53 protein-coding genes and 5 pseudogenes (1 of these 58 running past the window's edge) are annotated in these 56,852 nt (G+C 60.6%); 31 read left to right on the plus strand and 27 right to left on the minus strand.

The genetic code is table 11. From position 1 onward, the window contains the following. The first annotated feature begins 1,121 nt into the window (after window positions 1-1,121). The 6 genes and pseudogenes from ltrA to DN412_RS11660 all read left to right on the plus strand — a co-directional run bounded on the left by ltrA (window position 1,122) and on the right by DN412_RS11660 (window position 7,002). Entirely contained in the window at window positions 1,122-2,633 is a 1,512-nt protein-coding gene (gene ltrA / locus DN412_RS11635) for a group II intron reverse transcriptase/maturase (protein WP_115015300.1), read from the plus strand. Window positions 2,634-2,742: 109 nt separating this feature from the next. After that, complete coding sequence (locus tag DN412_RS11640; RefSeq protein ID WP_115015303.1) at window positions 2,743-3,897, plus strand: IS110 family RNA-guided transposase; 1,155 nt, start codon at window positions 2,743-2,745, stop codon at window positions 3,895-3,897. Between the two features lie 547 nt (window positions 3,898-4,444). After that, window positions 4,445-5,561 (plus strand): annotated as a pseudogene (locus DN412_RS11645) (tyrosine-type recombinase/integrase). 124 nt (window positions 5,562-5,685) lie between these two features. Beyond that, window positions 5,686-6,352 (plus strand): annotated as a pseudogene (bluB, locus tag DN412_RS11650) (5,6-dimethylbenzimidazole synthase). A gap of 70 nt (window positions 6,353-6,422) precedes the next feature. After that, a complete protein-coding gene (locus DN412_RS44030) occupies window positions 6,423-6,644 on the plus strand; it encodes a hypothetical protein (RefSeq protein ID WP_208647596.1) in 222 nt (73 codons plus the stop codon). A gap of 118 nt (window positions 6,645-6,762) precedes the next feature. After that, entirely contained in the window at window positions 6,763-7,002 is a 240-nt protein-coding gene (locus DN412_RS11660) for a ProQ/FinO family protein (RefSeq protein ID WP_244222631.1), read from the plus strand. Window positions 7,003-7,015: 13 nt separating this feature from the next. Here the strand turns inward: DN412_RS11660 and DN412_RS11665 are convergent, their stop codons facing one another. After that, window positions 7,016-7,183, minus strand: a complete 168-nt coding sequence (locus DN412_RS11665; RefSeq protein WP_244222632.1) for a hypothetical protein — start codon at window positions 7,181-7,183, stop codon at window positions 7,016-7,018. Between DN412_RS11665 and DN412_RS11670 the strand changes: the two genes are divergently transcribed. Together DN412_RS11670 and DN412_RS11675 are read left to right on the plus strand one after the other, a co-directional pair. Continuing rightward, window positions 7,173-7,697 carry a hypothetical protein gene (locus DN412_RS11670; protein WP_425267408.1) on the plus strand — a complete coding sequence of 175 codons (525 nt, stop codon included), beginning with the start codon at window positions 7,173-7,175 and terminating at the stop codon, window positions 7,695-7,697. The two genes, DN412_RS11665 and DN412_RS11670, sit on opposite strands and share 11 nt — an antisense overlap. Next, window positions 7,694-9,198 (plus strand): annotated as a pseudogene (locus tag DN412_RS11675) (tyrosine-type recombinase/integrase). Before DN412_RS11670 ends, DN412_RS11675 begins: the two are co-directional and overlap by 4 nt. 430 nt (window positions 9,199-9,628) lie before the next feature. Here the strand turns inward: DN412_RS11675 and DN412_RS11680 are convergent. Continuing rightward, complete coding sequence (locus DN412_RS11680; RefSeq protein WP_244222633.1) at window positions 9,629-10,666, minus strand: AraC family transcriptional regulator; 1,038 nt, start codon at window positions 10,664-10,666, stop codon at window positions 9,629-9,631. A 449-nt stretch (window positions 10,667-11,115) separates the two neighbouring features. Between DN412_RS11680 and DN412_RS11685 the strand changes: the two genes are divergently transcribed. The 6 genes from DN412_RS11685 (at window position 11,116) to DN412_RS11710 (ending at window position 17,678) form a co-directional block, all read left to right on the plus strand. Then, window positions 11,116-11,886, plus strand: a complete 771-nt coding sequence (locus DN412_RS11685; protein WP_115015312.1) for an enoyl-CoA hydratase/isomerase family protein — start codon at window positions 11,116-11,118, stop codon at window positions 11,884-11,886. A 2-nt stretch (window positions 11,887-11,888) separates the two neighbouring features. Then, window positions 11,889-13,118, plus strand: a complete 1,230-nt coding sequence (locus DN412_RS11690) for a CaiB/BaiF CoA transferase family protein (protein WP_115015315.1) — start codon at window positions 11,889-11,891, stop codon at window positions 13,116-13,118. Between the two features lie 80 nt (window positions 13,119-13,198). After that, window positions 13,199-14,521, plus strand: coding sequence for a fumarylacetoacetase (fahA, locus tag DN412_RS11695; RefSeq protein ID WP_115015319.1), 1,323 nt, complete (start codon window positions 13,199-13,201; stop codon window positions 14,519-14,521). Between the two features lie 52 nt (window positions 14,522-14,573). Further along, the gene (locus DN412_RS11700) at window positions 14,574-14,948 is read left to right on the plus strand and encodes a DUF485 domain-containing protein (protein WP_115015322.1); all 375 of its coding nucleotides are present in this window, start codon (window positions 14,574-14,576) and stop codon (window positions 14,946-14,948) included. Beyond that, complete coding sequence (locus tag DN412_RS11705; protein WP_115015326.1) at window positions 14,941-16,527, plus strand: solute symporter family protein; 1,587 nt, start codon at window positions 14,941-14,943, stop codon at window positions 16,525-16,527. The genes DN412_RS11700 and DN412_RS11705 overlap by 8 nt, the downstream gene beginning before the upstream one ends. Before the next feature lie 224 nt (window positions 16,528-16,751). Next, the gene (locus tag DN412_RS11710; protein ID WP_115015329.1) at window positions 16,752-17,678 is read left to right on the plus strand and encodes a ketopantoate reductase family protein; all 927 of its coding nucleotides are present in this window, start codon (window positions 16,752-16,754) and stop codon (window positions 17,676-17,678) included. Window positions 17,679-17,756: 78 nt separating this feature from the next. On the opposite strand, the gene DN412_RS11715 is transcribed toward DN412_RS11710, so the two are convergent. The 13 genes and pseudogenes from DN412_RS11715 to DN412_RS11780 form a co-directional block, all read right to left on the minus strand. Beyond that, window positions 17,757-18,248, minus strand: coding sequence for a TetR/AcrR family transcriptional regulator (locus tag DN412_RS11715; RefSeq protein ID WP_244222634.1), 492 nt, complete (start codon window positions 18,246-18,248; stop codon window positions 17,757-17,759). Between the two features lie 306 nt (window positions 18,249-18,554). Continuing rightward, entirely contained in the window at window positions 18,555-19,244 is a 690-nt protein-coding gene (locus DN412_RS11725; RefSeq protein WP_115015339.1) for an OmpW/AlkL family protein, read from the minus strand. Window positions 19,245-19,367: 123 nt separating this feature from the next. After that, window positions 19,368-19,736: pseudogene (locus DN412_RS11730) on the minus strand (IS4 family transposase); the annotation flags it as partial. A gap of 277 nt (window positions 19,737-20,013) precedes the next feature. Next, window positions 20,014-21,072, minus strand: a complete 1,059-nt coding sequence (gene dmpG / locus DN412_RS11735; protein WP_115015344.1) for a 4-hydroxy-2-oxovalerate aldolase — start codon at window positions 21,070-21,072, stop codon at window positions 20,014-20,016. Window positions 21,073-21,086: 14 nt separating this feature from the next. Next, entirely contained in the window at window positions 21,087-22,037 is a 951-nt protein-coding gene (locus tag DN412_RS11740) for an acetaldehyde dehydrogenase (acetylating) (RefSeq protein WP_115015348.1), read from the minus strand. Window positions 22,038-22,141: 104 nt separating this feature from the next. Next, window positions 22,142-22,948, minus strand: coding sequence for a toluene degradation hydratase TodJ (gene todJ / locus DN412_RS11745; protein WP_115015352.1), 807 nt, complete (start codon window positions 22,946-22,948; stop codon window positions 22,142-22,144). A 63-nt stretch (window positions 22,949-23,011) separates the two neighbouring features. Continuing rightward, a complete protein-coding gene (bphC, locus tag DN412_RS11750) occupies window positions 23,012-23,887 on the minus strand; it encodes a biphenyl-2,3-diol 1,2-dioxygenase (protein ID WP_115015357.1) in 876 nt (291 codons plus the stop codon). Between the two features lie 13 nt (window positions 23,888-23,900). Further along, complete coding sequence (hcaB, locus tag DN412_RS11755; RefSeq protein WP_115015360.1) at window positions 23,901-24,728, minus strand: 3-(cis-5,6-dihydroxycyclohexa-1,3-dien-1-yl)propanoate dehydrogenase; 828 nt, start codon at window positions 24,726-24,728, stop codon at window positions 23,901-23,903. After that, a complete protein-coding gene (locus tag DN412_RS11760) occupies window positions 24,725-25,957 on the minus strand; it encodes an NAD(P)/FAD-dependent oxidoreductase (RefSeq protein WP_115015365.1) in 1,233 nt (410 codons plus the stop codon). The genes hcaB and DN412_RS11760 overlap by 4 nt, the downstream gene beginning before the upstream one ends. Continuing rightward, on the minus strand, window positions 25,954-26,280 hold the full coding sequence (locus tag DN412_RS11765) for a non-heme iron oxygenase ferredoxin subunit (RefSeq protein WP_115015369.1): 327 nt from the start codon (window positions 26,278-26,280) through the stop codon (window positions 25,954-25,956). Before DN412_RS11765 ends, DN412_RS11760 begins: the two co-directional genes overlap by 4 nt. A gap of 9 nt (window positions 26,281-26,289) precedes the next feature. Further along, a complete protein-coding gene (locus DN412_RS11770) occupies window positions 26,290-26,853 on the minus strand; it encodes an aromatic-ring-hydroxylating dioxygenase subunit beta (RefSeq protein ID WP_115015680.1) in 564 nt (187 codons plus the stop codon). 106 nt (window positions 26,854-26,959) lie between these two features. Next, window positions 26,960-28,309: an aromatic ring-hydroxylating dioxygenase subunit alpha gene (locus DN412_RS11775; protein ID WP_115015373.1), complete on the minus strand. Its 1,350-nt coding sequence runs from the start codon at window positions 28,307-28,309 to the stop codon at window positions 26,960-26,962. Window positions 28,310-28,384: 75 nt separating this feature from the next. After that, complete coding sequence (locus DN412_RS11780; protein WP_115015375.1) at window positions 28,385-29,212, minus strand: alpha/beta fold hydrolase; 828 nt, start codon at window positions 29,210-29,212, stop codon at window positions 28,385-28,387. Between the two features lie 470 nt (window positions 29,213-29,682). Between DN412_RS11780 and DN412_RS11785 the strand changes: the two genes are divergently transcribed. Beyond that, window positions 29,683-30,453 carry a GntR family transcriptional regulator gene (locus DN412_RS11785; RefSeq protein ID WP_133303044.1) on the plus strand — a complete coding sequence of 257 codons (771 nt, stop codon included), beginning with the start codon at window positions 29,683-29,685 and terminating at the stop codon, window positions 30,451-30,453. 53 nt (window positions 30,454-30,506) lie between these two features. Here the strand turns inward: DN412_RS11785 and DN412_RS11790 are convergent, their stop codons facing one another. Together DN412_RS11790 and DN412_RS11795 are read right to left on the minus strand one after the other, a co-directional pair. Further along, window positions 30,507-30,713 carry a hypothetical protein gene (locus tag DN412_RS11790; RefSeq protein ID WP_115015383.1) on the minus strand — a complete coding sequence of 69 codons (207 nt, stop codon included), beginning with the start codon at window positions 30,711-30,713 and terminating at the stop codon, window positions 30,507-30,509. A 39-nt stretch (window positions 30,714-30,752) separates the two neighbouring features. Beyond that, window positions 30,753-31,001: a hypothetical protein gene (locus tag DN412_RS11795; RefSeq protein WP_115015384.1), complete on the minus strand. Its 249-nt coding sequence runs from the start codon at window positions 30,999-31,001 to the stop codon at window positions 30,753-30,755. A 429-nt stretch (window positions 31,002-31,430) separates the two neighbouring features. Between DN412_RS11795 and DN412_RS11800 the strand changes: the two genes are divergently transcribed. The 6 genes and pseudogenes from DN412_RS11800 to DN412_RS11825 all read left to right on the plus strand — a co-directional run bounded on the left by DN412_RS11800 (window position 31,431) and on the right by DN412_RS11825 (window position 37,149). Continuing rightward, a complete protein-coding gene (locus DN412_RS11800; protein ID WP_115015387.1) occupies window positions 31,431-32,084 on the plus strand; it encodes a TetR/AcrR family transcriptional regulator in 654 nt (217 codons plus the stop codon). Window positions 32,085-32,489: 405 nt separating this feature from the next. Next, window positions 32,490-33,035 (plus strand): annotated as a pseudogene (locus tag DN412_RS11805) (transposase); the annotation flags it as partial. Between the two features lie 95 nt (window positions 33,036-33,130). Next, window positions 33,131-34,456, plus strand: coding sequence for an adenylate/guanylate cyclase domain-containing protein (locus DN412_RS11810; protein WP_115015389.1), 1,326 nt, complete (start codon window positions 33,131-33,133; stop codon window positions 34,454-34,456). Between the two features lie 380 nt (window positions 34,457-34,836). Beyond that, window positions 34,837-35,442: a TetR/AcrR family transcriptional regulator gene (locus tag DN412_RS11815; RefSeq protein ID WP_115015391.1), complete on the plus strand. Its 606-nt coding sequence runs from the start codon at window positions 34,837-34,839 to the stop codon at window positions 35,440-35,442. 216 nt (window positions 35,443-35,658) lie between these two features. Continuing rightward, window positions 35,659-36,138: a DUF2147 domain-containing protein gene (locus tag DN412_RS11820; RefSeq protein ID WP_115015393.1), complete on the plus strand. Its 480-nt coding sequence runs from the start codon at window positions 35,659-35,661 to the stop codon at window positions 36,136-36,138. A 9-nt stretch (window positions 36,139-36,147) separates the two neighbouring features. Beyond that, the gene (locus DN412_RS11825; RefSeq protein WP_115015395.1) at window positions 36,148-37,149 is read left to right on the plus strand and encodes an NADP-dependent oxidoreductase; all 1,002 of its coding nucleotides are present in this window, start codon (window positions 36,148-36,150) and stop codon (window positions 37,147-37,149) included. 171 nt (window positions 37,150-37,320) lie between these two features. Here the strand turns inward: DN412_RS11825 and DN412_RS11830 are convergent, their stop codons facing one another. Then, complete coding sequence (locus DN412_RS11830) at window positions 37,321-38,052, minus strand: TetR/AcrR family transcriptional regulator (RefSeq protein ID WP_115015398.1); 732 nt, start codon at window positions 38,050-38,052, stop codon at window positions 37,321-37,323. A gap of 150 nt (window positions 38,053-38,202) precedes the next feature. Here DN412_RS11830 and DN412_RS11835 point away from each other — a divergent pair, with 150 nt between their 5' ends. The 9 genes from DN412_RS11835 to DN412_RS11870 all read left to right on the plus strand — a co-directional run bounded on the left by DN412_RS11835 (window position 38,203) and on the right by DN412_RS11870 (window position 46,171). Continuing rightward, on the plus strand, window positions 38,203-39,177 hold the full coding sequence (locus tag DN412_RS11835) for an enoyl-CoA hydratase/isomerase family protein (RefSeq protein WP_115015402.1): 975 nt from the start codon (window positions 38,203-38,205) through the stop codon (window positions 39,175-39,177). Further along, window positions 39,174-40,103, plus strand: a complete 930-nt coding sequence (locus DN412_RS11840) for an alpha/beta hydrolase (RefSeq protein WP_115015406.1) — start codon at window positions 39,174-39,176, stop codon at window positions 40,101-40,103. Before DN412_RS11835 ends, DN412_RS11840 begins: the two co-directional genes overlap by 4 nt. Before the next feature lie 47 nt (window positions 40,104-40,150). Next, window positions 40,151-41,608, plus strand: a complete 1,458-nt coding sequence (locus tag DN412_RS11845; RefSeq protein ID WP_115015409.1) for a class I adenylate-forming enzyme family protein — start codon at window positions 40,151-40,153, stop codon at window positions 41,606-41,608. Next, window positions 41,605-42,408, plus strand: a complete 804-nt coding sequence (locus tag DN412_RS11850; protein ID WP_115015412.1) for an SDR family oxidoreductase — start codon at window positions 41,605-41,607, stop codon at window positions 42,406-42,408. Before DN412_RS11845 ends, DN412_RS11850 begins: the two co-directional genes overlap by 4 nt. 193 nt (window positions 42,409-42,601) lie before the next feature. After that, a complete protein-coding gene (locus DN412_RS11855; protein WP_115015417.1) occupies window positions 42,602-43,297 on the plus strand; it encodes an OmpW/AlkL family protein in 696 nt (231 codons plus the stop codon). Window positions 43,298-43,324: 27 nt separating this feature from the next. Beyond that, window positions 43,325-45,019, plus strand: coding sequence for an FAD-dependent oxidoreductase (locus tag DN412_RS11860; protein WP_115015421.1), 1,695 nt, complete (start codon window positions 43,325-43,327; stop codon window positions 45,017-45,019). Between the two features lie 266 nt (window positions 45,020-45,285). Beyond that, the gene (locus tag DN412_RS45465) at window positions 45,286-45,705 is read left to right on the plus strand and encodes an SDR family NAD(P)-dependent oxidoreductase (protein WP_279635177.1); all 420 of its coding nucleotides are present in this window, start codon (window positions 45,286-45,288) and stop codon (window positions 45,703-45,705) included. Beyond that, window positions 45,657-45,941, plus strand: coding sequence for an SDR family NAD(P)-dependent oxidoreductase (locus DN412_RS45470; protein ID WP_279635178.1), 285 nt, complete (start codon window positions 45,657-45,659; stop codon window positions 45,939-45,941). Before DN412_RS45465 ends, DN412_RS45470 begins: the two co-directional genes overlap by 49 nt. Then, window positions 45,938-46,171 (plus strand): type 2 periplasmic-binding domain-containing protein, encoded by a 234-nt coding sequence (locus DN412_RS11870; RefSeq protein WP_208647597.1) that lies wholly within the window; start codon window positions 45,938-45,940, stop codon window positions 46,169-46,171. Before DN412_RS45470 ends, DN412_RS11870 begins: the two co-directional genes overlap by 4 nt. Window positions 46,172-46,421: 250 nt before the next feature. Here DN412_RS11870 and DN412_RS11875 read toward each other — a convergent pair whose 3' ends face one another. The 5 genes from DN412_RS11875 to DN412_RS11895 form a co-directional block, all read right to left on the minus strand. Then, window positions 46,422-46,802 carry a helicase gene (locus DN412_RS11875; protein WP_115015424.1) on the minus strand — a complete coding sequence of 127 codons (381 nt, stop codon included), beginning with the start codon at window positions 46,800-46,802 and terminating at the stop codon, window positions 46,422-46,424. 69 nt (window positions 46,803-46,871) lie between these two features. Further along, complete coding sequence (locus tag DN412_RS11880; RefSeq protein WP_115015428.1) at window positions 46,872-47,720, minus strand: alpha/beta fold hydrolase; 849 nt, start codon at window positions 47,718-47,720, stop codon at window positions 46,872-46,874. A 325-nt stretch (window positions 47,721-48,045) separates the two neighbouring features. Then, entirely contained in the window at window positions 48,046-49,308 is a 1,263-nt protein-coding gene (locus tag DN412_RS11885) for an NADH:flavin oxidoreductase/NADH oxidase family protein (RefSeq protein WP_115015431.1), read from the minus strand. Then, window positions 49,272-50,939, minus strand: a complete 1,668-nt coding sequence (locus DN412_RS11890) for a GMC family oxidoreductase (protein WP_115015435.1) — start codon at window positions 50,937-50,939, stop codon at window positions 49,272-49,274. Before DN412_RS11890 ends, DN412_RS11885 begins: the two co-directional genes overlap by 37 nt. Before the next feature lie 380 nt (window positions 50,940-51,319). After that, a complete protein-coding gene (locus DN412_RS11895; protein WP_115015438.1) occupies window positions 51,320-52,951 on the minus strand; it encodes an AMP-binding protein in 1,632 nt (543 codons plus the stop codon). 571 nt (window positions 52,952-53,522) lie between these two features. Between DN412_RS11895 and DN412_RS11900 the strand changes: the two genes are divergently transcribed. Continuing rightward, on the plus strand, window positions 53,523-54,182 hold the full coding sequence (locus DN412_RS11900; RefSeq protein ID WP_244222635.1) for a winged helix-turn-helix transcriptional regulator: 660 nt from the start codon (window positions 53,523-53,525) through the stop codon (window positions 54,180-54,182). A gap of 165 nt (window positions 54,183-54,347) precedes the next feature. Here DN412_RS11900 and DN412_RS11905 read toward each other — a convergent pair whose 3' ends face one another. The 4 genes from DN412_RS11905 to acuI form a co-directional block, all read right to left on the minus strand. After that, window positions 54,348-54,563, minus strand: coding sequence for a hypothetical protein (locus DN412_RS11905; RefSeq protein WP_115015444.1), 216 nt, complete (start codon window positions 54,561-54,563; stop codon window positions 54,348-54,350). Further along, a complete protein-coding gene (locus DN412_RS11910) occupies window positions 54,560-54,928 on the minus strand; it encodes a TetR/AcrR family transcriptional regulator (RefSeq protein ID WP_161563995.1) in 369 nt (122 codons plus the stop codon). The genes DN412_RS11905 and DN412_RS11910 overlap by 4 nt, the downstream gene beginning before the upstream one ends. 437 nt (window positions 54,929-55,365) lie before the next feature. Beyond that, window positions 55,366-56,229 carry an alpha/beta fold hydrolase gene (locus DN412_RS11915; RefSeq protein ID WP_115015449.1) on the minus strand — a complete coding sequence of 288 codons (864 nt, stop codon included), beginning with the start codon at window positions 56,227-56,229 and terminating at the stop codon, window positions 55,366-55,368. Window positions 56,230-56,292: 63 nt separating this feature from the next. Then, window positions 56,293-56,852, minus strand: the 3' portion of a protein-coding gene (gene acuI, locus DN412_RS11920) for an acrylyl-CoA reductase (NADPH) (protein WP_115015451.1). The gene runs 427 nt beyond the window's last position; the window shows 560 of its 987 coding nt (coding positions 428-987); the start codon falls outside the window, past its right edge — the gene reads right to left on this strand; the stop codon is at window positions 56,293-56,295.

Here is a 56,852-nt window from a genome sequence, read left to right on the forward strand (position 1 = left end):
CGCGAAAATTCGAGAGTAAACGCGAGTCTGGCGAAGTTAACAACCCCTTACCTCGAAATTTCGCAGCCTCAGGCTACATGCTCGGCTGCCGAGGCGGTCCTACTTCTGTATAAGGGAATGCCTTCATCCGGGCTTGCCCAGAGCGAGGTGTCGATGGCTCTCCTGCCGATTGTGCGGCGGGAGCAATGACAGCTGTCGTCAGCGTCGCGGACTTCCATGGAGGTTCCAGCACAAATGGCCACCATCGCCTATGGCCCAATCGCTATGAACCATAGGGCGCTATCGCGGGAGCCTGCAAGGCAAGGATGTGCCGGAACGTGGGCAAGGATACAATATTAGTTTAACTGTCGGCCGAAGGAACAATTTGTCTTTCAACTTTTTAAACTAATTTTGTTACGCGACCCTCTGGTTGCCCTTATTTTCCGTGTCCATGACGGGAACAAAATTAGTTTCACTGACGCAACTCGTTGGTTAAACTAACTTTGTATCCATTTCTAAACTAATTTTGTTCCGTGCGACCTGAAAGTCGCTTGAGTTTCTGTTTCACAGGAGAATTGATGACTGGATGAAACCGGTTGTTCCATCAACCGTTCCCTACCCAGACATGCGGAGCCGGTAACAGCTCGGTGTGAAGCTCTGGGGACAACGTAGCCGCCGGATAACCGGTACGCCAAGCCGCGAGGCGAAGCGGAATCTGCCAGCACGAAGGCGGAGAGGTGCTAGGGATGAGCGGGTACGACCAACACATGTGAACTTCCGATAAACGTCGTTAATTAGACCAAGCCAAACGTGCTGAAAGGCTTGAACCAAAACGGTATGCGGTATGGAGTGGCCACTGTGACATTGGCCACCATGGACGAAAGCCGCCGGCGAAAAGGAAGGGTCCGCCCCGCTCGGAAATTCATGCGGAACAGGGTAAGCCCGTAGCGCTGCCGGTAACGGCAGGCGAACCGCGAGGAACGCTGTTGGCGCTGCGGGTAAAGGAGTGCGGAGAAAGCGAACGCCTGTCTGTAATGGACGGGATACGGGTTGCGACACTACCCGACGCGAAAGCGGGCAGACTTCCGCATGGTCATTCGTGGCGAAAGAACTTTGACAAATCGTTATATGAGGGAAAGCAGATGACGGCGAACGATGCGAAAGCGTCCGGAACTGGTGCGCCCTCGCGCGCTGCACCGATGTGGGATCAGGCAAACTGGCCGCATATCGAGGCGGAGGTGAAACGACTTCAGGTGCGTATCGCCAAGGCCGCCCGGGCCGGCCGGTGGGGCAAGGTGAAAGTCTTGCAACGCCTGCTGACCCGCTCGCATAACGGCAAGATGTTGGCCGTGAAACGAGTGACGGAAAATCGTGGTAAGAGGACGCCGGGGGTGGACGGCAGGATCTGGTCATCTCCGGCGGCCAAATGGAAAGGAGTGTTGTCGCTGCGACATCGCGGCTATCGTGCGATGCCGTTGCGACGTGTTTATATTCCCAAGAGTAATGGGAAAAAGCGCCCGCTAGGAATCCCGTGTATGCGGTGCCGGTCGATGCAGGCTTTGTGGAAGCTCGCCCTGGAACCCGTCGCGGAGACCCTTGCTGATGCCAATTCCTACGGCTTTCGGCCCGAGCGCTCGACCGCCGATGCCATCGCACAGTGCTTCATCACTCTGGCTAAGCGTAGGTCGCCGGAGTGGGTTCTTGAGGGGGATATCCGAGGCTGTTTCGACAGTTTCAGTCATTCATGGTTCCTCGAGCACATACCGATGGATAAGGAGATCCTGCGCAAATGGCTTGAGGCCGGATATATCGATGAAGGAACCTTGTTCGAATCACGGGCTGGTACACCCCAAGGGGGTATCATCTCGCCAGTGATCGCGAACATGGCGTTGGATGGGCTTGAAGCCGCAGTCTACGCAAGTGTGGGAACATCCAGACTTGCCCGCCAAACGGCCCAACTCAACGTCGTCCGCTATGCCGATGACTTTGTGGTGACTGGTGTATCGAAAGATGTGCTGCAACTCAAGGTACTTCCCGCAGTCAGGCAGTTCATGGCTGCCCGAGGTCTGGAACTCTCGGAAGAGAAAACCAGAATCACACACATAGCGGAGGGTTTCGATTTCCTCGGCCAGAATGTACGCAAGTACAACGGCAAACTGCTGATCAAGCCAGCGAAAAAGAGCATCAAGTCGCTGACTGAGAAGGTCGGGGCGATCATCAAGAACAACGCGAGCGGCACGCAGGAGGCGTTGATACGCCAGCTTAACCCGGTCATCCGCGGATGGGCCCAGTATCATCGCCACATCGTGTCGAAAGCGATCTTCTCCTCGATAGACTCGCACATTTGGCTACGGCTCTGGAATTGGGCGAAGCGTCGCCACCCCATGAAAGGAGCCCGGTGGGTCAAGCAACGGTACTTCCGGCATGACGGGAACCGGGACTGGATTTTTGCAACGAAGGGTTCCACCGCGGGGGCTCCCCATGGCCTGCCACTCTTCCGCGCAGCGACGGTTGCCATACGGCGACACGTCAAGATCCGTGGACTGGCCAATCCGTATGACCTGGCATGGAACACGTACTTCGTCCGCCGTCGAACCGCGACACGCTCCGCCGAGCGGCCCGGTGCCCACAAAGGTGCTGAGGGAATGGCTTGAGCCGTATGCGGGGTGACCCGCCCGTACGGTTCTTAGATCCTATGTAGCAGGAGGTGCTCAACTGACTCGTAGAATCAGCGAGTCCAGGCCCTGCTCAAAGGAGAGGATCATGTGCGCAAATCAGGTATCGAAGCTCCGTGCCGGGGAAGTCATACTGGCGGTGTCGCTCGAACTGGCCGTCGGGAAGTGGAAGGTTGCGCTGCACGACGGGCTTCGGGAGAAGCCGGCGGTACATACGGTGACGCAACCGCAGGCCCTGGCGCGCCTGCAGGCGATGCTGGACCTGATCGAACGGCAAAAGGAGAAATGGTCGCTACCAGCAGACGTACGCATTGTGGTGAGCTACGAGGCCGGCCAGGACGGGTTCTGGATCTACCGGGCACTACGGGCTCGCGGGATCGAATGTTATGTCGTCGATCCCGCGAGCATCCCGGTTGAACGTCACAAGCGTCGCGCGAAGACGGACCGGCTTGATGTCATCAAACTGGTCATCAACCTGCGAGCGTGGCTGCGCGGCGAGCGCGATCGCATGCACGTCGTTCGTGTACCCTCGCCACAGGATGAGGCCTCACGCCATCTGATGCGTGATCGAGGTCAACTGAAAAAGGAAGTCCTGCAGCACCGTGACCGCATGAGAAAACTGCTGGTCACCTACGGTTGCTGGAACGAGGTCGATCACAAGGCCTTCGCCGAGCGGCTCGAACGCGATGAGATCACCTGTCACGACGGCGCGGCCCTGCCGGCGGAATTGCGCGAGCGGTTGCTACGCGAGACTGAACGGCTCGCGCTGGTCCAACGTCAACTCGCCACGCTGGAGGGGACATTGCAAGAGCTTCTGCCGGTGCCAGTGCGCGAGCGCATCGATCACCTGACACAACTCAAGGGCATTGGCCACATTGGTGCATCGCGTCTAGCCCTCGAACTCTTCTGGCGCGAGTTCAGCAATCGGCGGCAGGTCGGTGCGTGCGTCGGCCTGGTGCCCCAGCCGTACGACAGTGGCGAGAGTCGGGTAGACCAGGGCATTAGCAAACAAGGCAACCGATGGGTTCGCACGCAGCTTATCGAGACCGCTTGGCAGTGGCTGCGCCATCAGCCCGGCAGTGTGCTCACGCAGTGGTTCAACCAGCGCACCCAAAGTACGGGCCCCAATCGTCGGGCACGGCGGATCGCCATCGTCGCAGTGGCGCGGCGACTGGTAATTGCCCTATGGCGCTACCTGAAGGATGGCGTCATTCCTGATGGTGCACAGATGAAACCGGCTTGAGCCATATTGCAGGCCGAAAGTAGATAGTGAGGGACGCGACAATCGGATCACTGACTGTTGCCGTGGTTGAAGTGGACATGCCCGTCCGCCCCCTGGGTTGCCGACGCAACCGATTCTTAGATGGGGCATGTCACCCGGACAAGGTTCGGGCGCAGCGCGCATGCAGGATAGGGCTGGTAAACCGCCAGCGGATAGAAGGTTGTGAGGTGCTGAATCGTCTCACGAGCGCCACCGGCTTCAAACGCGAACATAAATGTGCTTGTCGCCAGTTGCTGAGCCCTGAATGCAGCGTGCATGTTGGTGAGCGCAATAGCACGCGCTCACCAACAGATGGCAGCAAGGGCAAGGGAGGGGAACTCGCCTAGTCGTTGTAGAAGGAGCCAATAACTTCACGAATCAATATGCGAAACACCTTGACAGCTCCCTGCTCATAGAAGGGGGCGGCGGCGCAGCAATGCGCCGCTGCTACCCGACTCGACCCTCTGGTTGCCCTTATTTTCCGTGCCCATGACGGGAACAAAATTAGTTTCACTGACGTGACCCGACCTTGGAATCGCCCGCCCATCCGCCCTCCCCGCCTGCGTCCGGCCTCCTTGCCGCATTGCCCACGCCGCTGGAGCAGCTGCGACTGCCGTCGGCGCTGTCCGGCGCGGCCGGCAGCAACCGCGCCCCCGCCACGGCCACGCGGATCGCCGCGGCCGACGACCTGGCTGCCGTCACCGCCTGGCTCGCGCGCTATGCCGATAGCGCGGCGACACTCGCCACCTACCGGCGCGAGGTCGAGCGGCAGCAAGAAGCTCGCGCGCAGCCATTCGGACTGGCGCCCCTTTGCCGGGTCGTTGTCGGCCGGCAGCGTGCGCCAGGCGATGGTGATCCTGAACGCCCTCTTCGCCTGGCTGACCGAGGCCGGCTACCTGGCTGGCAACCCGCTCGCGCTCGCCCGCCGCCGGCGCGCGCCCACCAGGCCGCGCATCACGCGCTACCTGAGCCATGATTGGTGGGCGACCGTGAAAGACACCGTCGCGGCGATGCCGACCGCCACCGCGCGCGAGCGCCTGCATGCGGCGCGCTGCCGATGGATACTGACCGTGCTCTATCTGGGTGGCTTGCGGGCGTCCGAATTGACAGCCACGACCATGGGTGCGTTCTTCTGCCGGCGCGATGCCCAGGGCATCGAGCGCTGGTGGCTGGAGGTGACCGGCAAGGGCAACAAGGTGCGCCTGGTACCGGCCTCCGACGAGCTCATCGCCGAACTGGCGCGCTACCGCCGCGCCCATGGACTGCCGCCTAACCCGCAGCCTGGGGAAACGCGCCCGTTGGTGCTGTCGGTGATCGGCCGTGAGACGGGTCGCGAGAAGGCCCTGTCACGCGGGGCCCTGCACCTGATTCTGAAAGCGGTGTTCGGCATGGCGGCCGAGCGCCTGCGGGCGCGCGGGCCCGAGTGGGAAGCGCAGGCCGATGTCCTGGCCAGCGCCTCGGCGCACTGGCTGCGCCACACCGCCGGCTCGCACATGACCGACCAGCAGGTCGACCTGCGTTTCGTGCGCGACAACTTTGGCCATGCCTCGATCGCCACCACCAGCGCTTACCTGCACAGCGAAGAGGATGCGCGACACGCGGCGACGCAGGAGCGGCACCGGATCGGCTGGACCAGCAAGACCTAGGATGAGCCCGCATCGCAACACCGCACAGCGCGAAGCCGTCTATCCGTCACGGTACCATCGAGGCAAGCTCCCTGCATTGCGACTTTCGCTCCCGCCCAAGCGCCACCACCACGCTATTCAAGCCATGAACCCATATCGCTACAGCGACAGTGAAATTGCCGCCGTCTATCGCGTCATCCGGGAGCGTCGACATGCGCCACTTTCGGCCGGACCCGCTCGATCCTGCCTTGCTGGAACGCTTGTTGCACGCGGCGCATCTCGCCCCCAGCGTCGGCTTCATGCAACCCTGGCGCTTCATCCGCATCACTGACAGGAGCCTGAGAACGCAGGTCCACGCGCTGGTCGATGCCGAACGCCAGCGCACCGCGATCGCCCTGGGCGAACGCGAGGACGAGTTCATGCGACTCAAGGTAGAGGGCATCCTGGACTGCGGGGAAGTCCTGGTGGCAGCGCTGATGGATGGACGTGAGCGGCATATCTTCGGTCGGCGCACCATGCCGGACATGGATCTCGCTTCGGTGGCCTGCGCCATCCAGAACCTCTGGCTTGCTGCGCGCGCGGAGGGAATCGGCGTGGGCTGGGTTTCCTTGTTCGACCCGGAACAGCTTGGCCGGCTGCTGCGGCTGCCGCCCGGTGCCCGGCCAGTGGCTGTGCTGTGCCTCGGCCAGGTCGACACCTTCTATGAGAAGCCGATGCTGGAACAGGAAGGCTGGGCCAGACGGCAATCGCTGGACGAGATGGTGTTCGAGAATGGCTGGACCAACCCCAGCTCCCCAATCGCCCCGGGCTGATTATTGATCCGGCAATTGTGTTCTTAGAAAATCACGATGGCCATCATGAAGTCGACCGATATGAGACGCGTTGTCGCGTAAGCCGCGGCAACAAGGGCAACCAGTCCCGGCTGTGCCGGCCACCGACGAGCTGATCGCCGAGCTGCCGCGCTACACCCGCGCCCATGGGCTGGCGCCCACCCCGCAGCCCGGAGAAGCGCGTCCACTGGTGCTGCCCGTGATCTGCCGTGAGACGGGCCGCGACAAGGCCCTGTCACGCGAGGCGCTGCCACCTGATTCCGCTGCCACCTGATTCTGAAGGAAGTGTTCGGCCTGGTCGACCTGCGAAGAGGATGCGCGGCACGAGGCCACCCAGGAGCGGCATCGTATTGGGTGGGTCGGGAAGACGTAAGGCGCACCCGCGTGGCGGCTTGAAGCGGGCCAGGGTGCGGGAAGCCAGGCTGCAACGGAGTTTTCCGCTAGCCTTTCCGAAGAACCCGTCACCCAAGGTACCGCTCAAGATCCGCATCTTCGAGGACCTCCTCCCATGCGCGCTGGACCTCTCCCTGAGCGAGGCTGAATTGCGCGAGGCGATCCGGATCTGGTGTCGCGGCACCCGCTACTGGGCTTGCTTCATCGAAGGCGCATCGCGGGTGGATCTGGCCGGATGACTCCGGCCGCCCGCTACGCGTGCCCGCCTCGAGTCCGGGCTGATAGCCATCGATCGCGCGTGGCCAGGGCCTGGCGGGTCTCCGTGAGTTCCTGGCGCAGCAGCTCGACCCGCAGCTCGGCTTCGGTACGCGCGGCCTCGCTGGCCTCTACCGCCGCCTGCGCCTCTCGCTTGAGACGCACCACCTCGACCGCGCTGGCCGAGGCGCGCGCCGCGCTGGCCACGATGACCGCCCGCGCCGAACAGCTGGCCAGCCGGGTTGGTCAGCTGGACGCGGCGCTGGTAGCGGCGCAGGAGCGCGCCACGACGGGCGAGCGCGCCCACGCCGAGGCGGTCGCCACCATCCAGGCGCGCTACGAGGCGCTGTCGAAGCAGCTGCTGCAGGAGACCGCGCACCAGCGCGACGCGGTGCATGCCGAGCGCGCCCAACTGGCGGCGCAGCTCAAGTTTGCCGAGCGGCGCATTGCCGCGCTCGAGCAGGAGCGCGCGCGCCTCGACGCGGACCTGGCCAGCGAGCGGGCGGCGCGTCAGAGCGCCGCCGGCGAGGCGAGCGCGCTCAAGGCCGTCACCGCCAGTCAGCGCGCCCAGCTCGACGAGCTGCTGCGCGCGACCCTGGCCGTGGCGCCACCACCGACCAAGGCGCGCGCGCCTTGGTCGACGGGCAAGGCGACCGCCAAGCGGTCCGCGCAGCCATGACCCCGGCCGACTGGATCGACACCGCGGCGGTACCGCCGCGCGCGTTGCCCGACACGGTCGAGGCGGCGCTCGCCTACCTGTCCGAGGCGCTGGGGCACGCGGTCTACGCGCACTGGACGCTAGCGCGCATCAAGCGCCGCTACGGCTCGCTGGCCGAGGCCAAGGCCGCGCAGCCGGTCGTGCTCAAGCTGCTGCTGGCGCACGATGGGGCGGTCGAATACTGGGAGCGCGGGCGCCTGCGCACAGTATCGGCAAACCAAGCGCCCAGCCCGCAGACGGTGCTCGCGCGGCTGCTGCACACGCACCGGCGCCGCTTCCGGTCTGGCGCCTCCTCCGGGAAGGAAGCCGCGGTGCCGGCGGCTGCGCAGGCGACGGGGCCGGCCGCGCCGAGTTCGTGGCTGGCTACCCATGGCCCGGCGGAACTGGCGTGGCTCGCCCGCGCCGGCCGCTTCGCCCAGCCGCACGCCGCCGCCAACACGCTCGGCGCCGCCGACGACGCGCAGGCGCTGGCGCTCTTCCTGCGCGAGCGGGCCGGGCGCTCGCCCCACACGCTGCGCGCCTATGGCGCCGAACTGCGCCGCCTGATGCGCTGGTGCGGGGCCCGCCAGCTCGGGCCCCTGTCCGACCTGAAGCGCCAGCAGCTGCTCGCTTACCGGCACGCGCTGCAGCACGGCGAGGGCCATACAACGGGCGCCCGGCCGCCCCGGTCGGAGGCCACGCGCACACGTGCGCTGGCGGTGGTGGCGAGCTGCTACCGCTACTGGTACGACACCGGCTACCTGCACGCCAACCCGGCCGCCGGCCTGTCCGCGGGCAGCCGCGCGCGCCGGCTTCGCCCCGACGCGGCTGCTCCCGCCGGCGCTGCTGGCCGCGTGCGACGCCTGGCTCGACGCGCCGGAGCCTGACGTCGCCAACACCCTGACGGCACAGCGGCGGCGCGCGATCTGGGCGCTGTACCGCTACGCCGGCGTGCGCCTGGCGGAACTGGCCTGGTCGGCCGAGACGGGGCTGCCTCGGCTGGAGGCGGAAGCGCCCGGGCGCTGGACCCTCTATGTCTGCGGCAAGGGGCGCAAGCCCAGGGCCATCCCGCTGCCGACCCCGTGCGTCGCGGTGCTGCGCGCCTACCGATGCGCCCGCGGCCTGCCGACCGAGCCGCCCGTGCACGAAGCGCTGCCGGTGATCCACGGCCACAAGGGCGAAGCACTGCAGTCGGCAGGCCTGTACCGGGAGGTCAAGGCCATCTTTGCGGCCGTGGCCGATGGCCTGCAGGCACGCGAGCCGGCGCAGGCGCTGCTATTGCGTGCGGCGTCGCCGCACTGGCTGCGCCACGCCTATGCGCGCACGCTGGTGGTCGACCACCAGCGTGCCGCTGCCCGCCGCGCAGGCGTTGCTCGGGCACGCCTCGGTGCAGACCACGGCGGCCTACGCCCGAACCGACCTGAGCCAGCTGAGGACCTTTGTGGAGCAGACTTTCGCCGGGCCGTTGCAGTATGAGGATTGAGCAGGCCGAAAACCAGGGGAAGGCTGGCATGGCGAGGGTCGGTCGATTCGAACTGAACGCCGCACGATCATCCGGGGAGCAGTGACCCTACGCTAACACTTGGTCCTGACAGATCTGGCTGTGCGTATCGGTCGAAATCGTCCAGTCCACCTTGGCGACGCGTTTGTTGGTGTGCCACACATGATCGCCAGTCATGTTGATGTGATTCCAGCCGAGCGGCGCGATGTGCGACAGCAGCGCGTCGTCGATTGCGCGCTGCTGTCATACGTTCAGCGAACATAAGTGAGCGTCCCTTCATGGCCGCGTGCTGCGACGACGACAATCGCCCCCTTGCCGCCGGTCGTTGAAACATCAGAGACCCGAGACCATCGAGATCGAAGTGCCGCACTCGGTCCGACGACGACCACCCTAACGTCCGTCGACCCCTTGGTCACCGGCGCTCGCCCGTACCCTTCCGATAGAAACTTGGCGAGTTTCCAGTCCATTTTCTGAAAGATCGCCGAAAACTCGCTGCATCGGAAAATCCGATTCTCTCGGCCACCTGATCGATGGGAAGCCGCGTGTTTTCAAGAAACTCAATGGCGAGCGACCGGCGGACGTCGTTCAGCAGCGCTTGGTACGAGTAGTGATCGTCGGCCAAACGACGGTGCAAAGTTCTGAGCGACATGCCGAGTTGCGCCGCCATCTTCTCTGCAGAAGGAAACACGCCCGGCGTATTCAGGCACGCCATACGAATCTGTCGCGGCAACTCGGAAATGCCGTCTCCTTCTTCGAGAATGCGATCGCACAATTGCTGGCAGATCTGCGCGGTAATCGGATTAGCGTTCGGACACGGACGGTCCAGCACGTTCACGTCGAAATGCCACTCCATGGAATCGGCACCGAACTCCACCGGGCAATCGAACATTCTTTCGTAGTTGCGCCAATGCGGCGGCGCGGGATACGCCATGACCATCCGCTTCGATGGAAATGGCGCTTCCAGTACCCGGCTGAATAACACGGTCATCGAGCTTCGCCAGAATTCGGCGACGAAAGGCAACATGTCGCCGAGCGATGCGAGCCCATGGCTGCTCAGAATGCCGGTATTGCCCTCCGTCGAATAGCTGATCTGCAATACCGCGCCGGCCATCCTGACATTTTCGACGCTGAACTTCAGTGCGTCGCCAAAGGTCGTGCTGCTGACCATCGCATAGCCGTAGATGCCGAAATCGCTGATCCGCTGGCGCGCACCTGCGAGCAATCCCACGTCGGCGCGTGTTGCCAGTCGCAGCGCATTCCGATAAATCGCAATGCGCTGGCGATGCGACATCCGCGCCTGCGAATCCTCCATCTGGCTGGCGTTGACGCCGGTATTCGCAAACAGTTTATCGACAGAAACGCCTTCGGCCGCGAGTTCGGCGGCAAGCGCAGCCAACCCGAGAAGACTCTGCGTGGGCGCGTCCAGATCGGGATGCAGCGGCGTGATCATTTTCGAGGGTCGCACGATACGTCTCACTCCAATGAGTGCCTATGCTCGCATACTTTTCCGCTCGCCGTTGGGCAAGCTTGGCACATTTTGACATGGAAGTTGGCAGGGTTGAACGTCGCCGCGCCGTCACCTCGATGAGATAGTAACCGTCAACGGCACAAGCCGAAAAATAGATGGAGACAAGCCATGAAGCCCTCAGCGAACTTCTACCGCGCACTAGTAACAACCCTGACCGGTGCGGATCCGAACCTTCCGCATGGCGCAATCCGCCCCGTTCACGCCGCAACGCAACGCGCCGCACTAGTCCGATCCGGCACGGCTGCAGCGTAACTCATTGGCATCGGTCACTTCAGCCGGATTCCCCCCACGAATGCAGCGCCGCGAAAGCCGCTCGAAGCGACATCGAGTTGGCGTCTTTGCTCCGCCTGTCGAAACTTGCAGAGAGAACCATGAGCACAGTAAAAATTGAAATGGACGGCGCCGTTGGCATCATTGCCCTCGCCAAACCGCCGCACAACCTGATCGACGACGCGATGATTGGCGATCTGCTCGCCGCGTATCGCACAGCCATTGCCGACGGCGCCCGCGCGATCGTGCTCAAGAGCGAGATGCGGCACTTTTCGGCCGGCGCCGAAATGAGCACGTTCACCAATGGCAAGACCGTGATCCAGCACAGCGAGGAGCAGCTCTTCGAATTCTTCGATGTACTGGAAAACACGCCGGTCCCGACTATCGCCGCCGTTCATGGCGCGGCGCTTGGCGGCGGCCTCGAACTGGCACTGACTTGCGACATGATCGTTGCCGCGGACACGGCCTATTTCGGCCAGGTCGAAAGTATCGTGGGGCTGATTCCGCTGCTAGGCGGTGCTCAACGGCTCGTTCAGCGAGCGGGTGTCGCACGCGCCAAGGAGATTTCGCTGATCGGGCGCCGGCATTCGGCTGAATCGTTCGAACGCTGGGGCATCGTCAATCACGTCGTGGCCGAAGCCGAACTCCTGACGGCCGCCATGTCGTTTGCCCGTCAACTGGCCGCGGGACCGACCAAAGTGCTCAACGGCATCAAGCGGCTCGCGAATCTCGCCGCGAGCGGCGGCGTACACAGCGCCGACCTGGAGCAGATCAATGCCAATAACACGATCTGGCAAACGGCCGACCGCGAAAGAGGTTTCGCCGCGTTCTTTTCGACCGGACCGGGAACCGCCGAATTCAAGGGAGATTGATCATGTCAGCACCGCTCCAAGGCATTCGCGTGATCGACTTCACCCGTGTTCTGGCCGGACCGCACTGCACTAAAACGCTGCTCGACCTCGGCGCGACCGTCACCAAGATCGAGCCGCCGTCCGGCGACATAGGCCGCGTGAGCATGCCGCACATCGGCGACATGTCGCTGTATTACGTGCAGCAGAATGCCGGCAAACGCAGCCTCAGTCTCGACCTCAACTTTCCTGAGGCTCGCGAGATCATGGCCGATATGTGCCGCGACGCGGACATCATCGTCGAGAATTTCCGGCCCGGTACGCTGGAACGATTCGGTCTCGGCTATGAACAGGTGCGCGCATTCAATCCGTCCGTGATCTATGCGTCGCTGAGCGGCTACGGGCAATCGACGACCTGGCGAAACCGTCCCGCGTTCGCGCCGACCGTGCAGGCGGAGTCCGGATTGACGGATATCGTTCAGAACCATTTCGGCGATGCGCTCACCGAAGTCCGTAACGACGCGTGCAGCCACGCCGACATGTACACCGGCCTGCACGGCGTGATCGGAATTCTGGCTGCGCTTCAGCATCGCGCGCGAACGGGTCAGGGGCAGTATGTGGATGTGTCGATGGCCGCCACCATGCTGTCCGTCAACGAACGCCTGGGCGCGCAATTGTCGGAGATCGATACCGAAGGCGAACCGATCATTCTTTCGGCGCCCGATTCGCACATCTTCGATCTGCCGGATGGCCGCCAACTCACCATCGCGGGCAGCCCGATCTACACGCCGATGTTCAACCGCTACTGCGCGATGATGCGTCGCAACGATCTGCTGAGCGACCCGCGTTTCGGCACGGCTCTGCTGCGTCGGCAAAACATTGCCGATCTGCTCGCCGAAGTCCGCGCGTGGATTCTCACCTTCAACGATCTCGATCTGCTCCAGGCCCAAGTGAGCGAAGGCGGCCTCGCGATTGGCGTGGTCCGCAGCGTCAACGAATTCGCCGATTCCGAATGGGTGCAGGAATGGGGTGCGCTGGTCGATGTCGACGACCGCTCCGGCGGCACGACACGCATGCCCGGCGCGCCGTGGCATTTCAGCGAGTCCGAGTTGCCGCAGCCGGGCAGCCCCGCGTTTCAGGGCGAACACAACGCGGAATTACTGGCCGAGCGCAAGCTCAGCGCCGCGTTCATCCAGGACTTGCAGGAACGCGGCATCCTCCTGAGCCGGCACAGCCCCGCGAAGCCGTTCGACTGAGCGCGATACCACACGCACGTGAACGAGCCCGGTCAATCATTGACCGGCTCGCGCCATCACCCGATAGAAACGGGACGAACATGCAACAGCCTTTGAATCAGACTCACGATCCCGCCGCGCGCAGTTGGATCGAGTCCGCGAATGCACCGGCGGCCGACTTTCCCATCCAGAATCTGCCCTACGCGGTGCTCCGTCGAAAGAACACTGACGAAGCGTTTCGCGGCGCGGTCGCCATTGGTGATCAGGCGCTCGATATCGCCGCGTGGGCATCCCGCGCGGGTCTGAACGGTACCGCCGCCGACGCCGCGCGGGCATGCGGCCAGCCCGTGCTCAACGCATTCTTCGGGATGGGACCGTCCGCGTGGCGCGCATTGCGGCACGCACTATTCTCCGCGCTTCACGAACACGCGCCGTCCGACGATCGCGCGGCAATCGAGGCGTGTTTGATTCCGCTAACGGACGTGGAATGCGGTTTGCCCGCGCGGATCGGCGACTATACAGATTTCTACACCTCGCTGTATCACGCGACCAACATCAGCAAGTTGCTCGGCCTGAGCGGCGTGGGCGCCAACTTCAAGTCGATACCGATTGCGTATCATGGCCGGGTGTCGAGCATTGGGTTGAGCGGTCAGAAGTTCGTGCGCCCAGCGGGGCAAATCATGCTTCCCGGCAGCGACGCGCCGATCTTCTCGCCGTCGCTCAAGCTCGACTACGAACTCGAACTCGGCATCTACATCGGACAGGGCAACGCCGCCGGAGAACCGATCGAACTCGACCAGGCCGACAGTCACGTGTTCGGCTTATGCCTGCTCAACGACTGGTCCGCGCGCGATATCCAGGCGTGGGAAATGCAGCCATTAGGCCCGTTTCTGGCCAAGAACTTCGCCACCACCATTTCACCGTGGATCGTGACGATGGAAGCGCTGGCGCCGTTCAGGCTTCCGCTGGCGCGCCCCGCTACTGATCCAAAGCCGCTGCCATACCTGGACTCCGATCGGAACAGGATGGCGGGCGCGATCGATATTCAACTGGAAGTCTGGATGGAGACGGCGCGACATCGCGCCGGCCAGCTTCCGGCCTCGCAACTCTCGCACACCAGTTTCAAACATCAGTACTGGAGCGTCGCCCAGATGGTCGCGCATCACGCCGTGAACGGCTGCAATCTGCGCGCGGGCGATCTGCTTGGCAGCGGCACGGTGTCGGGCCCGGAGAGATCGGAGGCCGGCGCGTTGATGGAACTGGCACGCAACACAAGCGAACCGGTCACGCTGAATACGGGCGAAAAACGCAGCTACGTGGAAGACGGCGACGCCATCATTCTGCGCGGCTACTGCGAGAAACCGGGCTTCGCGCGAATCGGCTTCGGCGAGAGCCGCGGCGAAGTACTACCGGCCAAGGTCTAGCGATTTGCCATTCAGATGTCCGTCACGGACACCATAACGGAGGAGACCCGACATGCAATCGATGGAATCAATCAACGCGGAATTCGAAAGGCAAAACGTGACGAAAGTCGGATCGTCCAGTCCGTCTCTCGTCGAAAGAACGCAGATGCTTTCGCGCTTCCGCAACCGTTTCGTCTGGTCCTTGCTGTATGCCTCGCTGGGCATCTACTTCGGCCTGTTGATCGTCGTGCTCGAGTTTCCCGACGTGATGTCCTTGTCCGTCTACGGCGAGCTCAATCTCGGACTGCTCGCGGTGGTCGTTCAGTTCGTGCTGGTCACCGCGACTTTCTGGGGCTATTGCTCCTGGGCGGAGCGCGCGTACGACCCGAAAGCGTCCGACCTTCTCCGCAACGCATTTGCACAATCGAATGGTGACCGGCATGAATAACTTCATCAGTCATGGCGGACTCAGAATCATCGCCTTCCTGGGATTTATCGGGCTCAGTCTCGTGCTGACCGCATGGAGCGCGCGGCGCTCGCGCGGAATGTCCGGGTTCTTCGTGGCCGGACGCAATCTGTCGCCGTTTCAGAACGGACTCGCGCTGGCCGGCGACTTCATGTCGGCCGGGTCGTTTCTCGGCGTGACGGGACTCGTGTCGCTGTTCGGCTTTGATGGCATCGTCTATCAAGTCGGTTTTATCGCCGGATGGATCATGATCATGCTGATCGTCGCCGAGCCAGTCAGGAATTGCGGCAAGTACACGCTGTCCGATGTCGTCGCGCTTCGCCTGCGCAGTCGCGGCGTGCGCGCGGCCACGTCGGGTTCTTCCCTGCTTATTTCGCTGGCTTATTTGCTCGCGCAACTGGTCGGCGGCGGCGCGCTGGCAAGTCTGCTGCTGCCGATCGGCGCCAATGCCGCGATCGTGCTGATCGGCGTGCTCATGATCGCGTACGTGCTGTTCGGCGGCATGGTGGCGGCCACTTACGTGCAGATCGTCAAGGCCATCCTCGTATGGTGTGCCGGCGCGGTGCTCGTCGTGCTTGCGCTCGCGTATTTTTCCTTCGACGTCGGCGCGTTGTTTCACAAGGCCCGCATCTCGTCGCTGCATCCGGTGCAGTACTTCGTGCCAGGCGGCTACTTCAAGGACCCGCTGGATACGCTGTCGCTCGCGCTTGCTCTCGTGCTCGGCACGGCCGGTCTGCCACATGTGATGACGCGGTTCTATACGGTGCCGTCGGCCGTCGCGGCCAGAAAATCCGCGAAGATCGGGCTGATCGTCATGGTGTCTTTCGCGGCCATGATCATTCTGCTCGGCTTTTCCGCAACGGCAATCGTCGGACCGGCCGCGATTCTCGCGACCAAGAGCTCCGGCAATAGCACCATCATGTTACTCGCGACCACGCTCGGCGGCGGCTCCGGTTCGGCCGGTGGCGAACTCCTGCTCGCCTGTGTGTCGGCCATTGCCTTCGCAACGATTCTCGCGGTGGTCTCGGGCATCATGATCTCGTCGGCCTCGACCATCTCGCACGATATCTTCGGTCATTTCTTCGCGAGTTCTCGCGACAAGGAACGCAGGCAGGTGGTGATTGCGAAGGTCGCCACCATCGTTTTCGGTGTCGCGGCGATGGGACTCGCATTGCTGGTCAAGACCTTCAACGTCGCATTTCTCGTCGGACTCGCGTTCGCTATCGCGGCCAGCGCCAATCTGCCGGTGATTCTTTTCTCGATGTACTGGCGGCGCTTTTCGGATCGCGGCGCGGTGGCGGCGGTACTGGCCGGCACGCTGTCCTCCATCGGCCTGGTATTGATCGGGCCTGCGGTGATCGGCGCGAAAGGCATCATTTTCAAGGACACCACGCCGCCGTTCTGGCTCTCGAATCCCGGTCTCTTCAGCATTCCCATCGGCTTCTTCGCGGGTTGGCTCGGATCGGTCACGACACGCCGTACCGTCGGCGACGATTTCTTCGACGCGCAGCAGCTTCGCATGCTGAGCGGTCTCGGTGCGGAAGCCGCATCGGAACATTGATTCGAAAAAGAACGATAGCGTGCATGACTAAAAGCGCCGAGCGGCAGGGCAATCAACAGCCCTTCATATCGGATAACGGCATCACCTTCGCCAGCTTTCACATGTCTACAGCATTCCGTAGGAAAGCACGACAGATCCGAGCCGCATAAAACCGAGCGCGCGTGCCTGGTCGTCCTTCGACACCAAGTGAACTTCTTCATTTCATCGTATGAGAGGAAAGAGACATGCGTTTGCTTATCGTGGGTGCTGGTTCTACAGGCGGGTATCTTGGAGGGCGACTTATCGAAGCTGGACGCGACGTTACCTTTCTGGTGCGAGCCGCACGAGCCGCACAACTGCGGGAACAAGGACTGCGGATCGTTAGTCCGCACGGCGACGCAACGCTGCGTCCGAAAGTTTGCACTGCCGCCGACATCACCGAACATTACGGCGCGGTATTGTTGACAGTTAAAGCATTCCAACTCCAGGCTGTTTTTAACGACATCGCGCCCGCTATTGGCCCAGAGACAATGATCCTGCCAGTGCTTAACGGAATGCAGCACCTGGAAGCGCTTGCCCGGCGTTTTTCGACCAACAATTTGATCGGATGCGCTTTAAAGGTAGCAACGATCCTGGAGAACGATGGCAGCATCGTGCAACTCAACCCGCTCCAGGATTTTGCTTATGGCGAACTTGACGGCAAGACGACAGCCCGCATCAACGCCCTTGACCGATTTATGCAAGGCGCATCGATCGGCGCGAGGCTTTCTCCTGTCATACACCGTGAAATGTGGGAGAAGTGGATTTTGCTTGCTGGCCTTGGTGCGCTCACCTGCCTTATGCGTGGCACGGTCGGTGAAATCGAGGCGACTGAAGGGGGCACCTCTTTCGTCATGAACCTACTCGCTGAAATTGTTGCGATTGTTGCGGCTGTTGGGGAAACGCCGTCGACTGACTTTGTGAAAGAGGCGCAGCAGCAGCTGACGAGGAAGGGCTCGCCGCTCGCCTCGTCTATGTTCCGCGATCTCCTGAGCGGGCGCGATGTCGAGGTTGAACAGATCCTTGGTGACTTGATATGCCGGGGTGAGCAGGTCGGCCTTAAAGCACCGCTGCTTTCGGCTGCTGCAGTCCATCTGCGCGTCTACCGGAACAAGATTGCCGCGTCCCGCTAGAAATGTTAACCCGATAAACGGGGTTTGAGGTGCAGATTCTCCAGTGATTTGCCGGACACCGGCGGCAGAGCTCGCAGTTCACCCGCCGGCGCGCGGTGCGACATCGGCAAGCGCGCCGGCCAGGCAGGTTTCCAGGATTTCATGGGACAGCGGATCGCCGGCAGGCACGGCGCGCGCCATCACGACCGCGCCGACTGCTTTGGCCAGCACGTTCATTGCCAGCGCGCGCCGCGACTCGTGCGACAGCGTCGCCCGGTCGCTAAGCGCGGCCTCGTAAGTGCGGATCAGGGCTTCGATCCCTTCGCGGAAGACCGCCTTGACTTCCTCCGTCTGGTGGAGCGCCGCATCGCTGCCCAGGCCGGCGATGGGACAGGATTCACCGCGCTGATTGAGGTGTTCGTCCGAGATGTAGCGCCGCAAGATCTTGTCGATCCCATCACCGGGCGTCACCTCGGCGGCCCGCTGCCGGAAGGCGAAGTTCACCGCCTTGACGGCCAGCGCCTCCTTCGAAGCGAAATGGTTGTAGAAGCCGCCATGGGTAAAGCCGGCGTGCTTCATCAGCTCGGCCACGCCGATGCCTTCGAATCCATGCTCGCGGAACAGCCGCGCTGCCGTTTCGACCAGACGATTTCCTCTTCCTGTTCTTTGGCCGTTCGCAAGAGGCCAAAGAGGCTGGCCGCGCCTTCTGGGCCCGCCGCCACCTGCGCCAGGACCAGGATCCGCCCGCCTCGGCCGAAGTAGTCAAGTCGCAGTGGGAGCTGTATCAGGCCTACATGGTGCCGGTGGGCGGCGACAAGCCCTACGCCCACCTGAACGACGCGGCGTGCGCCACGTAACCGGGTCGGTACGTTCGAGCGTGGGCAAGCGACAGAGAATCTAGAAGCGGAATGCAATACCGGCCGCTAGCATGACGGGGTCGAGACGCGCGGAGGCATGGACCGGCACCTGCCCAAGATATCCCGTTGCTCTGGTGCGCAGGATGAATTTCTTAACGTCAACAAAGATTCCAACGTGTTTCGTCAGCCGGTACTCCAATCCAGCCTGGCCCACCCCACCCCACGCATTGCGCGCCTGAAAGTCGGAGACAGCACCGTCGGAGGTGTCGAATATCTTAACGTATGTAACGCCGGCACCCAGATAGGGGTACAGATTGTAAGGAGCAAGCGCCTGAAACTGGTACTGAAGTGTCAATACTGCCGGGCCATACTTCACTTCGCCAAGCTTCCCCACACCTGCTACGGTTCCCGTCCCACTCATTGTCGTTGTAGGCGGTATGCCAACGGTAAAACCCAAAGACACACTTGGCGTTATCCGGTAGCCGAATTCGGCCATGAATGTTGCATTGTTTTTCACGTCCAGGCTTGCTCCTGGGATCAACTGGCCACCTGCCTTCATATCCGCGCCTGCATTGAATGCCGCCCATGCGCCACCCGCACGGATCCACCAGCGGCTGTTATCCGACTGGAGTGTCACATTTTGAGCACTGGTGACCGCTGGAATAATACTAAGCACAACAAAACAACACTTGTATATTTTTATTTTCGACCTTTCCGTCTTGCATTCCATCTTCGTCTCCGTTTATTTAAAATTTATACTCCGATTGACATTGACAATTTGACTTATTGCCACCCCTAGTTTCTTGCGCACGAGCAGTCACAAGGCCTGTCAAACCATCTCGTTTTACAGAAGTCATGCGCCTTCGTAGCGTAGAGCCTGAATTGTGGCGGCAGCATCCACGGTTCGCTGCAAGCCGATCCAGAGCGTCTTTGCGCCGGGCTCGCCATCGCTCTTGCGGCCCAAGAAGCCACCCAGTGATGCAATCAGGCGAATCATTTGATTGAGCGTGGGTGGCTTTGGAGGGCGCGGCTTCTTCGCCAGTAGATAGGCACCCCGTATCTCGTCGGCATCAAAGAACAGCGACGCATCCAGCTCAGGGCAGGTTCTGCCCAGGCGCATCAGTCGCGCAATACGCCACAAGACCACCATGTACAGCACGAGCGCACGTTCGACTCGATCCATGTGCGAGAGCTGTAACGCTTCCACTTTGAAGCCGTTTTTCCATTCCATTAGAAGTACGGCCGGCCAGAGCGATGGTTCGAGGCAGAAGTTGATGAATGTCGAGGGATAAGGGGTTGTAAACCGACGCAGACTCGCGTTTACTCTTGGATTTTCAGAGCGAATGGGCAACGAGGCGGGGGCGTGGGTGGCTGTCAAACCGCGGACGCCGCCTTATTCGAAACTTGCGAATCTCCGGAATGGAATAATTCGTAACGACAATAACTCACTCGGATAATATTATTATGCGCATCTCTATCCGATCGGGGCTGGTGCTACTTCAATCGACGACGCTCGTTCGTCGCTGCCTTTCTGTCGCACATTCACGATCTTGCCGTTTGAGCAGATCCAACGCCACGTCCACAATCATGTCCTCCTGCCCACCGACCATGCGTCGGCGACCAAGTTCGACAAGGATGTCTACCGTTTTTACGCCATACTTATGGGCGGCCGCTTCGCTGTGGCGTAAAAAGCTCGAATACACTCCGGCATAACCGAGCGCAAGCGTCTCTCGATCCACCCGCACAGGACGATCTTGCAGAGGACGGACGATGTCATCGGCTGCATCCATTAACCGATACAGATCGGTACCATGATTCCAACCCATCCTGTCAGCCGCAGCGATAAACGCTTCGAGTGGTGCATTGCCGGCGCCCGCTCCCATTCCCGCCAGCGACGCGTCGACGCGGTCGCAGCCTTCCTCCACGGCGACAATGGAATTCGCAACGCCAAGAGACAGATTGTGGTGCGCATGCATGCCCGTTTCTGTCTTCGGATCCAGCACCGCCTTCAACGCGCGGAAGCGTTCTCGCACGTCTGTCATTGTCAACGCACCACCCGAGTCCACAACGTAGATACAGGTCGCGCCATAGCCCTCCATCTTCTTCGCCTCAACGGCCAGACGATCAGGCGTCGTCATGTGGCTCATCATGAGAAAGCCGACCGTGTCCATACCTAATTCACGCGCGTATTCGATATGTTGTTTTGAGATGTCGGCTTCGGTACAGTGCGTAGCCACCCGGACTACACGTGCCCCGGCGTCGTAAGCGGCCTTCAGGTCGTGAATCGTGCCAATGCCCGGTATCAGCAGTGTCGCGATTTTGGCGTGCGACACCACGTCGGCGACGGCTTCAATCCACTCCACGTCGCCATGAGCTCCGAAACCGTAGTTGAAGCTTGAACCTTGCAGGCCATCGCCGTGCGCGACTTCGATGCTGTCCACCTTAGCGCTGTCGAGTGCTTGGGCGATGGTCCGCACGTGCTCGATCGAGTATTGATGACGGATCGCATGGCTACCATCGCGCAGCGTCACATCGGAGATGTAGATTTTCTTGGTCATGATCTTTCCTGTTGTTAGACAGTGGCAACAGAACGCACGCGCGAGGCCATCGACTCGGCGGTATGCAACGCCGCACTGGTCATGATGTCAAGATTGCCGGCGTACGAAGGAAGGTAGTGAGCTGCGCCCTCGACTTCGAGAAAAATGGAGGTTTTCAGACCGCTCATACGCTGACCAACGCCCGGAATGTTGATGGGCTGGTTTGCCTCTATACGATCAAACTGAACCGCCTGCTTCAGCCGGTAGCCTGGCACATAGGCTTGTACGTCGGCGACCATGCGTTCGACCGAGTCAGCGATTAAGTCCTGGTCAACGAAGTCACTGAGCGTGTAGACCGTATCGCGCATGATCAGCGGCGGTTCAGCCGGATTCAATACGATCACAGCCTTGCCTCTACGAGCACCACCGACCACCTCAATTGCCTTCGACGTTGTCTCAGTGAACTCGTCGATGTTGGCGCGCGTACCCGGGCCGGCGCTCTTGCTTGAAATCGATGCGACGATTTCTCCGTATTGCACCGTGGCGACGCGCGAAACAGCCGCAACCATTGGGATAGTGGCTTGCCCGCCGCAGGTGACCATGTTGACGTTGGTCGCATCGAGATGCGCCGCGCCGTTGACGACGGGAATGCAATAAGGACCAATGGCTGCCGGCGTGAGGTCAACCATGCGGATGCCGGGTTTGAGTGTACGCAGGAAGGCATCGTTCTTGACATGAGCGCTCGCACTGGTAGCGTCGAAGACAAGGTCGATTTCGTCGAATACGGGCAGACGTGCGAGACCTTCGACGCCCTCGTGTGTCGTCGCCACGCCGAGGCGCGCAGCTCGGTCAAGGCCGTCGCTCTTCGGGTCGATGCCAACCATGGCGCCCATCTCGATGTGGCGACCATGACGCAGGATTTTAATCATCAAATCCGTGCCAATGTTGCCGCTACCGATAATGGCAGCTTTGAATTTACGGGTCATGGTGATGTTCCTTGAGTCAGTTTGTTTCGCGTTCGGGTGAACGCCCAAGCCTGTGCGAATGAGCCAGGGTTCATTCCTGCAGATTGCACTCCCACGACGCCGTCTTACTCTTTTTCGAACGCCGCGGTTACCGACCCCAGACCGGCAATGCACACGTCAAATACGTCACCTCCCAGCACCGGCACCATGGGCCCCAGCGCACCGGAGAGCACTGTGTCACCGGCGCGCAGTGGATAGCCGGCCCGAGCCATGACTGTCGCCAGCCACAGTGTGGAATTGAGCGGCGATCCTAGGCAAGCCGATCCAGCACCAGACGACACCAATACACCGGACCTCTCCATCGTCATGCCTGCATGGCGTGCGTCGAAATCGCAGAGCCGAGTCGGCTTGGACCCCAACACATAAAGTCCGGACGATGCGTTATCCGCGATGGTGTCCGTGATGCGAATGTCCCAGTTAAGTACCCTGGAACCCACGATCTCGATGGCTGGCACCGCAAAATCGATGGCCTGAAACAGATCAGCCACCGTCAGTTGATCTGCGTCAAGATCTCGCCCGAAAACAAACGCAATCTCTGCTTCGACCTTTGGCTGAAGTACGTCCTTGAGTACGATCTCCTCGCCTTCGACGCGCGCCATATCGGCAAACAGCATGCCGTAGTCCGGCTGCCCCACCCCAAGCTGCTTTTGTACGGCCGCGGACGTCAGACCGATTTTTCGACCCACGAGGCGGCGGCCTGCCTCCAATGCCCGTCGCGTGTTGATTTCCTGCACTGCATAGGCCAGCTTCAAATCGGTTTCGCCGATTAGAGACCGCACCGGAGGTATGGCCACTCCCTTGAGCTCGGCCTCGTACAGAAGATCGGCGGCTTCAAGTGCTGTGCGGGCTAATGCCGTATCCGGTTGATTCATTGCACCCTTCTCATGAGTTCCTGGTTTCGATGATCGCCGCGCGCGGGATTGCGCAGCAGTGTCTTATATGCGACCGACGAGCTTATGTCCCCATACGCTGATACGGTCGTAGCGGACCACGGACCAGCCGACCTCCACATCGCGAGCGCCCCAGCCAAACTCGACGGCGAAGCCCGATGGCGTCGCCCCATAAAACGAAAACATGTGATCGTTGGTGTGGCGGCCGAGCGTCGTAACGAGGGCACCCTCGGCATCAAACCTGTCATAGGCGAAACCGACATCGTCCAGCCCCTCGCTTTGCAGCATGAAGTGATGGAGTTTTTTCGCCCCCGGCAGCTTTGCCAATGCCAGTGTGTGATGACGGCCGTTGCAATGCAGAAAATAGAGAGTGGTACTCAGCTCAGCGTTGAGCTTCCAGTCAATAATGTCTGACAGCTTCATGCCGATCGCATCGGTATAGAAACTGAGCGCGGCGTCCATATCCTGAACGCTCAGGACATAGTGACCGAGGCCCTGATCCCCGGTTTGAAATCCCGATACGCCGAGCGGAGAAACAAACGGTTGCTCGAATCGCTCGGTTGCACCGTAGTAAACTTCGACCCGGTTTCCGAATGGATCGGCGCAGGAAAGCAACCCGAGCACGCCCCGCTTCGCGACCAAATCGGCACCTTCAACCTTTACCTCGACGCCGTGACTCTCCAGACGTTCCTGCACTCGGTAGAGCGCTTTATCGTCTTCGACCTCGTAGCCCGCAAAGAGATAATCGTCGGAGGGGCCCTGGGTAACGGAGAGCCGCCAGTCGCGTGAATCGGTCCGGAACTGCGCCTGCGCTTCGGTGACAGCGCCCTCCATCGCGCCCAGCTTGCCCGTGACGAACGAGCGCCACGCAGATACATCCGTTACTTCGAATCCGAGATACCCAAGGCGTTGAATGCTCATATCCGTCTCCTGCTTAAGTGAAATGCTTGTCGAGTTGTGCGCCAAGATTCGCGCCGAACAAGCCGCGCACCCCCATGCCGCCGTCATAGTTCAGCACGCTGCCCGTCAGTGAAACGGTGTCCTCGCGCGTCGCGAAGAAGACATAGGCTCCGGCATATTCGTCCGCCGACGCAACGCAACCGGCCGGCAGAGCGGGTCCGAGTGCGTCAGCAAGCGGCACTGCCTTGATGCTCGTATCCTGAAGATTCAACGTCTCGGGGCCGCGCAAATCGGTACCAAGCACGCCTCCCGGCGCGATGCCATTGACGCGGACATGAGGGCCCCACTCGTAAGCGAGTTGCTTGATCAGCCCGATCACGGCGTTCTTGCTGGCGGTATAGAGGACCCCGCCGCCGCCAGCGTAAAACGCGGCACTTGATGCGGTAAAAATCGCGCTGCCCCTGCTTTTGTACAGACTGGGCAGCGCGGCTTTGGCTGCCAGCACATAGCCCTTGACGTTCACGGCGAACATCTCGTCGAAGGCCTCGTCAAGGCGGTCAGCAGGGATCTCCACCAGTTGAGTCGAGAAATCCCAGACGCCGGCATTGCCGACCAGACAATCGAGCTTGCCGAACGCCTCCGTGCAGCGCGCCACGGCTTCCTGATGACTATCGAGAAAGCGCACGTCACCCTCGATGCCAATCAGCGCGTCGCCATGACGGTTTCTGAGCTCATCCAGTCCGGACACCGATTTGTCGAGCACCGCAACACGAGCCCCTTCGGCGATGTAGCGATCTACGATTGCCCGCCCAAGGCCGGCGCTGCCGCCAGTAATTAATGCCACTTCGCCTTTCAGTTTCACGCTGCGTCTCCCTGATGTACGCGTAGAAAATCGCGCATGTTGTTCGATAAATCCCCCAACCGTGCCGGCTCGACAGCTGCCCGTGCTTCCACCAGTCTCGTAGCTACGGCGAAGTCCCGCGGCGCGTCCATTGCGACAACGGCCTGAAGCTTCCCCCCCGAAAGACGGAAGAGCAGTGCCGTACCGTCACCCAGGGTTCCGCGCATGATGAACTCCCCCGGCCCTTCGATATCCCCCGCCATCTGCATTCGATACCCGGCAATCTCTGTCCAGGAAACAGGTACCTGCGGCGCGGATCTCGCCTTTCCCAAGATTGCGGCAGCCACCGCTGCTGCCTGCCGTTCGGCATTCAGATAAGTTTCGAGTGAGCGCCGCCCGCCGTCACGAAGCGGCCAACTGGCTACATCGCCAACCGCAAAAACACCTTCAGCAGACGTTGCACCACGGTCATCCACGATGACGCCGCGGTCGCAGATTAGACCGGCCTGCCGAGCCAGTTGGTCAGCGGGTTCGGCGCCGATGCAGACGAGCGCGTTGTCGGCGGTAAAGCGGCGCCCATCACTGGCCGTCACCGCTTCGAGCTGCTGCGCTCCGGAAAATCCGGCTACGCCGGTACGCAACTCGACCTGCACTCCCATCGCTAAAAGCGCCTCGCGCAGCCACGCCCCCACACGCCGCCCCAGCACCCGAACCAGCAGCTCGTCTGCCGCTTCCAGGATGGTCACCTCCAGCCCGAGTTTCCGAGCAGTCGTCGCGACTTCGCAACCAATCAGACCGCCGCCTACGATGACCAGCCGCGTTCCGGCCGTCCAGCTTCGACACAACGGCTGCACATCGTCATAGGTTCGAAGCGAGACGACGCCGCGCAACTGGTTTCCTGGAAGCGGCAATCCTCGCGCACGACTGCCCGTCGCGAGCACGATGGCATCCGCGGCAAGCGTCGCCCCGTCCTCGAAGCCGATCCTGCGAGCGCCTGCGTCTAGGCTGCTGACAGTCCGTCCGGTCAGCAGCTCGATGCGAGCCTCATCGAACCATTCGGACTCGGCTAGGACCGGAGGCCGCTCCAACAGTCCACCCAGCACCGCCTTCGACAGCGACGGACGATCGTAGGGCAAATACGCCTCGCTTCCGATTAGCGAAATACGACCGTCGAAACCATCAGCGCGCAGCGCCTGCGCGGTCGAAAAACCCGCAACGCCATTGCCAACGATTGCGACATGGGAAGTCATTGCTTCACCTCGCCAGCTTCAAGGTCGACATGCACCCCGCCCGCGTCCACCTTGATCGGAAAGATCTTGAGCGGCTTGCAGGTCGGCAGGGCTTTCACCTTTCCGGTCCGCACACAAAACTTGCCAAAATGCAGCGAGCACTCGATCACGTCGCCATCCAGGTAGCCATCGGACAACGCCCAGTTCCCATGCGTGCAAGTGTCCTGCACAGCAAAGAATTCGCCGTCGACATTGCAGACCATCACCGGTTCCGGGCCGCCCTCGTGGCGTTGCATCTCGCCCGGCGGCAGATCCGACGGCTGCATGATGTACGTCCATGCCATACTTTTGTCCTAGAAAAAGAAGCTGAGATTGTTGGCGAGAATCGTGCTCTGATCGATCAGGATGGTCCGATTGACGATTTCAAAGCCTGCGTCGGCGTCCGTGCGGCGCAGCGTATCGCGCCGCTCGCCCGCGAAAATATCGGTTTGGCGTTCCAGGCGATTTCGATACACGATGAAAGCACTGGAAATTTCGTACTCGCCGGCGGACGCGCCATTGAGAATCATCACGTTGCTGATGAGATGGCGAGTACGTGACGCCGGATTTTCCGACCAACCGACGTCCGAGACGATTTTTCTCAACCGCCCTTTCATCGTCGTTGCGTCTTCATCGAAATGCGCGAACTCGTTGGCTCTCGAATATTCCTGGGCTGCATCACGCATGATCCGCGTTGTGCGGATCGGCATGAAATATCGGATGTCTTTCGCGAGCAGGGCAAACCACTCTTCAAATCGACGATCATTGAGCAGCTTGGCTTCCCAGTAGTAAAACTGCTCGATTTCGTGCTGTAGCTCGGGCGAAACAGGTACCGGCTTCCTGGTGAAGATGTCGGCTTTCTTGACGGGATCAGACATGACCATTCCCTCTGAATTTCTAATGGCAGGATCGCTGGATCAGACAGCGCTCAAGACCTGACTCCGGCCATCAACCGGCCGGCCTCGAGCCGAGGCATTAACTGACTCAGCGCGTAGCGTTCAGTGCGGCCCAATCCGGGGAGATCATCATCCGCATCCATTGGGTGTAAAGCCCGCGCGCGGCTTCTTCGCTATAGACATAGCTAATCCGCCCGGGGTATTCGGGATCATCTTCCGTGACCTTGCCAAGCCCCATCTCCATATTGAAGGGACGACTACGCGCCTTGGTACCGCGCAGGATATGCTGGATCTCAACCCAGTTTTCTCCGTCGTCCTGCTCGAATACCCCCCCTGCCGAGAAGGTACGCAACGACTGGCGACGGAACTCTTCCTTGATATCGTCGGGTGCGTCTGCATCGACGATCGTGAACGCCCAGACTTCCACTTCGTTCGGCCCGCGGGGATGCCATGCGCGAATCGTGTTGATCCCGGGGAGGAAGGAACAGGTGGGAAAAACGGTCATATGCTGCGCCATGACCCGGGTCCCACGCTCAACGCTGCCCAGTCGTTGAGCAGCCTTCTCGGCCGCGGGACCTTCGGTCCAGTAGCTCGCGATCTTCGGCCCCGAAATGGCAATCAAAAGATTGGGATCGCCAAGATAGAAGCCCGAACCGTGCCCCCCCCACTTGGCGCGGTACTGCTTGCCGACCGTCGGCGGCGCAAGGTCCGAAAGCTCAATGCCGTCGGGTAAGCCGGCGAGAATGCCGGACAGGTGCGAAGTCGTGCCTGCGTGATACATGTCGCTGCAGAACTGTTCCGCCGCGAATTTCCAGTTGCACGGAATAACCCACTTTTGCACACCTGGAATCGCTTCGGTACCTGCCTCGGTGCGATCCAGCATGTGGTCCATATAGAACGTGGCATCGCCCAGATAGGTGATCAGGTCGGGGGCCTCGTTGTCCCAATTGGCGAAAATCAACCCCTTGTAAGTGTCGACACGCGCTTTCAGTGGGCTCCACTCTTTCTTGTCCAGACACGGAAGGGCTTCCGCTTCGAAGGGGACGTTGACCAGATTGCCGCCCGTGTCGTAGGCCCAGCCGTGGTAGCTGCACGTGAATGCCTTAGCGTTTCCGGAATCCGCGCGGCAAATACGCATGCCGCGGTGACGGCATTGATTCAGGAAGACAGCAATGGTGCCATCCTTCTGGCGTACGACCAGAACCGGGTCCTCTCCCATATAGTTGGTGATGTAGTCCCCCGGTTTGCTGATCTGGCTTTCGTGCCCGAGCAACAGCCACGATCGACCAAAAACCCGTTCCAGCTCGAGCTGGTAGAGATCTTCATCGGAATAAATGCGCGGATCGAGGCGCCCGATGTCGTCGCGCACCAGTGCCTGAATGTCGCTATCCCGCCATGTCTTGCTCAGCTTGATAGGGTGTGTCTCGTTGTGACTCATTGTCTCCTCCGGGGTTACTGTCAACTTACCGCTCATCGCATCGCTTCGAAATAGCCCAACGCGCCAATTTCGGAATCACTCTGCGGAAAGAAAAGCCTCGACCTGGCTGATGAATCCTCGTGTCTGCTCGATCTGTACCCAATGCCCGCATTTGCCGAAAACGTGCAGTTGGGACGACTTAAGAAGCTGATTCAGTCGAATCGACGTTTCCACCGGGATCACTCGGTCCTCGCGACCGTGCAGTAGCAGCGTCTCGTGCGGGATGGACTGGATCTCGTGGTCGGGGATTGACAGCTCATCGAGCCGCTGCTGCCTCGGGCTCGGGAACATCGCAGCAAACGACTCCTGATGCCCGGGTCTAATACTTGCTTCGTAGCGCAGCTTGGCCAAATCATCCGTGATCCGGCTGCGGTCATAGGAGAGGTAATCCAGCACGACCCGCATATTGTCCACGGACGGTTCATAACCCCATACAGCCTCAAGCCCCTCGGTAATCTCACTCTTGGGGCCACCGCAACCCATCAGCACCAACCGGCGAACCCTTTCCGGGAATTTGATGGCGAGCGCGAGCGCTACGGCACCGCCGAGTGAATTGCCAATCAGATCCACACGATCGAGTTCCAGCGCATCCAGAACTCCAACCACGTGGTCCGTCCAGGTTTGAAGGCCGTACGAGATTCCTGCCGGCCGCTCGGTAAACCCAAAGCCCACGAGGTCCGGAGCAACGACTCGCCGGGTCTTGGACAATTCCGGGAGCAGCGTTCTCCAGTTCGCCCAGGCCGTTACGCCTGGACCCGAGCCGTGAAGCAACACTACCGGTTGGCCGCTTCCGGCATCGTGAAGATTGGTGTCGATGCCCCCAGCGCGCACCGTGGCGCCAATTTCTGCATTGGTGTTGCCCATCTATGAACTCCAGTTAGGAACTTTGGACTTGCGAGGGGTGGAGAAGCCAGCAGCGCAGTACGCTACCGACATCGATGCCGCGGGACTTGCGTGCAGGCCCCCGCAGCCACCTCCCAGTGAGTCACCACAAAAACGTCTTCTATTCAAAATATCGTTATTGATGTACAATGACGTTATTATGAGTGAGCAGACGTTTTTTGGAATCCGTGAAAACCCGATGATGCCGAAGTCCCCGTGCCACGCATGGAGGGCTGCCGCTAGCGTTGCCAATCGAGTCGCAGTGCTCCATGATTGACATGTGAAATAGCTCGAAACATAACAACGCCGCCGGCTGCGGCGAGGTCGGCATTCGTATGCGCGGCTTGTGGCTCTGACTTGGGCTGATACGTCTCTGCATAGCTGTGCCGCAGTTACCGATTGATCGCACACCGGACCAACCTGACTGCTGTCCAACGAAGCGGAGAAAAGCGGTGACTCAGCAAAACTCGGGAGTTTTTGAAGAAATGAGCAACTTAGCCAAGATGACCAACGGGTCGCGGGCGGACTTTGGTCTCGGTCTTAAGGAAGGGAAGGCGTCCACTGCCATCGAATCAACCTATGCTATTCTCAGGGACGGCATAATAAAAGGCGTCTATCCTCAGGGCTCAAAGTGCCACCTCGACACCCTGAAAACATCTCTAGGCGTCAGCGGAAGTACCTTACGCGAAGCATTGACTCGCTTGATCGGAGACGGTCTCGTCAGCGCCGAGGGACAGAAAGGATTCACCGTCACCACCATGTCACTGGCGGATCTCGATGACCTTACCAATGCACGCATCACGCTGGAAACAACCGCTCTCATTGAAAGCATCGAGACGGGTAAAGGCGACTGGGAAGACAATCTCGTCCTCTGCTTCCGTAGGCTCAGCCGGATCGAAGAACGGATTAACATCGACCCGGCTGGGAGCTTTAACGAGTGGGAGATGCGTAACAAGGAATTTCATGAGGCACTCGTCGCGGCATCCCCGTCCAAGTGGCTTGCGAGGTTCAGGGATGTCTTGTTCCACAACTCGGAACGTTACCGTCGGCTATCTGCCACACAAGGTCCTCCGCCGGCCGTAGTGCATGCCGAGCACAAGGAAATATTCGAAGCCGCCATGAGCCGTGACACGGAGCGGGCAGTTTCGGCCTTGGCTGGCCATATCCGTCGATCTGCAAATGTCATTCGGTCTCGCGGGCTGCTGAATGATCCAGAAAGTTGATTCGTCCTTGGACAGTCGTTGAATTTGCGGCGCGATGACCATCATCCGGTCGGTCAGTACGGCGCCGTCTTATTCCACAGGCTGCCTCGACACTGAGACCAATCGGACTCCTCTCTATTCGCCAGTGCCGATTCCAACGCGTGAGCAAAACGCTGAAAAGCATCCAGGGTTCCATGGACGCTTCGGAACTCGGTGCGACCGATTCTGCCGTCAAGTACGACCAGCATTCCAGCATCCGCCGCCAATTCCAGGATGTTCATTCCGGTTCTCCTGAGATCGCCCGACTAGCGACCCATCGCTTATGCTGCAAGCGGGTAAGCGCGCATCGCCGGCGTGCTCGCCTTTGCCGGGAACACGTTCCACGAACCGTCATCGTGCCGGAAGAAAACAATGGTCAAACCTCCGTCCGGCCGCACCACGCCGATGCGCACGTAGCGCCTTCGATCCGATGGTGTGCGACTGAACTCCATCACGCGTACGGTCATCACCGCAGAGTGCCCAAACCACTTTGCGACCAGCGATCGCAAGCACATCTCTCCGGAATCCATCTCGCTCTCCTTCTCACCGCGGCGCCACCGTGTCCCGCCAATTCGTGGCCGGAACATTGCAACGTCTTGTCGGTTGCCGTACCGACAACTATAGGTTACGCAACCTATAATGCAACCTCTTATTTTGGTGATTGAGGGTAAACGATACCGACCAGAACGCGGCATGATTGAATCATTTTGGGTGTCGATGTTTGGCGAAAACCGGTTTTTCAACCTATACTTAAGTCAGGTTAGATAACCTATTAAGTGGAGCGATTTCCGAAGAAACCGCCGCAGTCGCAGCGCCGACTCGTCAACGCGATGCCCGGAAAGCGCAGAACCGCACCGTTGATTGTTGTCGCACAGGGCAGGCGCGCCCCCACGGACCGTTGCCAGACGCGAACTTTGCGCCGAACAGCGAGACAGTCAGCGCCTCAGAACGGAGTGCACGTGAAAAAACTGACCCTCACTTCCGCAGCGATATTTGACCCACGAACAGCGGCGCCCGCGAGACGGCGCGGCAATCGGGAGAGTCGGGTGCCTGAGATCATCGAGGTATCGATCAACGTGCTGATCGCGGCGGGTTACGCGGGGTACACGATCAACCGCGTGGCCAATGATGCGGGCATCCGCTTGAGCACGTTACAGCACTATTTTTCGACCCGTGAAGCGCTGTTGCGCGCCACGCTCGAAGAGGTCGCAAAACGATACTTCGAGCGCTTTCGAGGCTTGGCCGAAAACAGAAACCGCTCCCCGCAGGCGCGGCTCGAAGCGATCATCGACGACGCTTTCGCCGAGTTTGCCAAACCTGGGATGCCGGCAGCGCTCTTCGAAAGTTGGGGGTTGGCGCTGCATGAACCGTTTGCGCGCGATGTCGTTGTAGAGGTACAAAAGCAGTTCACGAGGCTATTTGCGAACCTCGTCGGCGAACTCAATCCGGAACTGTCGATGGAAGAACGCGAATTGCGCGGTACATTGATCGTGTCCAGTTGCGAGGGCCTGGTTATTTTCCTTCGCTGGAGTGACGACAGCCCCTCGCAACTGCATGCCTTCCGCAAGGCTGTCAAGGTCGTATGGAGTGGCCTCGGCAAGGCTGACGAATGAGCACGCGCGAGCTGCTGTTATGAGTCTGTGGTCCGCGATGCTGAGAACTCACTGCCCAAGCCCGCGCGGTTGAAAGGCGCCCCTTGCCGCGGGCAGTACGACACGGCTCTGAAGGTGCCTAAGTTCGGGAAGTAGGTCGTATTCCTTACGCATCGTCCCAACGTGTCGTGTGCCAGTTAATCGCTTAGACAGGTGCGGGGCGCCGTTCACCACCAGTACACGCCTACTTGATCGAAGCTAACGGCAAAAACAACGCCAATGGATCGTTCGCCAGTTGCAAGGTGTACGGAAATTTGCCGGGTCATGCCTCGTCACCCGCCGTATTTGGGGTACTTGAGAATTCGGCAAAAATCGCACGCTACGCCGCCTCATTCCCTGGCACGCGTGGTGCCGCGAGCAGACGGCGGCGTCGGCGAGCATTTGCCCAACGCGCGCATCACCTTCGACAAGTTCCATGTCGTGGCTCACGCTTCGGCAGCGGTGGACAAGACCCGGCGTATCGAACAGAAGACCGATCCAAGCCTCAAAGGGCTGCGCTGGACGCTGCTCAAGGATCGCGACGGCTTGCCAGCCGCACAGCGTGCCGATCTCGATGCGTTGATCGCCAACGTCACGACCAAACGCACGGCACGTGCCTGGCTGTATCGCGAGCAGTTGCGCGACATCCTTGAGCGCAAGCAGATCAACGTTGTTTCCGCAATGCTCGAGCAGTGGTGCACAAACGTCATGCGATCCAAGGTCGAGCCAATGAAGGAGGTCGCGCGCATGATCCGCAAGCATTTCGACGGCATCGTTGCATGGACCCAGACGCGCCAAACCAATGGCTTCCTGGAGGCGCTCAACGGCCTGTTCCAAGCCGCCAAGCGCAAGGCCCGCGGTTATGTGAGCTTCAAAACCATCCTGATCGCCGGAAAGCTCGACTTCTCCGAGATCAACCCGCATGCCGCATAACCCACTCAATTTTCAAAAGAGCCCCTAAACTGTTAGGTAGTCTAGGTGCGTGCAGGGGGCACAACTCTGCACACATCTCGCGCGTGAGGTGCAGCATGCTTACCAATTGCCAGGTGTTTTCTGACGCCACTGAGTTTTGCGTGCGCGGTGTGACGCTCTCCAAGAGGGATGATCCGGAGACATTGCGCGAAAAATTCGCTCGCGTCATTGTCGACGATATGTATCAGTTCGTCGGATTGCTCGATGTCAACGGCATGATTCTTGAGATCAATCGGGCAGCCGTCGAGGGTTTCGGCATTCAAATGGATCAGGTCAGAGGAACGCCATTCTGGGATGCTGATTGGTTTGGTGTCTCGCAGGAGACCAGAACCGCGGTACGTGAGCTTATCCGGCGTGCCGGACAAGGTGAATTCGTCCGTTGTGACTTCAAAGTCTACTCGCGGTTGGCGCCCGAAGAGACGATCAGTGTCGATTTCTCGCTCCTGCCCATTCGAAATCACAAAGGCGAAATCGTTTTCCTCCTCCCTGAGGGACGAAACATTACCGAGAAGAAGCGAGCCGAGGCGGAAATCGCCAGGAAGAATCAGGAATTGCGGGCGAGCCACGAGTTAATCCTCCAACAACGCGACGAACTGCAAATCCTATACGAGAAGATCGTCGCGGAGCAAAGACTCTCGGAACGACTCTTGCTCAGTCTATTGCCCTATCCAATTGCCGAGCGGCTGAAGGCGCGACCCGATTTTGTTCCAGGTGAGATTCCGGAGATTATTGCTGATAGTCTGCCAGAGGTAACCGTGTTGTTCGCAGATATTGTTGCCTTTACGCAATTTTCCTCGGGGATGAGTCCGGAGCGGCTGGTCGGCATCCTCAACGAAATCTTTACTGATTTCGACGTCATTGCAGATCAGTACCGTCTCGAAAAGATCAAAACTATTGGTGATGCCTACATGGCGGCTGCGGGCTTGCCTGAGCCCGCATCAGACCACGCAGTTCGTGCGGCATGTATGGCCATAGATATGATGGACGCACTGCATCGCTTCAATCAACGACGAGGCTACGACCTGCAGATGCGCATCGGCATCAATAGCGGCGCCGTCGTTGCGGGCGTAGTTGGCAAGCACAAGTTTATCTATGACTTGTGGGGCGATGCGGTGAATACCGCAAGCCGAATGGAATCGCACGGCGTTGCCGGACGAATACAGGTCACGGATACGACGCGTCGTCTGCTAGGTGATGCCTTCGCGTTTGAAGAACGGGGCAGGATCGTGGCGAAGGGGATGGGAGAATTGCACACATGGTTCCTGTGTGGGCCAAGTCCGCGTCGGTCGTCACATTGGGGAGACCAGGTGATGCCGGCGCTTCCGAATGCGGAGTTCCATGGCTTGGGGTTTCCGAGCCTGGACCGATGCGGAAAACGGTAGGTCTACACGCTGAGCGGCCGCGTTGGCCGATGAAGGAGTGTTGGTCTTTACCGATGACCGGTTACGAGGCTGAGCCGACGCCTGAACATCCGTCAGACGGCCATGTGAACGGCGGCTTGTGGCCGGGAAGGGACATAGGCTGGTGTTTCCCCGGCGGCTGGCGACCCTTCTCCCCCATTGGGTATCGAGTCCGCCGGGATATCCCAGTCGCTGGTCATATTATTTCATGAACGTGAAATTATACGCCGCAAGCTGATGAACGGCTGATATTCCAAGGACCGACCCTCATGAAGCTCTTTGTATGGTTGTAGGTTTAGCTTGGCGATTAATTGCATTTTAATCTCGCCACGTGGGCGGGCAGTGGTTTGTGGAAATATTGTATGATGCTTGTCATGCGAAACATCCCACTCAACAGCAGAACGGCGGCCAAAGAAGCCTCGCACGAACGCATTGTGTCCGCGGCGGCGCGGGCGATCCGTCGTAGCGGCTACGACGGCACTGGCGTGGCGGACATCATGCGGGAGGCGGGCCTGACTCACGGCGCCTTCTATGCGCATTTCACGTCACGCGAAGCCATGCTGGCAGAGGCTGCGGATCGGGCGTGTGCCGAGTCCGCCGCGGCAGCAGCGAACGCCGTTGCCAGCGCACCCCACGGGAGGGCCTTGGAATGCATGCTTCGCACCTATCTGTCCCGGGAGCACGTAGAGCATGCGGAGATGGGATGTCCCCTCGCTGCCCTGGGATCCGAAACGCCGCGTCAGGCTCCCGAAGTGCGCCGGGTGGCCACCCGGCACCTCAAGGAAATGATCGATCTTGTCGCCCGCCAGTCCCCTGATTGGGGGCAACCCGATGCCCACGAACAAGCACTCGTGACCATCGCCACCATGGTTGGCACTCTGCTGCTGGCTCGGACAGTCGACGAGCCAGCGCTGTCGGACCGCCTGCGTGAAGCAGCGCTAAAGCAACTCCTCCCCGTCGATTCCTGACCCCCGGTGATGGTGGCGACGCGCGCTCGCTCGCCTTTACATATGATGCGCATAATACGAGATGAAAACAACGACTCTCCTTTTTTGGCACCACGTTGAAGCGCTGTGCGTAGTGCATACCCGCGAGTTCTCGAATCCCACACGCTGACGCCAGGGCGCACCGTCGTCGACGTCAACGCGTGAGCCCCCTCCCCCAAGTCCCATCTCATTCACACCATGAACCTCAACTTCAGCAATTTCCCGACCCTATCCGCACGTGTCTTCGAATGCTTTACCTTGGCCGCAGCGCTCACGGCGCTGCCAGTCTGGGCCGGCGAGGCATCGCCCGCTGGCCTGTGGAAGAACGTTGACGACGTCAGCGGCAAGCCGCGAGCACTGATCCGCATCACCGAATCGAACGGAGTTCTGCAGGGCAAGATCGAGAAGGTGTTTCGAGGTCCGACCGAAGACCCGAATCCGAAGTGCGACAAGTGCGAAGGCGCGAACAAGAACGCGCCGGTCATTGGGTTGGTGATTCTGAGTGGCCTGACGAAGGACGGAGAGGAGTATGTCGACGGCCAGATTCTCGATCCGGACAACGGCAAGGTCTATCGCAGCAGAGTCCATCTGATCGACGACGGCAAGAAGCTCAGCGTGCGCGGCTATATCGGCGTGCCCATGCTGGGCCGTTCGCAAACCTGGTTGCGCCAGGAATAAGGAATAACCATGAAGGCTTTTGTTCTCGATCGATACGGAAAGAAGCGTGCGTTGCGGTCGGCAGACATGCCAAGCCCGGAATTACGCGATGGCGAGGTCTTGGTCCAAGTCCACGCCGCCGGCGTGAACCAGCTGGACTCCAGGATCAGGGATGGCGAATTCAAGCTCATACTGCCCTATCGCCTGCCGCTGATCCTGGGCCATGACGTGGCCGGCACCGTGGTCAAGGTCGGACCTCGCGTGCGGCAATTCAAGCCAGGTGACGAGGTCTATGCCCGGCCAGATGACTTCCGCATCGGCACCTTCGCCGAATACATCGCGATCAAGGAAGAATCCCTGGCGATCAAGCCTAAGGCGCTCAGCATGGAAGAAGCTGCCTCCATCCCTCTGGTCGGCCTGACGGCATGGCAAGCGCTGATTGAAATAGCGAAACTGAAGAAGGGGCAGAAGGTCTTCATCCAGGCGGGGTCCGGCGGCGTCGGAACATTTGCCATTCAGTTGGCCAGGCATGTTGGGGCCACCGTAGCCACCACGACGAGCAGTGCCAATATTGACTTGGTAAAGAGCCTCGGGGCAGACATCGCCATCGACTACAAGAAAGATGATTTCGAGAGGCTGCTGCAGAACTACGATGTGGTCCTGCACAGTCAGGATGCCGCCGCGCTGAAGAAATCGCTGCGCGTGCTGAAGCCCGGCGGAACACTTATCTCCATTTCCGGCCCTCCTGATCCCGCCTTCGCAAAAGGCATTGGAGCTCCGTGGTTCGTGAATCTCATCGTCCGCCTGCTGAGTTCCCGTGTGCGAAAAAGGGCCGCCCGTCGTGACCTTAGATATTCCTTCCTCTTCATGCGAGCCAGCGGGCCCCAGTTGCGCGAGATCACCTCGCTCATGGACGCCGGAGCCATACGCCCGGTAGTGGATCGGGTCTTTCCGTTCGAATCGACCAACGAAGCCATGGCCTATGTCGAAAAGGGACGCGCCAAGGGCAAGGTCGTCGTCAAGATGAGATAAGTCCTGTCCGCGATCGCGAAATGCCGGCATGCTTGGCATTGCCACTAAGCCACGTGGCGAACGGCGCCAGGCGGTGGGCTAACGCCCTTTTTTGTCCCGAGGTTCGCCGCGCCGGTCTATGCCTGCACTGCCAATCAGCCGGCTGCGGCGCCGGGTTGAATACCCCCGGACTCAGCTCGCGCTCCGCGCCCTTGCCTTTCTACTGCGCGGCGCAACTGATCGCGCTCCCAGCGAACTTGCCCAGCCGGCTATTGCTGCGGCGGCGGAAGACTCGGCGCTCTTGCGATCTGCATCCAGCCCGACAATCAGGTTGACGCACATCGGCACAAGGACTTCGGAGGCTGGATCGGCGAACGCCACGAAGTAGCCGCCGAGTTCGAGCATGATGAACCCGTGCAACGTGCTCCACAACTGCGCGGCGATAAGATCCGGATCGATCTTGCGAACGCAGTTGGTATCCACCAGACGTGCGCATTCCCGGAGCAGATAGGAGTAAGACGCGGTGAACGCAGCTGACCGCTCTTTGGACTCCGATGCTGGTGTGCCTCGCGATGGGCTATATCTGCCGTGAATCGACAGCCCGAACATCAGGTCGTACAGATGGGGGTTGCATCTGGCGAAGTCTCGGCATGCCAGAGCCATCGCACATAGATCGGTCATTGGATCGTCCGTGATCGCAACCCGCGCGAAGATCGCCGCCTGGCGTCCAAATCCCTCGTCGGCCACGGCCTGAAGAAGTTCCGGCACCCCACCAAAGTACGTGTAGACCCCCATCGTCGACAGCCCCGCTTCGCTTGACACCGAACGGGCTTTGACTTCGGAAGGCCCGTTCGCTGCGAGCAGGCGGATCGCTGCCTCAACGAGGCGGGTGCGTGCGTCAGGGAAAGTCCTATCCGTGGCCATCTTGCAAAGTCTCCATAACAGCGTTATGTTACCACAATAACAATGTTATTTACCTCGGCGAAGTGGGTTGGCAGTGGCAGCTCGGTTTGCCCCGCCGGCTGCTCACCGCAGTCACGCTCCCCCGCCACTTGAGAACGAAAGGAATCAGAGATGACGAAGACACCACCGATGCCCGGGCGCCTTGATGTGGAAGCCCGCGGTTCTGTACTTATCGTACGCCTGGACGGCGGCCCGCTTGGCTTGATGGGTCTAAACATGGCCAATGAGCTTGCGGCCCTCGTGAACAAGCTGGAATCCGACATGGCCGTCAAAGCGGTGGTCCTCACCGGAACTCATCCCGGGCGCTTCATCGGCCACGCCGATGTGCGTTGGCTGCAGGAGGGCGGCAAGAGCATCCCGAAGGTCGGGCGCGGCGCCGCGTCAGCGATTGCCCGCGTCGCCAAAACCGTCCGCGCGATGCCACCACTAGCGGCCGCGGCATCCGTAACGCCGCTAGAGGGCGGCATGGAACTGGACCAGCTGCACGACACCTTCCTGCGCATGAACCGCTGCGGCGTCCTCTTCATCGCGGCACTGAATGGATCCGCTCTGGGTCTGGGGAGCGAGCTCGCGCAGGCCTGCGATGTGCGCCTCATGGCGGATGGCGACTTCTTCATCGGCCAGCCCGAGGTGCTCCTCGGCATCCTTCCCGGTGGCGGCGGCACGCAGCGACTGACACGTCTGGTCGGCGCCCATCGCGCACTCATGATGATGCTCGAGGGCCGGCCTGTGCCGCCCGCGAAGGCGCTCGAGATCGGCTTGATCGACGAAGTTGTGCCTGCTAACGCATTGCTGGACCGCGCCCTTGAGATGGCCGGGTACATGGGTTCGCGTCCCCGCGACTCGATCGCTGCCATCAAACGCGCGGTTTACCTCGGAGGATCGATGACGCTCGACGAGGGCCTGCATCTGGAGCGCACTGAGTTCATCAAGATTGCCCCTTCCGCGACCGCGCAATCGCTGATGGTCGGCTACCTCGATCGCACGGCACGGGACGGCGACCTGCCGCTCTACGCGCCTGCAATCTACGACGAAGCTCTCGCTGGCGGCCGCTTCCCCCTGCAGGACAGCGGAGTCCGGAAATGAATGCCCTGACCCATTCCCCCGCCGCAGCCGGTGCCTTCACCCGGCAGGATGTTCGCTTCGACTCGGGCGAAACCTACTGTTCGGCCTGGCTCTACCTGCCTGTCGGCGTGGAGCGTCCGCCAGTCGTTGTCCTCGGCCACGGCCTGGGTGCGATTCGCGAGATGCGCCTCGATGCTTTCTCGGAGCGCTTCGCCGGCGCGGGCATCGCGACCCTGGCCTTCACCTACCGCTATTTCGGCGACAGCGGCGGCCAGCCGCGGCAGTTGATGTCCGTCAAGCGCCAGCTGGCGGACTGGGACGCTGCGCTGGCCTTCGTCAAGCGCCGCGCCGATGTCGACGGCAGCCGCCTCGCTGTCTGGGGCAGTTCGTTCGGCGGTGGTCATGCGATCACGGTGGCCAGCCGGCATCCCGAGCTGCTGGCGGCCGTCAGCCAATGTCCGTTCACGGACGGCCTGGCCTCGGCTGCCGCGCTGGGCCTGACAGGCACCCTGAAGGTCGCCCCGGTCGTCCTGCGTGACCTCGCCGCCAAGCTCGTGGGGCGGCCGCCGGTGATGGTGCCTATCGCCGCAGCGCCAGGCCAGCCGGCCCTGATGAACGCGCATGACGCGCTGCCGGGCTATCTGGCGCTGATGCCGAAGGGCGTGCGCTTTGTCAATCATGTAGCCGCGAGAGTGATTCCTGAGATCGGCACCTATCGCCCCGGGCGCTCCGCCGCCAAGGTGAAGTGCCCGATCCTGTTCTGCGTCAGCAACACCGATACGGTGACGCCACCGGGCCGGACCCTGGCACTCGCGCGCCGCGCGCCGCGGGGCGAGATCAAACGCTACGACGCCGGCCACTTCGACTTCTACATGGGCAGCGACTTCGAGCAACTGGTGTCGGACCAGACGCGCTTCCTGACCAAGCACCTGCTCGCGCCCCGATGAGCGGATCCGAGCGTTCTTTTACCTTCGACTACCTGGAGTGAACAACGATGCGACTTTCCATGCTTACGGACTCGCGCTCAGCCTCGGCGCCGGACGCGCCGTGCATCGCGGATGCCGACACCGCCTTGTCCAACCACGAGTTCCATTCTCGCGTCCTCGCTGCGGCGGGCGCCTTTGCGTCCCGGGGTGTCGGCAGGGGCGATGTCGTCGCCGTCATGCTGCCCAACCAGGTTGAGTTTGCCGTGGCGATGTTCGCCGCCTGGCGCCTGGGTGCAGCGGTGACGCCGATCAATCCTGGCCTCACCGTCAAGGAGGCAAGCCATCAGATCACCGATTCGCGTACGAAGCTGCTTGTCAACAGCAGCGGCGAATCGGTCGTCGCGGACGTCCCCGCCATGCCGGTGGCGGCATTGCAGCATGGGACGCCCCACGCGGGCACACCAGCCGACGACCCGGCCGCACTGGCGCTGCTGATCTACACCAGCGGCACGACCGGCTTGCCCAAGGGCGTGATGCTGGACCACGCCAACATCGAGGCCATGACGGACATGGGGCGAAAGGCGCTCAAGGTCACGGCCGCTGATCATTGCCTGCTGGTGCTGCCGCTGTTCCATGTCAATGGCATTGTGGTGAGCATCCTGGTGCCGTTGTCGGGTGGCGGGCGCGTCACCATCCGGCGGCGCTTCGACATCGAGACCTTCTTCGGCGACATCGAGCAACTCCGACCGACATACTTCTCCGCGGTGCCGACAATCTACGCCATGCTCAACGCCCTGCCGCCTGCTGTGCGGCCAGACACCGCGAGCCTGCGCTTTGGCGTGTGCGGCGCGGCGCCCGCGCCGGCGGAACTGCTCAAGAACTTCGAAGCGCGTTATGGCTTCCCGCTAATCGAGGGTTACGGGCTGTCAGAGGGGACCTGCGCCTCGACGTTGAATCCCGTCGACGGTCTGCGCAAGCCCGGTTCCGTTGGTCTGCCATTCCCGGGGCAACGCATCGCGATCGCCGACACGCACGGAGCGCATCTGCCCCCGGGCGCCACGGGCGAGGTACTGGTGCAAGGCGCCAACGTCATGCGCGGCTACCTGGGCAAGCCCGAGGAAACGGCGAGAACCGTTGTCGACGGCTGGCTGCACACGGGCGACATCGGTCGAATCGACGCGGACGGTTACTTGTCCATCGTCGGTCGCACAAAGGAAATGATCATTCGCGGCGGCGAGAACATCTATCCGAAGGAGATCGAGGACGTCCTCCACGACTTCCCCGACGTGCTGGAGGCGGCGGTGATCGGTGCGCCCCACGAGACGTTCGGCGAAGTCGTCATCGCCTACGTCGCGTTCCGAGCGGGGGCCACCGCCACGTCGGAAGCGTTGAACGAACACTGCGCCGGCCGCCTGACACGCTACAAGCGCCCTGCGACGATCCATATCGTTGACAGTCTGCCGAAGAATGCAATGGGCAAGATCGATAAGCCGAAGCTGCGCGAGCTGGCTAAGGGGCGGGGATGAGCGCGAATCACAGGCCGCGCGAAGGCAGGCCGGCAATCTTCGTGACAGGCGCAGCCTCGGGCATAGGCCGCGCCTGCGCCGAACTCTTCGCGCGGCGCGGCTGGTTCGTCGGCGTCTATGACGTCGACACGGACGGCGCCCAGGCGATCGCAGCCACTTTGGGGAAGGACAACGCCGTCGCTGGCGCAATCGACGTTAGCGACGCTGACGCGTGGCAGCGAGCGCTTGCCGAGTTCTGGGTGCACAGCGGCGAACGGCTTGATGTGCTCTTTAACAACGCAGGCATCCTTGCACCGGGGTCATTTGAGGCCGTGCCCCTGGCGCGGCATGAAGCGATGCTGGCAGTGAACGTGAAAGGGATCATTAACGGGTGCCACTGTGCCTTTCACTATCTGCAACGCTCCCCAGGCTCCCGCGTGATCAACATGGCCTCGGCTACGGCAATCTACGGCCAGCCGGAACTGGTGACCTATTCGGCTACGAAGTTTGCCGTGCGAGGTTTCACCGAGGGGCTCGATCTCGAGTGGAGCAAGTTCGGCATTCGCGTCAGCGACATCTGGCCGAGTTTCGTCAAGACCAGAATGGCAGCGAGCTTTGCCCAGATCGCCAGTGCCAGGGCGCTGGGCATACGTCTTGACCCCGAGGATGTCGCGGCAGCCGTGTGGGCCTGCGCGGTGGCCAAGCCACGATTTCACAAGACCCATTGGACGGTCGGCTTGCAGGCCTCTCTTTTGGCCTTCGCCACGCGTATCGCGCCGTCTGCACTCAGTCGGCAAGTTGTGCGGTATCTCGCCCGATGACCACTGAATGAGCGCCAGCAAACGACATTCCAACGTGAGCGATTCAATGATCGTGTGTTGAATCGCAGATCGTCAACTGACAAACCCTGCTCTATTCAGAATTCCTTTATCTCTCTGGGAAATTAATTTCTACCGCCCGTGGCATTTCCTACGGCGGAAATAAAACACAAAAAAGCCACACAAGGAGACAGAAATGCGATGCAAGAAATATATTTATAAAGTTTGTGCAGCGCTCGCCTTTTCGGTATGCAGCGTAGCTCATGCTGATGACCTGGAGAACGTCATAAAAATCGGCTATGCCCGGGTCAATTTAAATACTAAGTCCGGTGAGCTAACAGGACCGCCTGGCACTACCCCGCCTGGCCTTGGCTTGGGAGTCAAGGACTTGGACGTCCTCGCCATGAGCTACGAGCGGCGTCTTTCCCGCAACTGGGCGGTTCAGTTTCAGGCGGGAGTTCCCCCAACCCTTACTGCTGTTGGCGCAGGGACAGGCCAATCGGTCGGGACCGTGGCGACCGCCCGCATCTGGTTCCCGACCGTTCTGGCTCTCTACACCTTTGCCGACGTACCTGTTATCCGGCCATACATTGGTCTCGGCGTTACCTACACATTCTTCACCGATCAGAAGTCGAGTAGCGCCTATACATCCGCATTTCAAGGTACCAGTAGTTCCATTCACCTGAAAGGCTCCTGGAGCCCCTATGCAAGGGTTGGCTTCGAATATCAGCTTGACAAGCGTTGGATCATCAACCTCGAGTATTCCAGCTTTCGAATGAAAACTGTTGCGACTGTTGTTACGCAGACGCCCGGTATTGGCGCCATCTCCCGGCGCGTCGACATTAAGGGGTACCCGCAGATATTCGGCTTGACCGTTGGGTATAAATTCTGACGACATCATCTGTTTAAGCCTTCCACCATGTCGAGCGTAAATGAGTGCCGTAATCTGACGGTAAAAACTGCAATACCAACTACGATTGCTGCTGTGACCAAGATTTCATTTGACTTCGATTGGCTCGTGATTGGCTCGGGCTTCGGTGGGAGTGTCTCGGCCCTTAGACTTGCGGAAAAAGGTTACCGCGTTGCCGTCTTCGAACGCGGTAGGCGCTATCGCGACCAGGACCTTCCAGAATCGGCTTGGCAATTCGGCAAGTACCTGTGGGCACCACAGTTCGGCTTGAATGGCATCATGCGCATGTCGCTATTCCGGCATGTCTTTTTCCCAAGTCAGTCCGGCGTCGGGGGCGGCAGTACCGTCTACGGGGGGGTGTTGTACCGCGCCAAGCAAGAGTTCTTCGAGAATGTGCAGTGGCGCGGGCTTGGTCGCTGGGACCAGTTGCTACAACCGCATTACGCTACGGCCGAACGTATGCTCGGCGTCATGACGGTGCCATTCGATTCGCCGAACCAGCAATTGGCTCGAAGGCTTGCACAACATTTCGGGACAGAGCGCACTTTCACCCGGGCCCCAACTGGGGTGTTTTTTGGCGAGCCTGGCAAGACCGTCAAGGATCCCTACTTCGGCGGCGAAGGCCCCGACCGAACAGGGTGCACCCGCTGCGGCGCGTGCATGGTGGGCTGCCGAGTAGGCGCGGTAAATTCCCTGGTAAAGAATTACCTGTGGTTCGCGGAGAAGCGAGGTGTACAGATACTGGCTGAACGTGAGGTCGTTGATGTGACCCCGCTCGGTGCAGCCGACGGTAGTGAAGGCTACCGTGTGACCACCCAACGCCCCGGCGGGCCTTGGCTCAGCAGCGATCGCCAGACTCACACCGCCCGCGGCGTGGTCTTCGCAGGAGGGTCGCTCGGCACCAACGAATTGTTGGCCAACTGTAAGCACACGGGTTCGCTGCCCCTCATCAGCGACCGACTCGGCGAACTGGTGCGTACCAACAGCGAATCGGTTCTGAACGTGCGCCTGCCCGAGGACCGCAAAACCTGGAATGATGTCACGGCCAGCAGTAGTGTGCATGTCGACCAGGACACCCATATCGAGTTTCTGACTTACGGCCGTCACGCCGACTTCTTGAGTTTGCTTTGTACGATCCTGGTTGGCAAGGGCAATTGCTTGACGCGTCCGCTCAAATGGCTGGGCAACATCTTGCTGCACCCTGTGCAGTGGCTTAAGTCGATGTGGCCGGTGGGCTGGAGCCGACACATGGTGATGCTACTGGTCATGCAGCCGCTGGACAATGCGATCAGGCTGCGTGCCAGGAAACGTTGGTTCGGTCGAGGCTACCGCCTCGTGACCGAGCAGAATCGCGACAAACCGAACCCGACATACATCGAGATGGGTAATCAGGCCGCTCGGTGGCTTGCCCAGCATACCGGCGGCATTGCCCAAAGCAACGTGCTAGAGGCGCTTGGCAACATCCCGACGACAGCCCACGTACTGGGCGGTGCCGTCATCGGCGGCGATGCCGCGAGCGGGGTGATCGATCGTCATTTGCATGTTTTCGGCTACAAGAACTTGCTTGTGTGCGATGGTGCCGCGGTGCCGGCAAATCCTGGTGTGAATCCTGCGCTGACGATCACTGCGCTTGCCGAGTATGCGATGGCACAGATTCCCGCAGCCGTGCCGGCAACTTTGCCGGATTCTCTAATGACGCGCTGAGGACGTCCCCCTTCCTCCCCAAACTGCAGACCGCAGAGCGGAACGCAACGTTGGTGATCCTCCGCGGGTTACCCTAGACTTTCCTCATCGTCGTGCGATTGCACGGCATTCCAGAGAGCCATTCGGGGACAGGCCTTTGGCAGGCCCGTGCGTCACAAGTGCGCGGGCCGGCTGCAAGCGCTCGCGCATGAAATCGACCACGTGCGACGTCCAGACCGACATGGAAGTCCAGCCACAGGTATGCAAGTCCGATTTCCATCTTTGACTTGCGAGGCAAGGCCGCCTTCATATCCGGCGCATCAAGCGGCATCGGTCAACTCACCGCGCGTATGCTGGCAGAAGCAGGCGCAGCCGTTGCCCTGGCGGCTCGCCGAGCGGATCGTCTTGAAGCGGTTGTTGCCGAATTGAGGTCGGAGCGCCACAAAGCCTGCGCAGTAGGACTCGACGTCACCGACCCGTCGACCATCGAACCGGCATGGCGCGAAGCCGAGCATCAGCTCGGCCAACCGATCGACATCCTGTTCAACAACGCCGGTGTCATCTACATCGAGCGCTTTACCTCCCAGTCATACAAAGAGGTGTCCCGCACATTCGACACCAACCTGAAAGGCGCCTTCATGGTCGCCCAGGAGGCCGCATGCCATATGTCGACGCGCGATCAGGGCAGCATCATCAATATCGCCTGATCGTCGGGGCGCGCGCTGGCGACCAGATGTCGAGCTATGGCGCATCCAAGGCCGCACTCATACACCTGACGCACATCATGGCCCTTGAACTCGCGAGGAAGGGTGTGCGCGTCAACGCCTTGGCGCCGGGCAACATCCAAACTGAGATTCAGTCGGAGTTCACCCCCGTCGACGGCGGACAAGTCCTTAGCTGGGTGCAAACAGAAACTCAAACTACAACGTGGAGACAGACATGAATGCGAAATCGCGCCGCTGCTACGCGGCCATGCTCGGCACGGCATTTCTTGCCTTGACCCAGATTTCCTTTGCCGATCAATACCCTTCTCGCCCGATCAAGGTCGTGGCCCCATACGCGGCTGGCGGAGCGATCGATATCGTTGCGCGCACGCTGGCAGAGCCGGTGTGCCGCGCGCTTGGACAACCCATGGTTGTCGACAACAAGACCGGGGCGGCAGGCAATCTCTGAACACTTCACCAAGGAGCGCAAGCACTACTGCATGATGGCAAACAGGTTGGACCGGGACGAGGTGAGTCTGATTAGACTGCTGAACTTTTGATTTCGATTGTTAGCTAAGACCCCCCGTGCGGCCTCGCACCCGTTGCCAGCTCGTACAGGGCCTTGACGGTGATCGGCGCGCCGGCGGCGCCGACCGGTTGGCCTAGAGGGAGATGCCAGAACGGTTCGGGTTGACCTTCGCCGGATCGAGCCCAAGCGCTTAATGGACCTGCTTTTTGCCGGCCTGTAAGTATTCCGTCAATCCTTGAAACCACATCACCTCAACAAAGTCGCCACTGAGGACAAGATCTTCTTTTTGCAGAGCTGCCAGAAAGGCCTCTTTGCTATCCTTTGCAGACAGGATCGCAAAACCCTTGACGGCATCTCTGAAAGTCATGGTGAACTTTGGGCTCGGAGTTAGTCCTGCAATAGAGCTTACCTTTCCGTCTCTTATATTGAAATGACGGCCGATCCCGTTAAGCGTTTGCATTTGAAATACCAGCTCTTTTCCCTCTATATATTTTGCACATGCGGGGTTTTTTTTGACTGCGCTTTGCAGTAACTTTGTCAGTGCCCACAATAAGAATTTGAACTTTAGCATAATAGCTTCCTTTTTTCATTGCGCACAATTAAAATATGACCAAATCAATTCTGCGAATCTCTGTGATTTTCACTCGCCGAGAAACTGAACGGCATGCTTCAAGAAACGCTCGGGGTACTGGAATTGAGCTGCATGGCCGGCGTCGGGATAAATGAATAGCTGCGCATTCGGAATGTTTTGTGCCATGTACCAAGAATTGACTGTTGGAACCATTACATCATTGACGCCATTGAGGATGAATGTCGGCTGCTTGATTAACCGCAAATGAGCGAAAGGCTCTTTAGGGTCCAATTTTGGCAAGTAGTACATGTTTGCCTCGATCTGGGCCTGTATCACCGCTGGGGAACTGGGTGGATCTTGATCCACGCGCTGGTGTCGGCGTGTCCAGAAGTCCCGCCCGGCCTGTCGCGCGGCCTCCGACCGACCGAAAAACAGAAAGAGGAAGTCCTCCACCGTTGGAACCGGGCGCGGTGCCGCCTCCAGCACACCAGGTTCTGAATCCGGATTGCCGCCCCGGGGTCCTGTGCCGAGCAGCATGAGCTTACGGACCAGGTCAGGATGACGTCGCGTCAGATCCTGGGCCTGAAAACCACCGAGCGAGAAACCTAGAACATCAACCTTGTCAATACCAAGTGCTCGTATAACCGCGGCTGCGTCGTCGGCCATATGTTCAATTCGGGTGCGTGGCTTACCAGAAGAGGATGCAACACCGCGACCGTTAAAAAGGATCACCTCGCGCCCTGCCGCCAAGCCGTCTGTCATGAGCGGGTCCCAATGATCCATTCCGCCACGGAAGTGTTGGAGGAAGAACAATGGCGGCTGGTCAGTAATCGTAGTGTTGCCCCAGCGGCGATAGGCGAATCTATCGCCATCGACTTCCACGAAGCGCGTTGGAGCGGTGAAGTGTGTATCGGTCATGTTGGAATCCTTATGAAAATGCCAGGTATGAATATGAAAGGCCGCTATGTTCGGTGCGACATACCGAACATGAGGTCTTTGCCTAAAACGTTCTCCTCGCCCTTCCGGCCACCTGCGGCGATTGCGCGCCCGGGCCAGAGCTTTCCTCAAAGCCTATCGAGCAGGGAACTCGAGCGCCGTTTTGCTCGATGCGGTGATTTGCGGCCGCAGCCGCTTGCAACTTAGGCATGAAGTCAGCGCTTTGTGTGAGAACGCGAAATAATGTCCACGACGTACGCTGCGAAGTCGGTATAGCGACAACCAAGTGTAGAGAGGGGGCCAACGATCACGCCCGCATCCGCTTGGTGCGATAGTTGCCCCAACTGCTATTCACCAGGCTCTTGAGAAAGGCCATCAGGCCGCTTTCGTTGGGGCGGGGGTTGCCACCCTCGGCAATGCGCCTGAGCTGCCGCGTGTACCACAGGACCTCCATGATGCCCATGCGGTCCACCGGTTTGATGCCTGTGGTGATCGGCCGCACGCGCTGCGAACTGTCGCTCCCTTGCAGCAAGGCGGCGGGCGCGTCGGGGTCGATGGCCAACAGCCGCGCCAGGCCGACAATGTCGAGGGCACCGGAACGCAGCGCAGCGTTCATGCCATCGGCAGTGCGGAAGCCGCCGGTGACCATCAGCGGCACTTGGATCTCTGTACGCACTTTCTCCGCGAACTCTAGGAAGTACGCTTCGCGCGCTGCCGTGGAAGCCTTTTGCGGCTGTTGGAAGCCACCGCTCATGGCCGGCGCCTCGTACGTGCCGCCAGAAACCTCGATCAGGTCGATGCCGGCCTCGACGAGCGCGTGGATGGTGGCCATCGACTCTTCTTCGGTGAAGCCGCCGCGCTGGAAGTCGGCTGAGTTGAGTTTGATGCCCACCGGGAAATTGACGCCGACCTGGCGACGGATCTCGGCGTAGACGGCCATCACGAAGCGGCGCCGGTTTTCCGGGTTTCCGCCCCATTCGTCGGTGCGATGGTTGTGGTGAGGGGACAGGAACTGGCTGATCAGATATCCGTGGGCGCCGTGGATCTGAACGCCGCTGAAGCCGGCCTTCTTGCAGATGCCAGCGCTGCGCCCAAAGCGCCGGATTATGTCGTGGATCTCGGCGGTAGTGGCTTCGCGCGGGGTCTCAAAAAACGCCGCCATGTCTTCACGAAACGGGATAGCTGACGGCGAGAGATTGCTGACGTTCAGGCCCTTGGGCGACTGCTTGCCGGGATGATTGAGCTGCACCCACAGGGCTGCGCCCTGGTCGGTGGCCGCGCGGGCCCATTGTTGCAGGATGAGCAGATCGGATTCGTCCTCGATCACGACGTTGCCGGGTTCGCCTAGCGCGCGGCGGTCGATCATCACGTTGCCGGTCAGGAGCAGGCCGATGCCTGAAGCGGCCCAGCGGCGGTACAACTCTACGAGCTTGGGTGTCGCATGGTTGTCGTAAGTGCCCAGCGTCTCGCTCATGGACGACTTCGCGAGACGATTGCGGAGGATGCTGCCATTTGGCAGGCGCAAGGGCTGGTTCAGCAGGCTGGAGTTAGATGCAGACGGATTGGCCATGGGGAAGTACTCGGAAAGATGGTTGCAAGGGGCGATTTCGCAGGAATTTGCGACATCGCGTGCTCGGTCAGCGCGGTGATGGTCAGGCTGGGGTTCACACCAAGGTTGGAGCTGAGCATCGAGCCGTCGCAGACCAGCAGGTTCTGATAACCGAAGACGCGGTTCTGAACGTCCATCACACCGCGCTCGGGAGAGTCCGCCATCGCGCACCCGCCCATGCAGTGCGCCGTCGTGGGGATGTTGAACAGGATCTCTGTCAGCAAGGTCGTAGGGATGCCGCCCAGCGCCTTTGCCCCCTTTTCTACAAAGGTATTTGCCTCGGGGATGAAGGTGGGAATCGGGCCGCCATCGGTGCATAGCTGCTTTCCAAACGGCCAATACCAGCGGCGCTTGAACTGCATGTTGATAAAAGCGTCCACCGTCTGCATCACCACGAACAAGACGGTCTGGCGCGCAAACCCGAAAGGATTGTGCACACGCATCGCTTTCAGCGGATGGATCAGCAGCGTCCATAGCCAGGTAAAAATCCGCGTCCATCCGGCACGCCCGCCGGACAGCAAGGTCATCATCAGGCCTGTCGCGTCCGAGCCTTCCGGGTAACGCACTGCACCGATGTGCGTACGCTCGTCAATATAAACGCCGGCGCCGCCTGCCACGCCTGGCGACATGCTCTTGTCGTTGGCTGGAAAGCGCACGCCGACGAGGGACTCGGCGTTGGTGCGCACGCGCTTGCCGAGGTCACCGCTAATGCGCGGCAGGGAGCCGCTCTGCTTGAGCCGGAACAACAACTCCATCGTGCCCAACGAAGAAGCGGCAAATACCACACCGCGGCAGCGGAAACTGCGCCGCTGCTTGTCGAACCAGGCGGTCGAACGCTCGGTGAAGACCTCGTAGCCGTCGCTGCCGTCTTCCTTGCCGTTGAGCGGCCGCACGTCGACCACCTTGGTTTCGGCAAAGACCTGAGCACCACGTTTTTCCGCCAAGTAGAGATAATTCTTGTCAAGCGTGTTCTTGGCGTTGTGCTTGCAACCCACCATGCAGCCGCCGCAACCGACGCAAGTCCCGCGCTCCGGACCTTCGCCGCCGAAGTAGGGATCAGGATAGGTCTTGCCGCCGGCCTCGCCCTTTGGCGCAAAGAAGGTCGCTACACGGCCGCTGTGGAACGTGTTGCCCGCGCCTTGCAAGTCCGCCATCTTCTTGAGCCGCAGATCAGCCTCGCCCAGAATCTTGTTCTCAGTCACGCCCAGCATTCTTTCCGCCATGGCGTAGTACTGCGGCATGATGCGCTTCCAGTCCTTCAGGCCAGCCCAGGAACCCTCGTCCCACACTTTCTCGGGTGGAACCAGCAAGGCGTTGGCGTAGGTGATGGAGCCGCCGCCGACCGCGTTGCCACTCAAGACCATCACGTGACGGAAGATGCGCATGTTGTAGAAGCCGAACATTTTCAGGCCAGGTCGCCACATCCAGCGCCGCGCGTTCCAGTTGGTCTTGGGAAAATCCTCAGCCGTCCAACGCCGGCCCATCTCCATCACACCGACGGAATATCCCTTTTCGGTCAGCCGGCAGGCGGACACGCTACCACCGAAGCCCGAGCCGATGACGATGTAGTCGAAATCGTAGGAAGCATTCATTGCGGGCACCTTGAGCCCGCACCGGTGGTGCCATCAATGTGGGCATCAGCGTGCAAGATGTTCATCGTTTGTCTCCGTTTTCCTGGTTTGGTGGTTCGAACATAGGGAACCGAATGTCCGCCCTGAGGACAGCTTGCACCGTGATGGACCGGCTCCTCCATGGTCCGACTCTGGGGGGAACCGCAGTCCTTGCTGGTATCCAATTGACACTCACAGGACAACTACTTATCTGCCCAGTGAGCGCGACTATCGATGTCGCATCGCCAACGAGAACTCGCTCCTTATCCGCGAGCACAAACGCAATCATCTTCGACGCTCGGTCTTGGGCGGATTCGCCGACATGCACCATTCAGGGTCCGGCTGTCGCGCCACCCGGGCGGTCAGTCAATGTTGCGAAGCTCTCGTCGAAGGATCTTTCCCACGGTTGATTTCGGAAGTGCGTCGACGAAATGGATAATCTTGGGCACCTTGTAGGCCGCCATGCCGGCACGACAGTGCGCGACCAGAGCTTCCCCAGTCACGTCGGCCCCGTCCGCCTTGATGACGAACAGCTTGACCGCCTCTCCTGTCCTTTCGTCCGGCACGCCGATGCAGGCGCACTCGGCGACCCCGGGAAATGTGGTCGCGACCGCTTCCACTTCGTTTGGGTAAACATTAAAGCCCGAGACGAGAACCATATCCTTCTTGCGGTCAACGATCTTCAGGAATCCCTCGTCGTCGAAGATGCCGACATCACCAGTTCGGAAATAACCGTCAGCGGTAAACGCTTTTGCGTTTGCCTCGGGCTTTTCCCAATATCCGGACATCACCTGCGGTCCCTTGACACAGATCTCTCCGGACTCGCCGATGCCGACCTCCCTATCTTTGTCGTCCAGCAGACAGACATCGGTGGAGGGCACCGGCAAGCCAGTGTTACCGGTGAAGTCGCTAATGAACTGCGGGTTAAAAGAAACGATAGGTGAAGTCTCCGACAACCCGTAGCCCTCGCGGATGAAGTTGCCCGTCACCGACTTCCACCGCTCAGAGATAACGTCAATCACCGCCGCCCCGCCGCCGGCGGAAAACTTCAGTCTCGACCAGTCCACCTCCGTCAGGCGTGGATGGGCGGCCAGCCCGGCGTACAGCGTATTGACACCCGCAAACACTGTCGGCCGAGCGGCCTTCAGCACATCGATGCACACACCGATGTCTCGCGGGTTGACCACGAGCCAGTTTTCGGCGCCGACCGAGAAGTAGGTCAGGAAGTTCACCATGAGCGCGAAGATGTGGTACAGCGGGATCGCGGTCACGACAACCTCCTCGCCGGGCCGCTGCGCATCGGGCATGAAGGCCTTGAACTGCTCGATGTTGGCAATGAGATTACGGTGCGATAACGCGGCGCCCTTCGAAAGCCCGGTCGTACCCCCGGTGTATTGCAGGAAGAGCAAATCGGTGCCGCTCACCGTCACCGGATCGAATTCGAGCTTCTCGCCCAGGTCGATCGCTGCTTGTAGAGTGATTCCTTCGCACAGCGACTCTTCGATCGCAGGCCCTGGAATCGCGGCGCCGTCGTCGCCGGGACCGGCCGTGATCACGTTCCTGACGCGCGTCTTGCCAACCACTTGCGCAAAGGTGGACGTTGAACTGCTGTGGACGACAATCACTTCGGCGCCCGCGTCGTTAAGCTGATGCTCGAGTTCTCGCGCCGTGCATAGCGGATTGACGTTAACCTGGATGCCACCGATTTTTGCGATGGCAATGAAGGCTATCGGAAACGACAACACGTTCGGCAGCATCACGGCCACACGATCACCTTTGTTCACGCCGACCACTTTCTGCAGGTAAGCGGCGAACGCGGACGAGAGGCGGTCGACGTCCGCATAGGTGAGTGTCCGACCGGCGGCACGGAAGGCTGGCTTGTCGGAGAACTGGCACATTGCACCCTGCACCAGCGCATTCACGGAAGGATAGCGATCAGCGTCGATCTCGGGGGGGAGCGAACCGTACGACTGGATCCAGTGTCTTTTGCTCATTTGGGTCTCCATAGTCCGCTGCTGCAGGGCCTCCCGCACTCGGGCACGCTAATTGTGTCGTGCCCGCTTGGTGGGAAACGTCGGGCGAGAGTCGCCCGAGGCGAAGGCGCACGATGCGAAGGCGCACGATGCGTGGACCTCGCGCTGCGGTTACGCCTGCACTATACTCTTTGTATAGCTACATTGCTACACAAATGATATAGTTAAAACGTGACGGGCATCGTGGGACTCAAATCGGGAGAAAAAGCATGGCCCCGGCTGCCCCCCCATGCCTGCGCCGCTACATCACCGCAAGGAAAACGACCGGTACGGCCGTACTATCGATGTGGATGGACACCTGCACCCGTCTTGAGACCAGATCAGGTGGAGCGTCATGGCCAACATCGCAGGGGCCCCACCATCGTCATTCCAGTAGTGGCCACCCGCACTGACTTACCCCCTGGCGTGCAGGTCATGGGATCTAGCCCCGACGACCTGACCACCATCGCGTTTGCGTGGCGGTTTTCCCGCCTGGTCGGTGACTGTCGCGTTTTGCCCCGCTTCGCTTGAGCGGGGCCTTGTACAATATGGCATGCCAAACAAAACCTACGGTCAAATTTGCCCAATGGCCCGGGCGCTGGATGTCCTGGGGGATCGGTGGACGCTGCTCGTGATCCGCGAACTCCTGCTGGGTCCGAAGCGGTTCAAGGATCTGCTGGCGATCCTGCCTGCCATGGGCACAAACCGGCTGTCCGAGCGTCTGGCCATGTTGGTGGAGAGCAATGTCGTCCAACCGACCACGCTGCCAGCGCCCGCCGCGGCGCCAGCTTACGAACTGACGGAATTGGGCGAGCAACTGCGCAAACCGGTGATCGCGCTTGGTCTCTGGGGCCTGCGCCTGCCGGTCGACGAGCGCATCGATCCGTCGAGTGCCCGTGCGGAGCTCATCGCACTGTGCCTGGCGGGTTCGAGCGATCCGGCGTCAAGCGCCGGTTTCCAAGCGTTGTACGAGTTCCACGTGGGGGCAGAAGTCTTCCATGTCCCGGTGAGAGACGGGAAGGTGCTGGTGCGCTCCGGTCCCAGCGCAGAGTCCGCCGACGTCAAGATACAGTGCGACATGGAAACGTTCATGGCGCTGGCTCTGCGCCAGATCACACCAGCACGTGCGCTCCGCGAGGGGCGGGCAACCCTGCTACAAGGAAGCCGGCAAGCATTCACGCAGGTATTCAAGGTTCTCGAATACAGGCCCTGAGGCCTTCGGCCGCCCCACCGGCCTTCACTAGGCGAATCGCGCCGGCCGCGCGTGACAAGCTTGTGAGTTGTTCTACCGCGCCGATATTGTTCATTTCGGTGACACCTCGGTTCACCATTGGTTCCAGTTTCGTGTAGGCCGCCCACCGTCGCCGGATGCGCTGCCTCAAATGCCCAGGGAGACGCCAGGCGGCAGGCTGACGCCATGCCGGTTCAGAATTGCGGCGAAGGCCGGCGACCGGAACGAGACGGGTTCACCAAGAAACATGCAATCGTGTTGTATGCCAAGCACAAAGCCGAAGATCTCAAATTCGAGCTGGACTCTATCCACGGTTCCAGCGACTTCTCCCAAGGCCGCAGCATCGCGCAATTGCTCGTTCAAGCAAGCTCGCCAGGCTTCACCGCAGACTTCATCGCATTTCGGATCACGTCATTCGGCCGACTGGCACACTCAATGGCGCCACTCAGGATCAGACAGCCGCCCTCCCGCAGCACGTAGTTGCGTAGCCACATTTCGAGAATGCAAACCAGCCGCCGGATCCCCTTTGGCGCGGCGCGTCCGGCCGCCTCTGCGTCGCGCAGTAAGGTGGAAGAGTACTCGACCAACATCTCGGCAATCAGCTCGGTTCGCGACTCAAAGCGCTCATAAAACATACTCTTTGACAAGCCGAGTTGTCTGGTGACATCAGTGACGGAAAAGTTCTCAAGTCCACGAGCTCGCGCCAGACGTGTTGCGACACGCAACACATTCTCTCGCGCGGACCGAGCCGGCGCCGCGGCCCTGCCTCTCAGACCACTCAGACTGAAAGCCAACATTGTCCTCTGCGTTCATCTGGCGTTGCTCGCTGGCGAGCCAGCGGCATCGCGAGACTGGTCTTAGTTGCCTGCATCATCTGCCTCGGCGCATCGAGATTCCGTGAAGTACACGTTCGTCGCATAGGCGATCGTCCGCTCTGCGACAAGTAATCTGATGCCGTACTCGACGATGGGACCGGATATCCAGGCTGGAAGGAAGAGGCCAACGCAGTTACGCTGCGTGGACGTGATATCCCACCGTCAACGAGAGCGGCGAAATTGGATTGGCGCGAACGGTCTCCGAAGCCGTGGGAGCTGCGACAGCGAATCAGGGGCGTCAACGGGCAGCCGATAGGCTTCGTGCTGGTTAGGCGAGGCCCGTCATGGTGTCAAGCACTGAGAAAGGTCAGTGCCTTGGGCACAAAATTGGCGTGATGCTGGAAAATCCCGCCATGCCCGGCGTCTTCGTAGATGACCAGTTGCGAGTTCAGAATGCGGCGCGCCATATCGGTACTGTTCACGGTGGGTACCATGATGTCGTTATCGCCATTTGCGATGAGTACCGGGATCCGGATGCTGCCGAGGTCCTGGGGTGCCTGCCGGGCCCACGCATTGATCGCCTTCAACTGCCGCAGGAAGGCGCTGGGCGTGGGGCCCTTGTCCCGATCGGCCTTACGCTCCTTCAGCCTTTTCAGGAAGGCCTTCGCGGCTTGGCGGCCATTGGCCGTGGAGGTGAAGAACAGGTAGTACTTGGGATCCCGCAGCGTCAGCAGGCCCTTGATTATCAAGGGCCACGAAACAGGACCCACCTTGTCGATGCCTTTGCCACCTGCCGGACCTGTACCGGTAAGAATGAGCCTGCGCACCAGCCCGGGGGCTTTGAGAGCGATGTCCTGCGCCACGAAACCACCAAGGGAAAAGCCGAGCAGATCGACCTTCTCGAAGCCCAGTGCACCGATCAGGGCAATTGCATCTCGCGCCATTTCATCGACCGTCACGGGGGCTGTTCCGCCCGAGGCGCCGATTCCCCGGTAGTCGGTGGCGATGACACGATGCCTGCCGGCAAGGCCATCGACGATCCGAGGGTCAAAGTTGTCGAGGACCGCGCCCCAATGGTTGAGAAGGATCAAAGGCACTCCACCGCGGGGCCCCAGATCACGGTAGGCAAAAGGAGTCCCTCCGACATTGATCGACCTATTCGCGGTATTTGCGTAGGTCGTATCCGATCCAAGGTGTTTGTTGGAATTGGTCATTGCTGTGGGGCGGGATTTCTTGGATAAGAGGGACAAAGGCCTGCCGCCAGGGCGAACCGACGGTCATGCGTTCACATCGACGACGGTGCGCCCCCGGACTTTCCCTTCCAGTATCCGCGCCGAGATTCCGGGCACCTCGGCCAGGCCAACTACCTGCGTGGTGCGGGCGAGCTTGTCCAGGCCCAGGTCGCGCGCCAGCCGCGCCCACGCCTGCAGCCGGATATCCTGCGGTGCGTTGACCGAATCGATGCCGGCGAGGATGACGTTGCGCAGGATGAAGGGAAGGACCGATGCGGGCAGGTCCGCGCCCTGTGCCAGCCCGAAAGCCGCGACCACGCCGCGATACCGGGTCTGCGCCAGCACGTTGGCCAGCGTATGGCTACCGACGGAATCAATGGCGCCAGCCCAGCGCTCCTTAGTGATTGGCGCGCCCGCTTCGGACAGGGTGCGGCGGTCGATGATCTCCGCCGCGCCGAGGCTGCGCAGGTAGTCGGCCTCCTCCGGACGCCCTGTCGAGGCGATCACGCGATAGCCCAAGTCTGCCAGCAGCGCGATCGCGACGGATCCGGCGCCGCCATTGGCGCCGGTCACGAGGATGTCACCGCGCTCGGGTGTCAGGCCGC

This window comes from Cupriavidus lacunae, assembly GCF_003353055.1.
Taxonomy (GTDB): Bacteria; Pseudomonadota; Gammaproteobacteria; order Burkholderiales; family Burkholderiaceae; genus Cupriavidus; species Cupriavidus lacunae.

What these genes read in the sequence shown, in the direction of transcription:
- DN412_RS11835 (WP_115015402.1), top strand. Translation starts at nt 38,203, where the DNA reads ATGACGAAGACACCACCGATGCCCGGGCGCCTTGATGTGGAAGCCCGC.
- DN412_RS11780 (WP_115015375.1), bottom strand. Translation starts at nt 29,212, where the DNA reads ATGGGCAACACCAATGCAGAAATTGGCGCCACGGTGCGCGCTGGGGGC.
- DN412_RS11895 (WP_115015438.1), bottom strand. Translation starts at nt 52,951, where the DNA reads ATGAGCAAAAGACACTGGATCCAGTCGTACGGTTCGCTCCCCCCCGAG.
- DN412_RS11740 (WP_115015348.1), bottom strand. Translation starts at nt 22,037, where the DNA reads ATGACCCGTAAATTCAAAGCTGCCATTATCGGTAGCGGCAACATTGGC.
- DN412_RS11700 (WP_115015322.1), top strand. Translation starts at nt 14,574, where the DNA reads ATGCAATCGATGGAATCAATCAACGCGGAATTCGAAAGGCAAAACGTG.
- DN412_RS11810 (WP_115015389.1), top strand. Translation starts at nt 33,131, where the DNA reads ATGCTTACCAATTGCCAGGTGTTTTCTGACGCCACTGAGTTTTGCGTG.
- DN412_RS11915 (WP_115015449.1), bottom strand. Translation starts at nt 56,229, where the DNA reads ATGACCAATTCCAACAAACACCTTGGATCGGATACGACCTACGCAAAT.
- DN412_RS11820 (WP_115015393.1), top strand. Translation starts at nt 35,659, where the DNA reads ATGAACCTCAACTTCAGCAATTTCCCGACCCTATCCGCACGTGTCTTC.
- DN412_RS11710 (WP_115015329.1), top strand. Translation starts at nt 16,752, where the DNA reads ATGCGTTTGCTTATCGTGGGTGCTGGTTCTACAGGCGGGTATCTTGGA.
- DN412_RS11845 (WP_115015409.1), top strand. Translation starts at nt 40,151, where the DNA reads ATGCGACTTTCCATGCTTACGGACTCGCGCTCAGCCTCGGCGCCGGAC.
- DN412_RS11705 (WP_115015326.1), top strand. Translation starts at nt 14,941, where the DNA reads ATGAATAACTTCATCAGTCATGGCGGACTCAGAATCATCGCCTTCCTG.
- todJ (WP_115015352.1), bottom strand. Translation starts at nt 22,948, where the DNA reads ATGAATCAACCGGATACGGCATTAGCCCGCACAGCACTTGAAGCCGCC.
- DN412_RS11760 (WP_115015365.1), bottom strand. Translation starts at nt 25,957, where the DNA reads ATGACTTCCCATGTCGCAATCGTTGGCAATGGCGTTGCGGGTTTTTCG.
- fahA (WP_115015319.1), top strand. Translation starts at nt 13,199, where the DNA reads ATGCAACAGCCTTTGAATCAGACTCACGATCCCGCCGCGCGCAGTTGG.
- dmpG (WP_115015344.1), bottom strand. Translation starts at nt 21,072, where the DNA reads ATGACCAAGAAAATCTACATCTCCGATGTGACGCTGCGCGATGGTAGC.
- DN412_RS11685 (WP_115015312.1), top strand. Translation starts at nt 11,116, where the DNA reads ATGAGCACAGTAAAAATTGAAATGGACGGCGCCGTTGGCATCATTGCC.
- DN412_RS11860 (WP_115015421.1), top strand. Translation starts at nt 43,325, where the DNA reads ATGTCGAGCGTAAATGAGTGCCGTAATCTGACGGTAAAAACTGCAATA.
- DN412_RS11850 (WP_115015412.1), top strand. Translation starts at nt 41,605, where the DNA reads ATGAGCGCGAATCACAGGCCGCGCGAAGGCAGGCCGGCAATCTTCGTG.
- DN412_RS11640 (WP_115015303.1), top strand. Translation starts at nt 2,743, where the DNA reads ATGTGCGCAAATCAGGTATCGAAGCTCCGTGCCGGGGAAGTCATACTG.
- DN412_RS11690 (WP_115015315.1), top strand. Translation starts at nt 11,889, where the DNA reads ATGTCAGCACCGCTCCAAGGCATTCGCGTGATCGACTTCACCCGTGTT.
- DN412_RS11765 (WP_115015369.1), bottom strand. Translation starts at nt 26,280, where the DNA reads ATGGCATGGACGTACATCATGCAGCCGTCGGATCTGCCGCCGGGCGAG.
- ltrA (WP_115015300.1), top strand. Translation starts at nt 1,122, where the DNA reads ATGACGGCGAACGATGCGAAAGCGTCCGGAACTGGTGCGCCCTCGCGC.
- DN412_RS11830 (WP_115015398.1), bottom strand. Translation starts at nt 38,052, where the DNA reads ATGGCCACGGATAGGACTTTCCCTGACGCACGCACCCGCCTCGTTGAG.
- DN412_RS11770 (WP_115015680.1), bottom strand. Translation starts at nt 26,853, where the DNA reads ATGTCTGATCCCGTCAAGAAAGCCGACATCTTCACCAGGAAGCCGGTA.
- DN412_RS11870 (WP_208647597.1), top strand. Translation starts at nt 45,938, where the DNA reads ATGAATGCGAAATCGCGCCGCTGCTACGCGGCCATGCTCGGCACGGCA.
- DN412_RS11880 (WP_115015428.1), bottom strand. Translation starts at nt 47,720, where the DNA reads ATGACCGATACACACTTCACCGCTCCAACGCGCTTCGTGGAAGTCGAT.
- DN412_RS11825 (WP_115015395.1), top strand. Translation starts at nt 36,148, where the DNA reads ATGAAGGCTTTTGTTCTCGATCGATACGGAAAGAAGCGTGCGTTGCGG.
- DN412_RS11815 (WP_115015391.1), top strand. Translation starts at nt 34,837, where the DNA reads ATGATGCTTGTCATGCGAAACATCCCACTCAACAGCAGAACGGCGGCC.
- DN412_RS11900 (WP_244222635.1), top strand. Translation starts at nt 53,523, where the DNA reads ATGCCAAACAAAACCTACGGTCAAATTTGCCCAATGGCCCGGGCGCTG.
- DN412_RS11840 (WP_115015406.1), top strand. Translation starts at nt 39,174, where the DNA reads ATGAATGCCCTGACCCATTCCCCCGCCGCAGCCGGTGCCTTCACCCGG.
- DN412_RS11875 (WP_115015424.1), bottom strand. Translation starts at nt 46,802, where the DNA reads ATGCTAAAGTTCAAATTCTTATTGTGGGCACTGACAAAGTTACTGCAA.
- DN412_RS11890 (WP_115015435.1), bottom strand. Translation starts at nt 50,939, where the DNA reads ATGAATGCTTCCTACGATTTCGACTACATCGTCATCGGCTCGGGCTTC.
- DN412_RS11795 (WP_115015384.1), bottom strand. Translation starts at nt 31,001, where the DNA reads ATGGATTCCGGAGAGATGTGCTTGCGATCGCTGGTCGCAAAGTGGTTT.
- bphC (WP_115015357.1), bottom strand. Translation starts at nt 23,887, where the DNA reads ATGAGCATTCAACGCCTTGGGTATCTCGGATTCGAAGTAACGGATGTA.
- DN412_RS11725 (WP_115015339.1), bottom strand. Translation starts at nt 19,244, where the DNA reads ATGGAATGCAAGACGGAAAGGTCGAAAATAAAAATATACAAGTGTTGT.
- DN412_RS11680 (WP_244222633.1), bottom strand. Translation starts at nt 10,666, where the DNA reads ATGATCACGCCGCTGCATCCCGATCTGGACGCGCCCACGCAGAGTCTT.
- DN412_RS11790 (WP_115015383.1), bottom strand. Translation starts at nt 30,713, where the DNA reads ATGAACATCCTGGAATTGGCGGCGGATGCTGGAATGCTGGTCGTACTT.
- DN412_RS45470 (WP_279635178.1), top strand. Translation starts at nt 45,657, where the DNA reads ATGCCATATGTCGACGCGCGATCAGGGCAGCATCATCAATATCGCCTG.
- DN412_RS11855 (WP_115015417.1), top strand. Translation starts at nt 42,602, where the DNA reads ATGCGATGCAAGAAATATATTTATAAAGTTTGTGCAGCGCTCGCCTTT.
- DN412_RS11885 (WP_115015431.1), bottom strand. Translation starts at nt 49,308, where the DNA reads ATGGCCAATCCGTCTGCATCTAACTCCAGCCTGCTGAACCAGCCCTTG.
- DN412_RS11775 (WP_115015373.1), bottom strand. Translation starts at nt 28,309, where the DNA reads ATGAGTCACAACGAGACACACCCTATCAAGCTGAGCAAGACATGGCGG.